Annotated in this window: 36 protein-coding genes, 4 tRNA genes and 1 riboswitch; of the genes, 22 read left to right on the forward strand and 18 right to left on the reverse strand. The window is 41.3% G+C overall.

Annotated features, from left to right (window positions below):
* Positions 1-391 precede the first annotated feature (391 nt).
* The 3 genes from HYG93_RS16215 to HYG93_RS16225 form a co-directional block, all read right to left on the reverse strand.
* Complete coding sequence (locus HYG93_RS16215) at positions 392-2,173, reverse strand: acyl-CoA dehydrogenase C-terminal domain-containing protein (RefSeq protein ID WP_106986272.1); 1,782 nt, start codon at positions 2,171-2,173, stop codon at positions 392-394.
* A gap of 170 nt (positions 2,174-2,343) precedes the next feature.
* On the reverse strand, positions 2,344-4,146 hold the full coding sequence (locus HYG93_RS16220) for an acyl-CoA dehydrogenase C-terminal domain-containing protein (RefSeq protein ID WP_106986271.1): 1,803 nt from the start codon (positions 4,144-4,146) through the stop codon (positions 2,344-2,346).
* A gap of 441 nt (positions 4,147-4,587) precedes the next feature.
* Positions 4,588-5,220, reverse strand: coding sequence for a hypothetical protein (locus tag HYG93_RS16225; protein WP_178962675.1), 633 nt, complete (start codon positions 5,218-5,220; stop codon positions 4,588-4,590).
* Between the two features lie 135 nt (positions 5,221-5,355).
* On the opposite strand from HYG93_RS16225, the gene baeS reads away from it, so the two are divergent.
* From baeS to HYG93_RS16240, 3 genes are all read left to right on the forward strand, one after another.
* Entirely contained in the window at positions 5,356-7,029 is a 1,674-nt protein-coding gene (baeS, locus tag HYG93_RS16230) for a sensor histidine kinase efflux regulator BaeS (protein WP_178962676.1), read from the forward strand.
* 17 nt (positions 7,030-7,046) lie between these two features.
* Positions 7,047-7,733, forward strand: a complete 687-nt coding sequence (locus tag HYG93_RS16235; protein ID WP_106986268.1) for a response regulator — start codon at positions 7,047-7,049, stop codon at positions 7,731-7,733.
* A 133-nt stretch (positions 7,734-7,866) separates the two neighbouring features.
* Positions 7,867-9,222, forward strand: coding sequence for an amino acid permease (locus tag HYG93_RS16240; RefSeq protein ID WP_178962677.1), 1,356 nt, complete (start codon positions 7,867-7,869; stop codon positions 9,220-9,222).
* Positions 9,223-9,405: 183 nt separating this feature from the next.
* Here the strand turns inward: HYG93_RS16240 and HYG93_RS16245 are convergent, their stop codons facing one another.
* The 7 genes from HYG93_RS16245 to HYG93_RS16275 all read right to left on the reverse strand — a co-directional run bounded on the left by HYG93_RS16245 (position 9,406) and on the right by HYG93_RS16275 (position 18,527).
* Positions 9,406-11,325 carry an acyltransferase family protein gene (locus HYG93_RS16245; RefSeq protein WP_178962678.1) on the reverse strand — a complete coding sequence of 640 codons (1,920 nt, stop codon included), beginning with the start codon at positions 11,323-11,325 and terminating at the stop codon, positions 9,406-9,408.
* A gap of 95 nt (positions 11,326-11,420) precedes the next feature.
* The gene (locus HYG93_RS16250; RefSeq protein WP_178962679.1) at positions 11,421-11,789 is read right to left on the reverse strand and encodes an MmcQ/YjbR family DNA-binding protein; all 369 of its coding nucleotides are present in this window, start codon (positions 11,787-11,789) and stop codon (positions 11,421-11,423) included.
* An 87-nt stretch (positions 11,790-11,876) separates the two neighbouring features.
* Positions 11,877-13,322, reverse strand: a complete 1,446-nt coding sequence (locus HYG93_RS16255) for a YdiU family protein (protein ID WP_178962680.1) — start codon at positions 13,320-13,322, stop codon at positions 11,877-11,879.
* Between the two features lie 137 nt (positions 13,323-13,459).
* Positions 13,460-14,626 carry an acyl-CoA desaturase gene (locus HYG93_RS16260; RefSeq protein ID WP_106986263.1) on the reverse strand — a complete coding sequence of 389 codons (1,167 nt, stop codon included), beginning with the start codon at positions 14,624-14,626 and terminating at the stop codon, positions 13,460-13,462.
* Positions 14,627-14,986: 360 nt separating this feature from the next.
* Positions 14,987-15,688 carry a glycerophosphodiester phosphodiesterase gene (locus HYG93_RS16265; RefSeq protein ID WP_178962681.1) on the reverse strand — a complete coding sequence of 234 codons (702 nt, stop codon included), beginning with the start codon at positions 15,686-15,688 and terminating at the stop codon, positions 14,987-14,989.
* A gap of 367 nt (positions 15,689-16,055) precedes the next feature.
* Positions 16,056-16,634 carry a cob(I)yrinic acid a,c-diamide adenosyltransferase gene (locus HYG93_RS16270; RefSeq protein ID WP_178962682.1) on the reverse strand — a complete coding sequence of 193 codons (579 nt, stop codon included), beginning with the start codon at positions 16,632-16,634 and terminating at the stop codon, positions 16,056-16,058.
* A gap of 45 nt (positions 16,635-16,679) precedes the next feature.
* Positions 16,680-18,527: a TonB-dependent receptor plug domain-containing protein gene (locus HYG93_RS16275; protein WP_372659169.1), complete on the reverse strand. Its 1,848-nt coding sequence runs from the start codon at positions 18,525-18,527 to the stop codon at positions 16,680-16,682.
* Between the two features lie 235 nt (positions 18,528-18,762).
* Positions 18,763-18,919, forward strand: a riboswitch (cobalamin riboswitch).
* 128 nt (positions 18,920-19,047) lie between these two features.
* Here HYG93_RS16275 and HYG93_RS16280 point away from each other — a divergent pair.
* From HYG93_RS16280 to HYG93_RS16305, 6 genes are all read left to right on the forward strand, one after another.
* Positions 19,048-20,868: a TonB-dependent receptor domain-containing protein gene (locus tag HYG93_RS16280; RefSeq protein ID WP_178962684.1), complete on the forward strand. Its 1,821-nt coding sequence runs from the start codon at positions 19,048-19,050 to the stop codon at positions 20,866-20,868.
* Positions 20,869-21,033: 165 nt separating this feature from the next.
* Complete coding sequence (locus HYG93_RS16285; RefSeq protein ID WP_121533090.1) at positions 21,034-21,675, forward strand: phosphoribosylanthranilate isomerase; 642 nt, start codon at positions 21,034-21,036, stop codon at positions 21,673-21,675.
* Complete coding sequence (gene trpB, locus HYG93_RS16290; protein WP_117007224.1) at positions 21,659-22,885, forward strand: tryptophan synthase subunit beta; 1,227 nt, start codon at positions 21,659-21,661, stop codon at positions 22,883-22,885. The genes HYG93_RS16285 and trpB overlap by 17 nt, the downstream gene beginning before the upstream one ends.
* Positions 22,886-23,101: 216 nt before the next feature.
* Positions 23,102-23,827 carry a CPBP family intramembrane glutamic endopeptidase gene (locus HYG93_RS16295; protein WP_178962685.1) on the forward strand — a complete coding sequence of 242 codons (726 nt, stop codon included), beginning with the start codon at positions 23,102-23,104 and terminating at the stop codon, positions 23,825-23,827.
* Between the two features lie 17 nt (positions 23,828-23,844).
* Positions 23,845-24,357 (forward strand): DUF1543 domain-containing protein, encoded by a 513-nt coding sequence (locus HYG93_RS16300; protein ID WP_117007234.1) that lies wholly within the window; start codon positions 23,845-23,847, stop codon positions 24,355-24,357.
* Positions 24,358-24,523: 166 nt separating this feature from the next.
* Positions 24,524-25,516, forward strand: a complete 993-nt coding sequence (locus tag HYG93_RS16305) for a DUF2804 domain-containing protein (protein WP_121533088.1) — start codon at positions 24,524-24,526, stop codon at positions 25,514-25,516.
* Between the two features lie 95 nt (positions 25,517-25,611).
* On the opposite strand, the gene HYG93_RS16310 is transcribed toward HYG93_RS16305, so the two are convergent.
* Positions 25,612-26,481: a metal-dependent hydrolase gene (locus tag HYG93_RS16310; protein ID WP_106986274.1), complete on the reverse strand. Its 870-nt coding sequence runs from the start codon at positions 26,479-26,481 to the stop codon at positions 25,612-25,614.
* A gap of 149 nt (positions 26,482-26,630) precedes the next feature.
* On the opposite strand from HYG93_RS16310, the gene HYG93_RS16315 reads away from it, so the two are divergent.
* Positions 26,631-27,671, forward strand: a complete 1,041-nt coding sequence (locus tag HYG93_RS16315; protein ID WP_106986255.1) for an AraC family transcriptional regulator — start codon at positions 26,631-26,633, stop codon at positions 27,669-27,671.
* 42 nt (positions 27,672-27,713) lie between these two features.
* On the opposite strand, the gene HYG93_RS16320 is transcribed toward HYG93_RS16315, so the two are convergent.
* Positions 27,714-29,060, reverse strand: a complete 1,347-nt coding sequence (locus HYG93_RS16320) for a Na+/H+ antiporter NhaC family protein (protein WP_106986254.1) — start codon at positions 29,058-29,060, stop codon at positions 27,714-27,716.
* Positions 29,061-29,419: 359 nt separating this feature from the next.
* Between HYG93_RS16320 and trpA the strand changes: the two genes are divergently transcribed.
* Genes trpA through HYG93_RS16340 form a run of 4 tightly spaced genes read left to right on the forward strand, consistent with a single transcriptional unit; the run spans position 29,420 to position 33,400 of the window.
* Complete coding sequence (trpA, locus tag HYG93_RS16325) at positions 29,420-30,223, forward strand: tryptophan synthase subunit alpha (protein WP_106986253.1); 804 nt, start codon at positions 29,420-29,422, stop codon at positions 30,221-30,223.
* Positions 30,220-31,116, forward strand: a complete 897-nt coding sequence (gene accD, locus HYG93_RS16330) for an acetyl-CoA carboxylase, carboxyltransferase subunit beta (protein ID WP_106986252.1) — start codon at positions 30,220-30,222, stop codon at positions 31,114-31,116. Before trpA ends, accD begins: the two co-directional genes overlap by 4 nt.
* Complete coding sequence (folC, locus tag HYG93_RS16335; RefSeq protein WP_178962686.1) at positions 31,113-32,399, forward strand: bifunctional tetrahydrofolate synthase/dihydrofolate synthase; 1,287 nt, start codon at positions 31,113-31,115, stop codon at positions 32,397-32,399. Before accD ends, folC begins: the two co-directional genes overlap by 4 nt.
* Complete coding sequence (locus HYG93_RS16340) at positions 32,396-33,400, forward strand: SPOR domain-containing protein (RefSeq protein ID WP_178962687.1); 1,005 nt, start codon at positions 32,396-32,398, stop codon at positions 33,398-33,400. The genes folC and HYG93_RS16340 overlap by 4 nt, the downstream gene beginning before the upstream one ends.
* A gap of 62 nt (positions 33,401-33,462) precedes the next feature.
* Here HYG93_RS16340 and HYG93_RS16345 read toward each other — a convergent pair whose 3' ends face one another.
* The 3 genes from HYG93_RS16345 to HYG93_RS16355 all read right to left on the reverse strand — a co-directional run bounded on the left by HYG93_RS16345 (position 33,463) and on the right by HYG93_RS16355 (position 35,702).
* A complete protein-coding gene (locus HYG93_RS16345; protein ID WP_178962688.1) occupies positions 33,463-34,047 on the reverse strand; it encodes a dual specificity protein phosphatase family protein in 585 nt (194 codons plus the stop codon).
* Positions 34,044-34,862, reverse strand: a complete 819-nt coding sequence (locus tag HYG93_RS16350; protein ID WP_106986248.1) for an MBL fold metallo-hydrolase — start codon at positions 34,860-34,862, stop codon at positions 34,044-34,046. The genes HYG93_RS16345 and HYG93_RS16350 overlap by 4 nt, the downstream gene beginning before the upstream one ends.
* 204 nt (positions 34,863-35,066) lie before the next feature.
* Entirely contained in the window at positions 35,067-35,702 is a 636-nt protein-coding gene (locus HYG93_RS16355) for a peroxiredoxin (protein WP_120364051.1), read from the reverse strand.
* 337 nt (positions 35,703-36,039) lie between these two features.
* Between HYG93_RS16355 and secA the strand changes: the two genes are divergently transcribed.
* The 8 genes from secA to HYG93_RS16395 all read left to right on the forward strand — a co-directional run bounded on the left by secA (position 36,040) and on the right by HYG93_RS16395 (position 42,409).
* A complete protein-coding gene (gene secA, locus HYG93_RS16360) occupies positions 36,040-38,763 on the forward strand; it encodes a preprotein translocase subunit SecA (protein WP_120364052.1) in 2,724 nt (907 codons plus the stop codon).
* Between the two features lie 139 nt (positions 38,764-38,902).
* Positions 38,903-39,259, forward strand: a complete 357-nt coding sequence (locus HYG93_RS16365; RefSeq protein ID WP_106986245.1) for a hypothetical protein — start codon at positions 38,903-38,905, stop codon at positions 39,257-39,259.
* Positions 39,260-39,410: 151 nt separating this feature from the next.
* Positions 39,411-40,631, forward strand: a complete 1,221-nt coding sequence (gene argJ / locus HYG93_RS16370; protein WP_178962689.1) for a bifunctional glutamate N-acetyltransferase/amino-acid acetyltransferase ArgJ — start codon at positions 39,411-39,413, stop codon at positions 40,629-40,631.
* A 146-nt stretch (positions 40,632-40,777) separates the two neighbouring features.
* Positions 40,778-41,845, forward strand: coding sequence for a quinolinate synthase NadA (nadA, locus tag HYG93_RS16375; protein WP_120364060.1), 1,068 nt, complete (start codon positions 40,778-40,780; stop codon positions 41,843-41,845).
* Positions 41,846-42,012: 167 nt separating this feature from the next.
* A tRNA-Pro gene (locus tag HYG93_RS16380) sits at positions 42,013-42,089 on the forward strand.
* Between the two features lie 34 nt (positions 42,090-42,123).
* Positions 42,124-42,200 (forward strand) — tRNA-Arg (locus tag HYG93_RS16385).
* 39 nt (positions 42,201-42,239) lie between these two features.
* Positions 42,240-42,315 (forward strand) — tRNA-His (locus HYG93_RS16390).
* Positions 42,316-42,332: 17 nt separating this feature from the next.
* Positions 42,333-42,409 (forward strand) — tRNA-Pro (locus tag HYG93_RS16395).
* A 121-nt stretch (positions 42,410-42,530) separates the two neighbouring features.
* Here the strand turns inward: HYG93_RS16395 and HYG93_RS16400 are convergent.
* The 3 genes from HYG93_RS16400 to HYG93_RS16410 are packed head-to-tail and all read right to left on the reverse strand — an operon-like array spanning position 42,531 to position 44,694.
* A complete protein-coding gene (locus tag HYG93_RS16400) occupies positions 42,531-43,010 on the reverse strand; it encodes an OmpA family protein (RefSeq protein WP_120364054.1) in 480 nt (159 codons plus the stop codon).
* A gap of 2 nt (positions 43,011-43,012) precedes the next feature.
* Positions 43,013-44,242 (reverse strand): sensor domain-containing diguanylate cyclase, encoded by a 1,230-nt coding sequence (locus HYG93_RS16405; RefSeq protein WP_117007231.1) that lies wholly within the window; start codon positions 44,240-44,242, stop codon positions 43,013-43,015.
* On the reverse strand, positions 44,239-44,694 hold the full coding sequence (locus HYG93_RS16410; RefSeq protein WP_228198711.1) for a YfiR family protein: 456 nt from the start codon (positions 44,692-44,694) through the stop codon (positions 44,239-44,241). Before HYG93_RS16410 ends, HYG93_RS16405 begins: the two co-directional genes overlap by 4 nt.
* Between the last annotated feature and the right edge of the window lie 527 nt (positions 44,695-45,221).

Here is a 45,221-nt window from a genome sequence, read left to right on the forward strand (position 1 = left end):
TCTGCCTGTTTCAAGATGGACATGATCTGACTATCAGTAAATTTAGATGTTTTCATGCAGAATCTCCTGCTCGTATCTTAAGAGAAAATTCTACTTTTAGATCCTATTATTTTTAGGGGGGATTACCAGACAATTGTTGATCCTTGGTATGTAGAAACTTCAGATGCTGATTATGCAATAATTGGTGGTCAAGAACCTATACGAACAATACAAGGTTATCAAACTTGGAAAGACCAAGAATTTATAGAGTTGACTGATAAAGATGTTTCTAAAAACTTTTTGATTTACTGCAAAAGATGGTTGTGTAAAAAGTTTCATTTATAACAATGAAAGACTCATTATAAAAAAAGCCCGAATATTCGGGCTTTTTTTATTTCAAACTTAAAGAGGCTTAAGCTTGATTGGTAAAGTAATCTTCAGAGAAGTTCATAATCACTTCAGAACCTGCTTTTACTTTTTGAATGCGTACAGCAAGTTCAGGTAAAACGCGTTGAACGAAATACAGTGCAAGAGACAGTTTGTTTTGATAGAACTCGCCGTCTTTATCTTTGGCTGCATTGGCAATGCGGGCAAACATATAAGAGAAGCTGAGTAGGCCTACAGCATGTAGATAATCCACCGCTGCAGAGTTCGAGAATTCTACGTTTTCACTTGCTGCTTCAAGTACATATTGTGTTACAGACTCAACTTCTGCCGCTGCATCTAAAGTTGCATCTTTAATGAAGTTAAGGTCAGCGCTTAAGTCATTGGCAAAATCACGGATTTCTTGGATGTATTCAGCAATGAATGCACCGCCACATTTAATGGTTTTACGGCCGATTAAATCTTGAGACTGAACGCCGTTGGTACCTTCGTAAATTTGGGCAATACGTAAGTCACGGATACATTGTTCCATGCCCCATTCACGGATAAAGCCATGTCCACCAAACACCATTTGTGCATCTAAAGTTGCGTTGAATGCTGTGTCTGTTAGGTATGCTTTTGCAATTGGTGTTAAAAGCGCAACACGGTCATTGGCTTTTTTCACAGCTTCTGCATCGGTAGAGAATTTAGTGATGTCGAGTTGTTGGCCAACATAGACTGCAAATGCACGAGATGCTTCATTGTTCGCACGTGCATTTAATAACATACGACGTACATCACCGTGAACTAAAATGCTGTCCGCTGGTTTAGCAGGGGATTGCACGCCAGATGCGCTACGGCCTTGTAGACGGTCTGTCGCATATTGCGCAGCATTTTGGTATGCAAATTCAGAAGCGCCGAGGCCTTGAATACCCATAGATAAACGTTCGTAGTTCATCATCACGAACATCGCAGCAAGGCCTTCGTTTTCTTTACCCACGAGGTAACCTTTCGCGCCGTCAAAGTTCATTACACACGTTGCAGATGCTTTGATCCCCATTTTGTGTTCGATTGAACCTGGGCCTGCTGCATTGCGCTCACCTAAAGAACCGTCAGCATTCACGATGAACTTCGGCACGATAAACAGTGAAATACCGCGTGAACCTGCAGGTGCATCTGGTGTTTTTGCCAAAACTAAGTGAATGATGTTTTCAGAAAGATCGTGGTCACCGCCAGTAATGAAAATTTTCGTACCTGTGATGTTGTAGGTGCCGTCTTCATTGCGTTCAGCTTTAGTTTTAATAATGCCTAAGTCTGTACCTGCATGTGGTTCAGTTAAGCACATTGTGCCTGACCATTCACCTGTATACATTTTTGGTAGGTAAGTTTCTTTTTGCTCTTGTGATGCATAGCTGTTTAATGCCATGCCTGCACCAACTGAAAGAAGCGGGTAGAGCATGAAAGATGGATTCGTCGCAAAAAGCATTTCGTCAGAAAGAACAGTCAGCATTTTTGGCATGCCTTGACCGCCCCATTCTTCGTCTGCACCCAGACCAATCCAGCCACCTTCAGCATATTGTTTAAATGCTTCTTTAAAGCCAGCAGGTGTTGTTACGCTACCGTTGTTATATGTTGCCCCTTCTTCATCACCTGTACGGTTTAAAGGATGCGTTACGTTTTGAGCAAATTTTGCCATTTCTTCTAAAATTGCTTCAGCCGTTGCTGCATCTACATGTGCAAGATTTTCATTGTCTTGCCAGAATTGTTCTGCTTTAAATACATCGTTTAGGATGAATTTCATGTCCGCAAGAGGTGCGTTATAAATTGGCATCGTGTGTCACCTGTTTATTGTTTGATTCGTAACGATTTAATCAGTCTAAGCGATAATTTTTTGCAGTGTTAGACGACTAAAGGCTTAATTTTTGAATTAGTTATAAAGAAAAAGGACTGCCAAATCAATGACCGTCCTTTGTTCTTTTTATTGTTCAGTGTGCACTGAAATTAGAATGCAAAGTGTTCAGCATCTAAAGTCATGAGTGGATCTACACCACCAGCAATCACGTCTACGTGTGCGCGAACACGTGGCAAGATTTTCTTGAAGTAGAAACGTGCTGTTGTGATTTTCGCGTTGTAGAAGTCAACTTCAGTTGTACCTGCTGCAAGTGCTTCTTGTGCTACAAGTGCCATACGTGCCCATAGGAAAGCAAGTGTTACGTAGCCAGAGAAGTATAGGTAATCAACTGCTGCGCCACCCACTTCGTCAGGGTTTTGCATTGCTTTCATACCAATTTGCATTGTTAAGTCACCCCATTCTTTATTTAGGGTAGCAAGCGGTGCAACAAACTCAGCCATTGCTGCATTGTCTTTGTTTGCTTCTGCAAATTTGTGGATGATCTTAGTGAAGTCTTTCAACATTGCACCTTGAGTACCCAATACTTTACGGCCTAACAAGTCAATCGCTTGGATTTCAGTTGTACCTTCGTATAAGCAAGAGATACGTGTATCACGTACGATTTGCTCCATACCGTGTTCTGAAATGAAACCGTGACCACCGAAGACTTGAACACCGTGTTTCGCAGATTCAGAACCTGTTTCAGTTAAGAATGCTTTAGCGATTGGTGTAAGAAGAGACAAGATGTTGTCAGAGAACTTACGTTCTTCTTCAGTCGCGCCTTTTTCTACCACGTCAGCGTGTTGAGCAAGTAAGTAAACTAGTGCACGACCGCCTTCTGCAAATGCTTTTTGCGTGAATAGCATGTTGCGTACAGCAGGGTGAACGATAATTGGATCTGCTTCTTTTTCTGGTGCTTTAGGGCCAGTTAAAGAACGCATTGCTAAACGGTCTTTTGCGTAAGTTAAAGCACCTTGGAACGCGCCTTCAGAAGCAGACAAACCTTGTACAGCAGTACCAATACGTGCAGTGTTCATGAATGTGAACATGCAGTTTAGGCCACGGTTTTCTGGTCCAATGAGGAAACCTTTTGCGTTGTCAAAGTTGATCACGCATGTAGAGTTACCATGGATACCCATTTTGTGTTCGATTGAACCACAACGTACGCCGTTACGCTCGCCTACAGAACCATCTGCAGTTAAGTTGAACTTAGGTACGATGAATAAAGAAATACCTTTTGTACCTTTAGGTGCGCCAGGAAGACGTGCAAGAACGATGTGGACGATGTTCTCAGCCATGTCGTGTTCACCAGCAGAGATAAAGATCTTCTCGCCAGAAATTGCATAGCTACCATCTGCTTGTGGTTCAGCTTTAGTACGGATAATACCAAGGTCAGAACCTGCATGAGATTCTGTTAAGCACATTGTGCCCGTCCAAACACCTGATACTAGGTTTGGAAGGTAAGCTGCTTTTTGTTCTGCAGAACCATGGTGCTCTAAAGTACGTACAGCACCATGAGAAAGACCAGGGTACATACCCCAAGCCCAGTTCGCAGTACCGACCATTTCAGAGATAGAAATACCTAAAGAGTTTGGTAATGCTTGACCGCCAAACTCTTCATCTGCAGAAAGAGAAGGGAAGCCTAGTTCGATGTATTTTTGATACGCTTCTTTAAAGCCAGTTGGAGTTGTTACAACGCCATCATTCCAAGTACAGCCTTCACGGTCGCCGACTTGGTTTAAAGGAGATAGTTCGTTTTCACAGAAATCTGCAGCGGCTTCTAAATATTGGTCAACCAATTCACGGCTTACGGTGTCAGAAAACGCAGGAAGTTTCGCATAATGTTCTTCAGCATTTAATAATTCATGCAGAACGAATTGCATATCACGTAAAGGCGCTTTGTATTGTGGCATATCGTTTTCCTCAATACTGGTTTCTACCAGCGTTAATAATCCTAAATAAAGGTTAATCGTGTCTTCAATGACACATGTTTTTGCAATGGGTTAATCGTGCAACATCTTATTGTAAGGTACAAGCATTTCCAGGGCATTTCTTAGTGACTGTAAAGTCAAAGAATCTGATCTTGAAAATCCTAAGTGTGTAGAGTGTATACAGTTTTGCTTCAATATTGATGAGCAGAATAGTCAAAAACGTAAAAAGTTATGTCGCCTCATAAAGCGCTATTTAAAACAGTTGCTTAACGATGATTAAGTTCTTGTATCAAAGGGCTGAAGGTAATGAGTACATGCTGAGGCTAAATGGAGTCATGAAAAGTGAAATACTGTGCATAAAAAAGGCGCTCAATAGAGCGCCTCATGTGACTATTTCTAGTCTATCGGATCTTTTGTGTCAGCTTAAGCGGTTTTAAGGGGCGCATTAGGGATAAAGCGGACTTCACATTTACCCGCAATTGTACGTTCGCCAGATTTAATTTGTACCGCTGTACCATTAGCTTTAGCTTGGCAAGCTTGAGCAATCGCTTGTTGATGTGCTTGACGCTCTGCTAAACGTTGATCAAATTGTTTAACCAATTCAGCGCGTTTGGCATCAGTGAGTGGCTCAGCAGAACGCATGTGCATTGAGCCATTCATATCACCACGCATTGGGCGGTGTTCGCCACGCATTGGCTTTTGTTCTGCACGTGCTTGTTTAAATTCTTGCTTAAGCGCTTGACGATCTGCTTTAAACTGAATCGTACATGTGCCATCAATAACTTTGTCGCCAGCTTTGACTTGAACGGCAGTCCCCGATGCTTTGTTATCGCAGGCCTGCTTAATTTTTTTAAACACTTGGCGTTGTTCAGCACGCATTTCTTTCATTTGCTCGCGTTGTTCTGGAGACATTTTGCGCGCTGAATCACCATGATGTTCTTTCATCATACGTTGATGATCATTGGCTTGATTTGCAGTGGTTGATTGGCAGGCTGTTAATGCACCCATACTGATAACACTTGCACCGATTAACGCGAGTTTTGTCATGTTGTTCATTGGTTTCGCCCCACTGCATATATTGAATATTTGATGCTTAAAGATTAAATAATAATGATGAAGAAACAATGAAGAGTTTTTTAGACCAGTGTTCGTTACAATAATAAATATAGAAGAAAAAATAGAGACTCTATTTTGAATATCCGTCGTGTGCCCATTGCTTTACGTTTATTTCTGACTGTGCTGTTGACCACTTTAGTGATCACAACGGTGAGTTTGGGCGTGCTTCATTGGAATATGCAACGTAATTTTACCAATTATGTTGCAGATGTTGAAATGCAGAAACTGGATTTACTGATCCATAATTTGTCCGATGTCTATGATGTGTATCAGGACTGGGGCAATGCTATTCAGGCGCAAATATTACAAATAGAAGGTAATGCTGGACCTGATGACTATGATCGATTATCAAATTGGTGGTTGCGTCGTCAGTATGATATTGCGTTACAACAACGCTATTTTAAAGAACATACCTTGGTCGCAGCCACCCCGACTTTAAATCCATCGGATATTGAAAAACATAAGGCGGATCTTGTCGAATTAGATTTTATTGAACGTAATTTACCTTCGGAATTTCGCCCATTTGATGGCTTAAAATTTCCTTTAAGTTCAAATCAAAATGTATTTAGACCCAAAGATCCGAAGGATGCAAAAGCATCGGAACAGGCAGACTCTTCAAAATCACAACCCGATGGCAAAAAGCAATTTATTCAAATGCCAGATCGTTTGGGCTTGAGTTCACGTTTATCTTTATATGATGCAAAACACCAATTTGTTGTGGGCGAACCAACAGATGCAAATATTTCCTATCGTCCGATTATGGTGAAAAATCAGGTCGTTGGTTATTTGGGTTTAAAACCCGTACTTGATCAAGATGATGCGATTAGTATTAACTTTTTTAGTAAGCAGAAACGTTATTTGATTTTGGTGTATGGTTTAACCTTATTGGCCAGTTTAATTGCTTCATTATTACTAGCGACCTATTTTAAAAAGCCGATTCAGCGCTTATTAAATGGAACACGTGAATTAACCAAAGGCCATTATCAGCATCAAATTACTGTCAATCGTAATGATGAGTTAGGCGATTTATCAAATGAGTTAAATCAATTGGCCATGATTTTAGATCAACATGAAACATCACGTCGTCAATGGGTGGCCGATACTTCACATGAACTGAAAACTCCGCTGGCTGTACTCCAAGCGCAAATTGAAGCCATGCAGGATGGCATACGTAAGCCAACGCCTGAGCATTTTGCCTCAATGCTCAATCAGGTGAGCAGTTTGAAAAAACTAACCCAAGATTTGGCAGATTTAGCACAAGCTGAAGCGATGCAATTGAAATGCTATATGGCCAATGTGAATCCGTGGCAGGTGATTGTGCAAGAAGTTGAAAACTTTAAGCCGAAGTTTGAGCAGGCACGCTTAACAGTGAGTGCACAGGGTGAGGGTGCTGATTTACAATTGGATATAGACCGTTTTAAACAAATTATGGTGAACTTACTGGGTAACAGTATTCGTTATACTGAAGCGGGTGGTGAGGTTCGAATTCATACTGAACAAAATGATGCCTATTGGACGGTGTACGTTGACGATAGTCCATTAGGGCTCAGCGATGAGCAGTTGGCTAATTTAGGGCAACGCTTCTATCGTGTAGACGATTCGCGCACACGCAGTACTGGTGGAACAGGTTTAGGTTTGGCATTATCTGGCAAAATTGCGCAAGCAATGGGTGGTGAGCTCAGTTTTGATCATTCGCCATTGGGTGGATTACGTTGCAAGTTAAGCTTCCCAAAACAAGTGAACTCTTAAAAGGAAAATAAGCATTTATGAAACATATTATGCTGGTTGAAGATGAAGTAGAACTTGCACAACTGGTGCGTGATTATTTAGAAGCAGCAGGCTTTGAAGTGAGCATGTTTCATGATGGCCAAGAGGCCTATGAGAGTTTTACACAGCGTAAGCCTAGTCTAATGATTTTAGATTTGATGGTGCCACGTATGGATGGTCTCACCATTTGCCGTAAAGTGCGTGAGCAGTCAGATCTGCCAATTATTATGGTCACTGCCCGTACTGAAGAAATTGACCGTGTGTTGGGCTTAAATATGGGTGCAGATGATTATGTTTGTAAGCCTTTTAGCCCGAAAGAATTGGTTGCACGTGTACAGGCGGTATTACGTCGTTTAGAGCGTAAAGCTGAGCCAGAAAGCAACGATTTATTCCGTATGGACAAAGGCCAGCAACGTGTTTGGTATCAGCAAAAGTCATTAAACCTCACACCAACAGAGTTTCGATTACTGGAACTATTTTTGGAGCATGTGGGGCAAGTGTATTCGCGTGCGCAGTTGCTAGATCACATTAACCCAGACAGCTTTGATGTTGCTGACCGTGTAATTGACAGCCACATTAAAAACCTACGCCGTAAAATTTCTGAGGCAGCCGAAACGGGCAACCGCCATGAGTGGATTCAGGCGGTATACGGTGTTGGTTATCGTTTTGAATATCCTGAAGATTAATTATATTTAGACAATCTAAAGGCGAATCCATGTAAATGTGTTCGCCTTTTTTATTGGGATGAGTAAGCCACAATAGCGCATAACCTGGCTAAAAAGATTTACAATCTACTTTTTTATCAGATGAGAACGTGTTGTGAGCAGCCAAATGCCTCAACTGCAGCGCCGATTGAAGAACCGCCATATTCAGCTGATTGCAATGGGCGGTGCAATTGGTACAGGCCTATTTTTAGGTTCTGCGCATATTATTGAATCGGCTGGGCCATCGATCATTTTAGGTTATTTGATTGGCGGTTTGATTGCCTTTTTAATTATGCGCCAGCTGGGTGAAATGATTGTACAAGAGCCAGTAACAGGTTCATTCAGTTATTTTGCCTTTAAATATTGGGGTAATTTTGCAGGATTTTTAACAGGCTGGAACTACTGGATTTTGTATATTTTAGTGGTGATGACTGAGCTGACGGCCATTGGTAAATATGTGAATTATTGGTGGCCACATGTGCCAGCATGGGTTTCGGTACTGGTATTTTTTGCGGTCATTACCCTTGCCAATTTAGCCAATGTCAAATTGTATGCAGAATCTGAATTTTGGCTGTCGATGATTAAAGTTGTAGCCATTGTTGCCATGATTATTTTTGGTGTGTATTTGCTGCTTACCGCAGATGCAGATTCTACGGCTTCAATCAGTAATTTGTGGGCACATGGGGGCTTTTTCCCGCATGGTTTTGAAGGCTTATTTTATATGTTGGCCTTTATGATGTTTGCCTTTGGTGGCATTGAGCTGATTAGCATGGCGGCCGCTGAAACTGAAAACCCCGATCAAAACATCCCGAAAGCGGTAAATCAAACCGTGATCCGCGTGTTCTTGTTTTATATTTGCTCTTTGGCGGTATTGCTGTCGCTGGTGCCTTGGAATCAGTTAAAACTTGGTGGTTTGGATCATAGCCCATTTGTGATGATCTTTAATCAGATGGGGATTGATTGGGCGGCACATTTGTTGAATTTTATTATTTTGACGGCGTCAGTTTCGGTCTGTAACAGCGGAATGTATGCCAATAGTCGTATGCTGTTAGGCTTGGCAGAACAGGGCAATGCACCTAAAGTCTTTAAGCAAGTGAATCAGCAGGGTACGCCGATGGCTGCAGTTTTATTTTCTGCGTTGCTGATTTTTGGTTGTGTGTTGCTGAATTATTTCTTGCCTGAAAAAGCTTTAAGTTATTTGATTTATATTGTGGTGAGTGCTGCTGTACTGAATTGGATGTTGATCAGCTTGATTCATTTGAAATTTAGAAAAGCAATGCAGCAACAGGGTATACAGACTAAATTTCCAGCCTTATGTGCACCATTCACCAACTATTTTGTTTTAGCGTTCATGCTGATGATTTTATACATCATGTGGAATCAGGGCTTTATGCTGTCAGTACTGATGCAGCCACTATGGATTTTACTGCTATTTGTGCTGTTTAAAGTGATGCAAACAAAGAAGGTTTAATGCAATAAAGGCTTAGGGAAGAGCCTTTTAAAGTATCCAATTTTAAAAGTAAATTTGTTTAACAACGATGTTGAAAGCGTTTTAAGAAATTGCCTTTAGAAGCAAATAGATTTTAAATTTTAATTTGTAAATTGACCTAAATGACTTTAAAAAATTAAAGCCATTTAGGTCTGCTTTCATATTTTATGGATTGAAGGCTTGTTTAAACATTGGAACTAAAAGCTTATTCCCATATTCACTGAGATGATTACCATCACGATAAATCGGGCGTCCTTTATATTCAGAAATACATTCATTTCCTTTACATAAACGTAATGCAGGGTCTAAGACTTTGGCCTGACATTGCGCTGCACTTTCCTGAATAATTTTGCGAATTTCTCCTGATCTTTTTAAGTAGGCATCGTGTGAAATAAATATTTTTTCATTGCGCTTGTAGAATACATTCTTAATGATTCTTTGCGGTAAATTGAAACCTACTTCTGGAATCGGTTGCACGATATATACAGGGTTAGTCTTAGAGGTTTGACATAAAACTTCAGTGAGATTTTTTTGAAATGAAATCATTCGATTCTTTTGACTGATATTTGGATTATCATCAAAATAAACAGAAGGTTTAGAGCCTCTCGCGTCCATGTGATCCGGGTCATTTTCTCCAATTAAGTAGCTTGGATATCTGGCAATGAACACCATTGGAATATTTTCATATTTTTTGGATGCAATTAAGTTTAAACGTTGTTGGTTGATTTCTGGGCAAGGACTTTTATCTTTGTAAAATTGCATATTGGGAATAAATGGGCAAGCAGCAGTTGCAAATGAAATGATACCTTCTGCTTTCAAATTAAAACTTGTTGCTACAGAAGTGGTCAATGCATCAGCATGGCTATCTCCAACAACAATAGCTTGAATTTTAGCTGGATTTCCTATGATACATTCATGTAACTCTTGTTGGTCGCAATCATAAGGATTGGTGTTATTGATTTCTTCATTCGCTATTTTAGCTGCTTCTGGAAGTCGTGAATCTACACCATCATTTGATTTAAGAAAATGTCCAAAGCCTAAAAGGAATAAAGCGAGATAAATTGCTTTTACTTTATAAATTTCTTTCCAAGATGAATAGCGTGGGAAACGAATCTTTTCAATAGCGTGATAACTTAAGAAACCACATAAAATTGACAGCGGTATCCCGTATATCCACCAATTTTCGAGACCAAGGTAGAAACCCAATACAACCAAGGGCCAGTGCCAAACATAAATTGAGTAAGACCATTTACCAATATGACTAAAAATAGGATTGTTAATGAAAACATTCTGTTGGTATTGACTCACAATAATTAAATACGCACCAAGGACGGGAATAAACGCCATATAACCCGGCCAAAGCGTATCTTTAGAGATAAAGATATACGATGCTAGAATTAGCACGAGCCCTAAGCATTGGGTTATAAGCTGTGATTTTTTGGTGTTTAATGACCAAGGATAGAGGAATGCTAAACCACCTATGAGCATTTCCCATGCACGGCTAGTCAGTAAAAAATAGGCAGTTTTGCTGTCTTTATAGGTTGCATATATACAATAAATAAAGCTGACTAAAAACAGCCCAAGCACTACACGTTTTAAATTATGAAGGCTTAAATATTTTTTAAGCATCAAAATGATAAGTGGAAAAAATATATAAAATTGCCACTCAACAGACAAAGACCATGTATGTAACAACCATTTAGTATGCTCAGCAGTATCAAAATAGCCCCCACCTTTTGAAAAAAGAAGATTGGAGATAAAGAAAGAGCTTTTTTCGATTTGTCGCCCTAAATCTTTATAATCAACCGGGGCTAAATAGAACCAGCCAAATATGGCTAAAAAGATAGTCATCGTGGCTAAAACAGGAATAATTCGGTTTGCACGTGCGGTATAAAATTTAAATAGGTTAAATGTGTTTTTTTCAATGCCATTAAAAATAATGGCTGTCATCAAAAAGCCAGAAATGACAAAGAAGACATCTACACCAGCAAAACCACCAGTTAGCCATTGTGGATTAAAGTGAAAAAGTACAACGGCCAATACAGCTATGGCTCGTAATCCATTGATATCGTGTCTGAATTGCATAAATAAAATAGCTAATCATTTAATTTGGGGTGATTCTAACTTTAATTAGAGATTGATCTATTGAAATTTCTATTTTTTTTAAATTAAAAATCATGCTATAGCAGACGTAAGAGCTCAATTCGCTGTTGCTTAGCTTTTTTTAGCTTTGAGACCACCAATTCATAAGAATTCAGCACCAAATCTTGCAGCAATTCATCTTCCAACGCTTCATCTGTAAATACAGAAATCCAATGCTGCTTATTCATGTGCCAGCCTGCGCGAATAAAGGGATAAATATCTCTCAGCATGTTGCCATTGTCTGGCAACACCTTTAAGTTAATCGCTGCTTTGCCTTCTAAATGAAAGCTCAGCATAAAAACTTTATCCATCACTTTAAATACATCACAGCCGTCACCAAATGGCTGAGTCACTGTCACTTCTGGCAGTTTTAGAGCGGTATGGGTAGCAATTTGATGTAAATGCATAAGCAGTCGGTTCTAATTGTAATTGTGGATAATGTTTAAATTATCCACAATTTTGAGCTGATTCAAGCTTGAATGTGTGGATAAATTTTAAGAAGAACAGCTCACCATAACTTCAGGTACATCACTTGGCAATGGCCCTAAATCTGCTGCTTGCTCAAGTTCAGGCTGTTTGCTAAAGGGTTGGCTCAGCAAAGTAAATAAACGCTCAACTTCTGAAAAATCATTACGCTCAGCAAGCTCAATCGCCTTTTGCGCCATGTGGTTACGCAAAATGTATTGCGGGTTGGCTTGTGTCATTTCAGCATCTAAAGCATGGGTGTCCTGATGTTCACGAATACTTTCATATTGCGTTAGGAAAGCTTCAAAAGCACGGCGGTCAAGGCAGTCATCTTTAATGGCTTCATATTGTTTTTCTTGCAGGCGGATAAAACTTTGCGTGTAGTCGAGCTGCTCGGTCTGCAAAATACGTAAGAACGCCATTGCGCAGTCAAAACTTTCTTTATGGAAGCTAGGTAAACCCATTTTCTGAGCTAAGCCCAATTTATAATGTTCCAAGAAGGTCTGTTCAAAATGCTCTAAACATTTGGCTAGATCTTCTTTCCATTGTTCTTTGTCATAATCAATAGGGCAGAGCGGTACTAAGTTATTCAGCCATTGCCATAAATTCCAATGGCCGATACTCGGCTGCTGTTGATAGGTATAACGGCCTTGGTAGTCTGAATGGTTGTTAATCCAATTAGGACGGAAGCGCTCTAAGAAACCATAAGGGCCAAAGTCCAAAGTCGAACCTGTGATATTGAGGTTGTCGGTATTCATTACGCCATGTGCAAAGCCGACCAGCTGCCATTTCGCAATCATTACAGCGGTACGCTGAATGACTTGGGTGGCAAAAGCCAAAATCGGCTGCTCTGCCTCTAAGCAATCAGGGTAATGCCATTCGATACATTTTTGGGTAAATTCAGGCAGTAAATCACCCTGATATTGATTGATCCATTCAAAATGCCCCAAACGGATATGGCAGTCTGAAGTGCGTAGCACCATTGCGCCTAACTCTAATTTTTCACGCTGTACGCCTTGCTCGGAGCTGGTAAAACCAACTGCATTGCTTGATGAAATACCTAAGCTGTTGAGTGCGTGTCCTGCCAAATATTCACGAATGGTCGAGCGCAGTACCGCACGGCCGTCACCCATTCGTGAGTAAGGGGTAGAGCCAGCACCTTTTAAATGCAGGTCAATGGTTTGACCAGCTTGATCTAAAATTTGAGCAATCAGGAGACCGCGTCCATCACCCAACTGTCCTGCCCATTGTCCAAATTGATGGCCTGCATAAACCATCGCTAATGGTTCAAATTCGGCAAAAGTTTTTTGACCGCTGCAGATTTCAACCCAGTGCAGAATATCATCTTCTGACCATTGCAGCTGTGCTGCCAAAGCGGCATTAAAATGGCCAGCTTTAGCGCCTTTGAGCGGGCTTGGCTGCTGATGGTGATATAGGCGGGAAGGGAGCGTGTTATAGCGCGGGTTAAACTGCATAGTCGTCTTGGAAAAAGTAGCTGTGCTGAAACTATAGCAAAGTGCGGGCAGTGATGGCAGACAGAGATGTTACGGTATTTATTATGCAGCGCAAAAAATAAAGCCCCATGACGGGGCTTTATGTGCAGTGTTTCAGTTTATTCTGAAACCGCTTTCTTTTTAATGTTGCGCATGAGCGTTGTTACTGTTTCACGGTGCTGTGAAAGGCGCTGTTCAACTTGCTGGAATTCAAGTTTTAGCTTGTCATCCATTTGGTGGATTTTTTCAGCGACCGCAGTCTTTTTCGCTTGAATTTCTTGTTCTTTTAGCTTAGCCCAATCGTTTAGCGTGTTGGTAAATGCTTCATATTCAAGTGCAATTTTGCTTTTTACTTGAGCTACGTCATCATTTACATTTAGGCCATACACTGCAAGATCTTGTTCTGCATATTTAAATTTCATCGCAAGTTCAGCTTTTTTAATGTTAAAGCTTGGGATACGACGTAAATTTTTGGCAAGACCTAATTTAGAACAGGTCCAAATTAACCATTTTGTAGGATCGTACTGCCACCATTTCACACCGTTACGGTAGTCGTATTGGAAAATGTGGTGGTAGTTGTGGTAACCCTCACCCCAAGTTGCAATCGCAAGGATGAAGTTGTCACGTGCAGTATTTTCGTCTGTATATGGACGAGAACCCCACATGTGGCATAGCGAGTTAATAAAGAATGTTACATGATGGCTCAGAATTAAACGTACTAGGCCGCCAAGCAGCAATACGCCCCACATGTCGCCTACAGCCCAGCCGATAGGCAATAAAATGCCGGCATGTACTGCAATGACTAAAGGCACGTAGTATTTGTCTTGGAACATCACCAATTTATTGTTTAATAAATCCGGTGCATTTTTATAGTTGGCGCCGCCTGACTTATAGTCACGAAGCATCCAGCCAATGTGTGCAAACCAAAAACCGCGGTTAATTGAGTACGGGTCGTGATCGACATCATCGACATGACGGTGATGGGTACGGTGGCCTGACGCCCAAAACAAAATACTGTTTTGTACAGCGAAGGTGCCCATGATCATCAGGACAATTTGCATTGGCAAAGTCGCTTCATAAGCGCGGTGCGCCCATAAGCGGTGATAACCCGCCGTGATCCCCAAGCTACTGAAGCCAAGCAGCACAAACATGCTGATCCAGGCTGCCGCGCTAAAATCATGGTGGTATGCATATAACGGGATTGCAATAATTGCCACGAGCGGCAAAAACAACAGTGCGAAAACGGCAATCCAGTTGATTGGTGCTTTGGGTTGGGGAGCGGTCATCGCCAGCTTAACTCCTAGAACCTTGGGAGGTATATCAGAATACAAAAACCATAAATAGATTATGGATTAATAGAACTGCATATTAGCATGAGCTTTCTCATGCTCACAGCATTATTGCACAACTGTATTGTGCAAAACAGTAACAGAATAAAACTGTGATTTAATTTATTTCAAATCCATTGCTACTGTTGGCTTAGATGCGGTTTTATATTGCCTTGAAATGTGTGAAACGCATAGTGAAATAAATGGACAATCGGTCATTATTTCCACAGTGTTTTAGTCGGCTTTTTCAATGTTTTTGAGTCCGTTAACTGCATTATAGAACAGTATATTTGTGTTGATTTAGACGACATCTAAATACTACAGCATCAGTTTTGGAAAATCTGTAATCAGCCCATCAACGCCCATTTTCTGTAAATGTTTGGCACGTTCGACATCATTCACCGTCCAAACACTGATTTTTAGACCGGCTTGCTGTGTAGCCAGCAGGATTTCATCGTTCGCCAGCTGATTCATCCAGCCGATTTGACAACAGCCCAATTGCAATGCCTGTTCGATGGCTAAAAGGCCGATATCTTCTTCAATGAGCAAACCGCGTTTAAAGGTTGAATTCTGCTGCTGTAAAGCTTGATGAATTTTTAAGTCGAAACTGGTGATCACCGCATTGTGCTCAAAGCCTTGCAGCTGTTTTTGCAATTCGCTAATTAAGGCGTTGGCCTGTTCTGCTGTCTCGACTGCTTTGACTTCAACCTCTAAGTGCTCAAAGTCCTGCATGATGTTCAGGCTTTGCTTTAAAGTTGGAGTGATTTGTTTAGGCCAGTCCAGCCAAATATGCGCTTGGTTATAAGGTTCGAGTTCTAGGCTTGAACATGCATACAGCTGTTGGTCTATGCCTGTGGTGCGCAGGAAATTATCATCATGCATGATGATCAGTTCATGGTCTTTAAGCTGGCGGACATCAAATTCTACAGCGCGTATGCCAAGGTCATGGATGTATTGGAAGCCTGCGAGGGTGTTTTCTGGGGCTTCGCCACGGGCGCCACGGTGTCCGATGATTTGCATGATCATTTTTCTGTTATGTATTTGTAGCTGATTTTAACGCTAAAGACATGAGAGTTAAAAGCAGTTACATGAATATAGGATGAGCAAAAGCCTTATTGGTCGTGTTGGGTATAATTTGTGCTAAAAAAATTAGCTGGGGGATTGGATGCTGCCTTTACAGCATTGGAATCCTGTGAAAAGTTAAATTGATTTGTGAAGCTGATCTTTTACTTTTGAAAGATCAAAAGTAACAAAAATCTATTGTTGGGTAAAAGGTTCGTCCCTGGAACCTTTACCCAACGGCGGCATCCTTGCCGCCTGTCGCGAATTAGACATTGTATAAGACGCATTTTTTAAGGCAGATTAAACGGTTTAGAATGATCTGAATTTAAATCGTGTCGTTAATATTCTTTTGCCAAAGCACTTCAGAACCGCCTTCGGCACGTTGTAATGTACGTGATGCGACAAATAACCAGTCTGAAAGTCGGTTCAAAAGCTGCAATGACGGCGCTTGAATGTTTTGGTCACGGTTATGTACAGCCATTAAACGGCGTTCTGCACGGCGGCAAACGCTACGTGCTTGATGAGCAAAGCTGCATACTAAAGTGCCTGATGGCAAAATAAAGTCTTTTAGCATCGGCAATGCTTCATTCATTCGGTCAATATCATTTTCCAAAAACTCAATAGATACAGGCTGTACCAAGTTGAAGTTTGGAATACAGACTTCACCGCCAAGGTCGAATAACCAATGCTGAATCAGACTAAGAGATTTGTCCCAAGTCGCTTTGTCTTCAATGCTGCTAAGTGCAATGTGTGAACGCAGTATGCCAATACTTGAATTGAGCTCATCGACATCGCCTAGGGCTTCAATGCGTAAATCATCCTTTGCTACACGTGATCCGTCACCTAAACCTGTTGTACCTGAGTCGCCTGTGCGGGTATAAATTTTACTTAAACGGTGGCCCATGTTAATTGTCCATTTTTGATAAAAAGTTGAATAAAGTGATGTGCATTAATATTTAACAGTGACACCGATAGAGGCTAAACGCCCACCATTCATATAATACAAACCTGAACCATACGATGAGGTTTTGTATTCGACATCACCAATATTTTGTAAATTGGTAAAGACTTTTAGGTTGGGATTGATATTCCAAAATGCGCTCATATCAATGGTGGCATAACCGGGATTGCGTGCCTGATAATCCACGGCATCTGACTTGGCATTTAAGGTTGCATTCATGCCATAAATGTCATTGCTCCAACCTGTAGTCAAGCTTAAGTTCTGACGTGGTCGGCGCTGTAAATCTTGTTTTTTCTCATCATCTTGTGCTTTCACATAATGATAGCTGAGTTTGCTTGACCATCCGCCATTTTGCCATTGCAGATAGGTTTCCACACCTTGATACACCGCTGTATTAAGGTTTTCTAAGGTGTAATTTGGACCATTCACAATCAAATGATCGACTTTGGTGTGGTACAAGGACAGGCCTGTACTTAGCCCATGATTCAGCTTTTGATCGACACCAACTTCATAAGAAATGCTTTCTTCGGGCTTTAAGTTTGGATTGCCTGACCAACTGTTATAGCGTTCGTCTAAGGTTGGCGACTTAAATGCAGTTCCAATATTGGCATACACGCTGGTTAAAGGCAGTGCTTGCAGACGAATTGCAGCTTGACCAATGGTATGGCTACCATATTTTGCATCGTCTTCTAGGCGAATTCCGAGCTGTGTATTAAGACCATCTTGATGATATTGATGCTGTAAGTAATAACCTGTGCTACGGTTATCATCTTGATAGGCCGTGCCATAAGACACAATATCACCGCTGATTTTACGATGTGTGATCCCGCTTAAAAGCGTTTGCTTTGGCGTCAGCTCAAGTTTTGAATAGATTTCCGCTTCTTGGGTTTTATTGTGGGTGAAGTCGGTGGTTGTGACCTGATCTAGCTCATCTTTAAATTGAGAAAGGCGGGCGTGCAGTTCTAAAGCAGGTAATAGACGCACTTCACCACGTAGGTTGATCATTTCATTGTTAAAATCTTGCGCGACATTGCTGTAGTTCAAGCAGTTATAGTCTTTATCTTCATTGCTACAACTGACATAAAAGCTACGACCATCGTTATGACTATAGTCCAATGAAAATGCATGATTTTCTTGTTTTGATCCGACTTTTGCACTCCAGCCTTTTTGGTCATAGCTTGCTCTGCTCAGTTCATCTAGGTCAAACACTTTGGTGGCATCTGATTCTAAGCGTTGCCCTCGAATCTGTGCGTAATAGCCATTTTTTGCGGCATCTGCGCCAATAATACTTTTATAGGTTTTGTGTTCACCTACTTCCGTACTGGCAAAGGCTGTATTTTCCGTTGGTGTCTTGGAAATAATTTGTACCACACCGCCAATCGCATCTGAGCCATACAACACAGAGGCAGGGCCTTTTAACACTTCTATTTGTTGAATATCGGTAGTATCTAGAAACTGTAATGGCGCCATGCCCGAGGTGGTTGAATTTAAGCGCACACCATCGCGCAGTACTAAGGTATGGTCAGATTCTGTGCCACGCACAAAAATCGAAGCCACTTGTCCTAAACCGCCGTTTTGCACCATATTGATAGATGCATCGTTACGCAGTAAATCACTCATTTGGGAAATAGGGGATTGCGCTATGGTTGCAGGTTCAATAATAGATATACGCGCAGGTACATTTTCTAATTTTTCTGCAGAACGTGTTGCTGTGACGACAATGGTATCCAATTGAGGTTGTGCAATGGAATCTGCTGCAACAGACATTTGGGAGCTAAAAATACAAAGTGCAGATAGGCCAGCTGCAAGCGCAGTCGGCTGAAAAGGAAAAGGCATACAAAGCTCCATGCATTTACCCCACGTAAATGATTGAGTGATAGAACACAGTGGGCAGGTATCGGACTGGCAAGGCATGGCTTGCGCACCGTTGCGGGGGCAGTGTTACAAAACTTCCCATGCCAACTGTTGTGAATGGCTTAAGTATAGAGAACTCCGATTTATCGAACAATCAAATCTATCGGGCATTTTAAGATAGCTGCATATACAGCTTGACTTGCTGTGGGGCAGAAACTAATCTGCCCATGCTTCAGGTGCTTCCTTAATTAAGAAGTGAAACTGGGAAGTCAGTCCAGCAGTATAGAGCTGTTGTTATCTGACACTGCCCCCGCAACGGTGAATCGTTATTCATAACGTAAGTCCGGAGACCGGCCTGATGCAGACCTATTCATAATGCGGCGGGCGTTATAGCGGGATTGCATGCTTTTGTCTGAAAAATGGCAAGCCTTGTCTTACCCTAAAACCGCCTCGCGTTATCCAACTTTTATTTCGCACGGGCGGTGCGATCGGGGAATACAGCATGCATTCTTTCTCTAAGACTCTTATCGGGTCGCTTTTTGTTTTATCTCCACTTTCTGCTGCGATGGCAGCAGACCAAGTTCATCAGCTTCCAGTCATTACCAACACGGTTGCCAATATTGTAGAGCAAGACTCACAAAAAACTTTGGCGGCAGTCACCGTCATTAACCGTGAAGAAATTGAACGTAAGCAATTTACGTCTTTGCAAGAATTGCTACGTACCGTACCAGGTGTGACCTATACCAACTCTGGCGGCCTAGGCCAGCCAACCAGTATTTCCATTCGTGGTACTGGCTCTACGGCGGTATTGGTGTTGGTGGATGGTCAAAAGCTTGGCTCGGCAACTTCTGGTCAAACTTCTTTTGAGCATTTGCCAATTGACCAAATTGAACGTGTGGAAGTGGTGAAAGGCCCGCGTTCAAGCTTATATGGTTCAGAAGCAGTGGGCGGTGTAATTCAAATCTTTACCCGTAAAGGTACGCAAAATGGCGTAAAACCATTTGCTTCGCTTAAGTATGGTTCACATGAAACCTATGATGCCAATGTCGGTGTGAATCTTCGTCAGGATAATACATGGGCGACGCTGAGTTTGGCTGGCTTAAAAACACAAGGCATGGATGTAACAACTTTGCCGACTGAAACAGATAAAGATGGTTATGAAAACTATTCTGCTTCAATTAAAGCAGGTCATCAGTTTAATGATCAATTTTCAGCAGACCTGAATGTATTATATGTCAACGGTGAAACCCATTACGATAATGCATCTAATGTAAATCCTTATAATAAGATTGAGCAAAATGTATATGGCGTAGGTTTTAGCTATTCACCAGTGGATCTTTGGAAAACGCAGCTGAAATTTGGTCGTTCAGAAGATAAATATGAAACCTTCAGTGCAGATAAATCGACAGGTGTATTTGATACTACAAAAGACAGCATCAGCTGGTTAAACACACTATCTTTCAATGCAAACAACACACTATTGGTGGGTGTGGATTACTTAAATGATCAAGTCGACAGCACCACCAATTACGATGAAAAAGAGCGTGATAATGTCGGTTACTATGCGCAGTATCTTGGCGATTTTGGTCGAGTGAACCTGCAAGCTGCCATTCGCCTAGATGATAATGAACAGTTTGGTGATCACACTACAGGCAATGCTGCTGTTGGTTATTCATTTAATGACAGCTACAGTACTTATGTTTCATACGGCACTGCTTTCCGCTCACCGACATTTAATGACTTGTATTATCCGGGTTGGTCAAATCCAAACTTAGTCCCTGAAGAGTCTGAAAATATTGAAATTGGATTCAAAGGATCGCAATGGCTGAACTGGTCTGTTTCTGCCTTTCATAATGAAATTGATAATATGATTTCAGGCGGAACCAATATTGCAAAAGCAAAAATTAAAGGGGTAGAAGCTGAGTTAGGGCAGTCACTGGACAACTTCACGTGGAACTTAAATTATACCTATCAAGAGCCTGAATATAACTCGGGCGCAACAAAGGGCAACCAAATTGCAGGCCGTGCAGGCCAGTTGTTGAATGTGTCTGCGGATTATACGATGGATAAATGGACGCTAGGTGGCTCTGTACACGCAGAAGACCAGCGTTATAAAGACGCTGCCAATACAACAAGCTTTGGCAGTTTTGCGACAGCAGATGTGCGTTTAACTTATCAAGCGACACCTGAATTTTCTGTACAAGCCAAACTTGCGAATATGTTTGATAAAGAATATTACACCGTGTATGACTCATTTGATGACTATTACTACCGTCAAGAAGGCCGTACGGCTTGGGTAACTCTGCGTTATGCAATGAAATAAGTTTGAGTTTGAAATATAAATTTAAAAAGCCTTGATCCGTCAGGGCTTTTTTTTGCCATGAATGCATGCTGAAAATCCACGCAATTCATGAAAATTGCATTACAATGATTCGCCTTCATATTCATAGATAGGCTATGAATAGGGCGGAGTCAGAGCCAAAACAACATGCGAACCCGTGCCAAAATCTGCGGAATTACACGTATTCAAGATATTCAATCTGTCGTCCAAGCTGGCGCAGATGCGATAGGATTTGTATTCTTTGCGCCAAGCCCGCGCAGTGTAACGGCAGCGCAAGTTGCTGAGCTGATTCAGCATGTGCCGCCGTATGTGCAGACCGTGGGTTTATTTGTGAATGCATCGGCTGCAGAGATACAGGATATTTTAAAAATTTCACCTGTAGACATACTGCAATTTCATGGCGATGAAAGTCCTGAACAGTGCAAAACGATTGCACAAACTGTTGGGCGCCGCTGGTATAAAGCCATTCAGATGAAACCTGAACTGGATGTGATTGCAGAAATCCAAGCTTTTCAGCAGGCAGGGGCAAGCGCCGTACTATTGGATGCATGGCATCCTGAGCTGAAAGGCGGTACAGGGCATAGCTTTGACTGGGCACAGTTCCCAAAACTCGATATTCCTTTAATTTTGGCGGGCGGTTTAAAGCCTGACAATATTGAAGATGCGATTCAAACCACAGGCGCTTATGCCGTAGATGTGAGCGGTGGTGTAGAATCAAGTAAAGGTATTAAAGACCAACAACTCATAGAACGCTTTATGCAAGGAGTCCTTCGTGGATCAGCAAAATAAAATCGACTATACCCAATTCCCAGACGCACAAGGGCATTTTGGTATTCATGGCGGGCGTTTTGTGTCAGAAACTCTTATGGCAGCACTTGAGGACTTAGAAAAACTCTATTTCCGCATGAAAGATGATGCACAGTTTTTGGCAGAATTCGACCGTGACTTGGCGTATTACGTTGGTCGTCCAAGTCCTTTGTATTATGCTGAGCGATGGTCGAAAGAGTTGGGTGGTGCGCAAATTTACTTAAAACGTGAAGACCTGAACCATACAGGTTCACATAAAGTGAATAACACCATTGGTCAGGCTTTACTGGCTAAGCTTTCAGGTAAAAAACGTATTATTGCCGAAACAGGCGCAGGTCAGCACGGTGTAGCAACTGCAACGATTGCAGCGCGTTTAGGCCTTGAATGCGTGGTGTTCATGGGCGCAGAAGATGTTAAACGTCAAGCCATGAACGTATACCGTATGCGTTTACTTGGCGCAACGGTTGTACCTGTGGAAAGCGGTTCAAAAACATTGAAAGATGCCATGAACGAAGCGATGCGTGATTGGGTCACCAATGTTGATTCAACTTATTACGTGATTGGTACAGTTGCAGGTCCACACCCATATCCACAATTGGTTCGTGATTTCCAATCAATCATTGGTCGTGAAGCGCGTAAACAAATTCAGGAACAAGCAGGCCGTTTACCAGATGCTTTAGTTGCATGTGTGGGCGGCGGCTCAAATGCGATGGGCTTGTTCTATCCATTCTTAAATGATGAAGATGTGAAAATGTACGGTGTTGAAGCTGCAGGCTACGGCATTGAAACAGGCAAGCACTCTGCACCACTCAATGCAGGTCATGTTGGTGTACTTCACGGTAACCGTACTTATCTGATGTCAGATGATCAAGGTCAAATCATTGAAACACATTCAATTTCTGCAGGTTTGGACTACCCAGGTGTAGGCCCAGAACACAGTTTCTTGAAAGATATGCACCGTGTGAACTATGTGCCAATCAATGACACTGAAGCGCTACAAGGCTTCCGCGACTTAACACATATTGAAGGTATTATCCCTGCGTTAGAAAGTTCACATGCGATGGCTTATGTCACGAAACTTGCACCGACGATGGATAAAGACCAAATTATCATTGCGACTGTATCAGGCCGTGGCGATAAAGACTTAATGACAGTTGCCCGCATTGATGGCGTGGAAATGGTTGAGATGTAAAATCTGCCCCACCCCCTCTTTAATAAAGAGGGGAAAAGCCCTCCTTTGTTAAAGGAGGGTTGGGAGGATTAAAAAAATCGCGCAGAAGTCATTTTGCGCGATTTTTTTATGACCTTAAATGTAAGTCTAAAAAGGCCTACAAAAAACAAGCAAAGTTAAAGAGTGAGATAAGTCACAATATTGCTGAAATTTATAGCGTTGAAAGACTCAATAATAATGACATTTACACACTTGGTTCGTGCTGAATCCTTTCCTCAAAAAATCATTTGGAATGCACGGGATACTTTTGCGGTACTCATTATTCCTTTAATTTTGCTAAATAGCTTTGTCTTGGATCAATTGTTCGGTGCATCGGTTCAAGTTGCTTTGGGCGATTCGATTTTTCGTGGCATTTTATTTATAGCTGTATGTTGGCTCTATAAGACGATGCTGTATACGCACTGGCAAAAGTATAAACAGGTCTTTTGGCGCTCAAGTCTGTTGGTCATTGCTGGCGCGGTGTTATTGCAAGTGGTGATTTCTCTCACACGTAGCCTGTTGCCATTGGGAGCAAGCGGTGAAGAAAAAGCATCTATTGATCCCAATTCGATTGCCTTTTTTAGCTTATTGATCATCAGTCTTGGGCCATTATTTACCGCATTGCTGGAAGATATTATTTTCCGCTATACCTTGCTGCAAAAGCTGTTCGTACAGCCGTGGCTGTGGCGTGTGGTTTTAGTCTTGTTTAACTCAATTGTGTTCGGGTTAATTCATTATCATAATTTTGATGGCAATCTGATTGCGACAATAAGCTTTATGATGGCAGGCTTGTTTCTAAAATTAATCTATCTTTGGACGCGTAATATTTGGCATGTATTACTGATCCATTTTATGAATAATGCAGTATTATCCTTGGGCGGGGTGATTGTATTTAAAATGCTACAAGCTTTTGGTTCTATTTAAAATTTATGGAGAAAGCTGTGTTGAGCTTATTTATGGTGATGTTGGGTGGCCGTCATGCACGTGCAAATACAGAAGTACATGATGTGGTTTTTGCTATCGGCAATCAATTTGAAGACTGCTATCCACAGCTGCGCGAAGCATGGTTTGGTGAACAAAAGGGCCTACATATTGATGCATGGATGAAAGTCAGTGGTGTGATGTCAGAAGGCATACCGTATCAACTTCAATTGACTAATGCTGCGCCACATGCGACTTCACTCAAGCTGTGGTTGATTAACTTGGGTGGTTATGATGCAGCAGAATTTGGTGAGCTACACCGCTATGTATTGGTGCCAGCGATCACGGAGGCCGAAGCGAAACAACAGGGTAAACAGTATTTTGCAGCCCATTGGCAAAAACAGCATACGGACCGTGTGTTAGAGGTTGACGATTGTATTAAGGTGGACTGCATACACGGGCGTTATATCGAGTTAATGAAAGCTGATTTTGCCCCGCAACAGTGGGAGAATTGCTATATCCAGCTAAATTGAGTCTAAGCTTAGACCTGTAATATAGCGTGCTGAATAGGCTTGTCACATCAGGTATTTATTTTTGTGAAGATATGCAGTATTTTGCTGAATAGACTGTTCAGCGACTGATTAATCCGCATAATAAGAACAGGATTTTTCAAATCAATTATGCAAAGGATAGGCATAAATGGATTTAATACAAGCCAATGGACAGCCCCATTATGGGCGCTTTAGTTCTTTGCCAAATCAAATTGATATTCAGCGTTATGAGTATCGAACCCCGTATGGAAAAGTATTAAACGGGTGGCGTAAGCAACTTAAATATAAGAAATTTAAATTTTGTAGCATTCAACATCAGCACTATACGATTGGTCTGGCTATCGCTGATATTGGTTGGGCGGGGCATGCTTTTGTGTATGTATACGATCATATCCATAATGAAGTGATGGATTGGAATGCGATCAATATCTTGTCAATGCAAACAAAAGTTGATGAGCAACCGCTATTTAATCAAAGTCATTTTATAAAATCTGAAATGCAAGTGGATATTGAACATGCCAATGGTGTGCGCTACATCCGTGTAAGTAAATATGGTGAATTGCAATTAAGCGCACGTATTTTTTGTGCAGGGACAGATCCACTTAGCTTATGTACGCCTACAGGGATTAATGGCTGGACTTATACACAAAAACTCACCACTTTAGGCTGTGAAGGTTTTTTTAAAAATAAGCGTGGGCAAATCGTACAGTTTAATGATCGTACCTTTGCTTCATTGGATGATACGTGCGGATTTTTAAGACCGGAAACAGCATGGTTTTGGTTGTCATGTAATTTTTGGGATACCGAGAAAAATCGTATTGGTCTGAATTTAGCTTCAGGTGTCAATGAAAGCTTTGGCAATGAAAACTGTTTGTGGGTCAATGGAGTACTGTACGAACTCAGCGATATTTTATTTGAGCACCAGTCAGATGACTTATGGCATATCCGCTCTTTAGATGGTGCTTTAGATTTAACGGTACATACCAGTTGGCGACGTTATGAAAACCTCAATCTACGTTTGGTGGGGAGCCAGTTTAGTCAGTGGCAGGCCAAAATCAGCGGATCAATTCGGCATAAAGAGCAAGAGGTGATTTTGCTCAATGAATATGGCTTGTTAGAGCGCCATTATGCCAAATGGTAATAGGCTGTATTAAATATTTAAGCCTGCACAAAAAAGCCGTATCGCGAGCATGATACGGATACGGCTTTAACTTTTGATCCTAGATCGTGTGATTGCTATTTAGCAGCTTGCCAAAAAACTTCAGCTGCTTGAATAGGATCTTGAGTTTCTTCAAAGGTCTTAAGCCATAAATTGTAGTTATCGACGATGGGATGTTGGCTTGGGTGAAAATCTTTCTTAAACCAATCACGATAAGGCTTGCTCATTCGCGTTAATGTGCCTTTTTTGCCAAAGAACCAAGGTAAACCTTTGGCATTTAATTTCAGACGTTCAGTGAAGCTGAAGCCGTCATGTTTTAACATCACATTGGCGCGGTAAAGTGTAAAACCTGTCATTAAGGCACTGGTCCAGACTAAGGTAAACTTACGCAAGCCTTCATCGACATTTGCCACATCTTTCATCACATCAAATGCGACATCACGGTGTTCCATTTCTTCAATTGCATGCCAAATAAACAAGGCTCGAACATAAGGATGAGCTTCTTGTAGCACTTCCTTTCGGCTACAAAAAGTTTCTGCCATGAGCGCTGTCAAATGCTCCGCAGAAGCAGTCATTGCAATATTGTATTCGGCAGAGCGCTGGCTCAATTCAAACTTAAAAATTTTATTTAAGCGTTTAATGAAAGCATCAACAGGCATGCCTTGCTGTTTCATCAGCTGGTTCATTTTGTCATGTGCCATGCCATGCTGTGCTTCTTGACGGATAAAATCAGCCACACGGAGTTTTAAGTCTTCGTCTTGAATTTGATCGCGAAACAAACGCACAGATTCAATAAAATAACGCTCACCATCTGGAAAGGTTAGGCTAAGCGCATCAAACATTCGGGTGAGGAAGGGGTCGCCACCAAACCAAAAGCGTGGAATTTCCTCGAGTTTAAAATTTAATTTTGTGCGTACTACTGGATGCACTTGGACTATCGCATTCATATTTTTTTTACTGTTATAGCCTTTGATGATTGCAGTATGTCGAATAAAAAGCACAAAGTTTTGACAGTACTTGCCAATTTTTATACATTTAACGCCAAAGTGAAAATTTAGAATGTCAAAAAGACAGAATAAAAATAGAGCGTGATGTCATGAATGAATTACACATACCAAATGGTTATTATCAGTTATGGAATATGTATTTGCTCAAACGCGGGCTAGATTATCATTGCTTACAAAGCATCATGCCGTATGTATCACAGCTAGATCATTTATTAAGCCTGCCGATTGATTCTCAGTCACCATACACTTTTTTTAATTTGGTCATGCAGGCAACACAGCAGGAACTAAACTGCCCAAATTTAGTTTTTGAAATGGCGGAGCTCATACGGCCTGAGCATTTTGGGGTGTTGGGCTATATGGCAACCCGTTCTAATAGCGTGGCAGAAGCCTTGCAATACATTATGAAATTTAGTCGCTTGGTGATTGACGGTGCAGAAGTGACACCCATGCAATTGTCTTCGATAGGAGATGAATTTTATTTAACTTGGCCTCTGCATGACGCTAAATACGCTTTGGTCAACGAGCTGACCACGGCCTGTATGGCACATTTGGCCAAGCAAATATTTCCAAGTTCTTTGGTGCTAAAATGTATGAAATTTGCGCATGCACAGCAAATGGCTCGTTTTCATTATGAAAAATTCTTTGCCTGTAAAATTGAATTTGAACACCCTAAGTATGCCTTTGTATTAAACACGGCCAGTTTGGATCTAAAGTCAGAGCTTGCAGACCCGTCACTGATGCAATTACTGCTGAAGCAGGCTGAAGAAGCAATAGCCTCTAAACCCAAGCTAGAAAATATTGTGCAACAGTTACATCAACATATTGCGCAGCATTTAAAACAATATGCACAAGCACCCAAAATAGAACAGATGGCCGATGAGCTATATACCTCAGTACGGACCTTGCAACGCCATCTTGCTGAGGAAGAGAGTTCATTTAAAAAAGTGTTGGAAATAGAGCGTTTGAAGCGTATTGAACAACTGCTGTTACAGCCCTTAAGCTTATTGGATATTGCTTTACAGTTGGGTTATTCAGACCAGTCTGCATTGGCACGTGCTTATAAAAGTTATACAGGCCAAACCTTGTTACAACGCCGTAAAGCATTAAAGTTAGAGGCTGATGAGCAATAAAAAGCGGCCTTTAAGAGACCGCTGAAAATATTTTTTAAAGTTTTATGATGTTTGGGTTTTGGCATCTTTAAGTCGAGGATAACGACAGATGATTGCCACAATGGCAAATATAGCCAATATCCAGCAGTAGTAAATTGAGCTGATTAACTCAATCGGTGAAATTTTTACAATAGAGCAGGCAAGGAGTAATTGAGCGCCGTATGGAATAAGACCTTGTACAACACAAGAGAAAATATCCATTAAGGCAGCAGCGCGTTTGGGGTCTACGCCGTACTCTTTGGCAACTTCACGCGCCATATCTCCCGAAAGAATAATGGCAACAGTATTATTAGCCACAAAGAAGTTAGAAAAAACCACCAAGAAGCTAATCCCAATTTCGCCCGCGCGTTGTCGTCCGACTTTGAGTAAACGGGTCATACTGTAAATGCGCTGAATGAGCCACTCCAGACCACCTTCGCGTTGCATAATGGCAGATAAACCACCCAAGAACATAGAAAGCAAAGCCACTTCAAACATGCCAATAAAACCATCATAAATGGCATTATTGAAAGCCAAAAAGTTAAAATCTGATTTTAATAACAGCCCCATCACGCCCGATAAAATCACGCCAATACTTAATACAGCCAATACATGCAAACGACTAAAAGCCAAAATAAATACGGCGACATACGGAAGCATTAACCAAGGATTATAGGCTTTCACGCTAATGGTTTGAACGCCACCACTTAAGAGCATATAAATGATTAGGCTGACAATAGATGCAGGAACAGCAATCCAAACATTGACACGGAATTTGTCACGCAACTGTACATTTTGGCTACTGGTTGCTGCAATCGTTGTGTCCGAAATCATCGATAAATTGTCACCAAACATGGCGCCACCAACCACGGCACCAATTGCGTAAACGATAGGAATGTCAGTTGCATGGGTAAAACCAAATGCAATTGGTGCACAGGCAGCAATCGTGCCCATAGATGTGCCCATCGCTGTAGCAATAAATGCTGAAATCACAAACAGCATAGGTAAGATGAAGCTTGGTGGAATAATAGATAAACCAAATTGTACTGAGGCTTCTACACTGCCAATGCTACTGCTGACGCTTGCAAAAGCCCCTGCCAACATAAACACCATAAACATCAAAATTAAGTTGGGGTGGCTGGCACCTTTTAAAAATTCATCAATACTGGCATTGAGTTTGCCTCGGTAGAGTAAAATGGCCACCAAAATTGCTGGAAATGCAGCAACTGGCGCTTTGATTTGATAAAAAGCAAACTCAGTACCAATGAGTGTGTGGTAAATACCACTTCCTAAAAATACGGTCAAAAAAACAATAAGAGGAAGCAGTGCAATGGCACGGGCCTGCACTTTTCCTGAGGAGAGGGTGGTCATAGGAGATAAAAAAAATAAACAATGCAACTAGTATAGAGCAGGTTTTGCAATTTCAGAAAATTTAAATGTAAATGCTAAGCCTGTTATTTATATCGTTTTTTTAGCAATAAAATTAAGTTTATCTAAAATCATAAGATTTTTTAATTTCCTAAAATTAGGCATCTTTGATCATTGTGAAAAAAAACGAAATAACCGTAAATGATGCTTTCAGGCTTTTCTGGATATTTGCGCGAAAGTTAGAAATGCAAGCATAACGTTTGCCACCCTATTCAAGGGGTGAAAAATAGCGTTACAATGCGGAGTCTTGTATTTCTGCAAAGCCAAAACAGTTTTGAACCATTCAAGGAAAGTATATCTCTATGTCACGTCTAGCTGCACGATTCGGAGCGCTTAAATCTCAACAGCGCAAAGCTTTGGTTTCTTATGTTATGGCAGGTGATCCTCATCCGCATGTAACTGTACCGTTGCTTCATCAAATGGTCGATGCCGGCGTAGATGTGATTGAATTGGGACTTCCTTTTTCTGACCCTATGGCAGATGGCCCTGTTATCGCTTTAGCTGCAGAGCGCGCTTTAGCAGGTGGCACAAATACGCTTGATGCACTCAACATGGTCAAAGAATTCCGTCAAAATGATACAGAAACACCTGTAGTTTTGATGGGCTACTTAAATCCAGTTGAAGTGATTGGCTATGAAAAATTTGTGGCTTATGCACATGACTGTGGTGTGGACGGTATTCTTTTGGTCGATTTGCCGCCAGAAGAAGCAAAAGATTTGGACGAAGTATTGAAAAAATACGATATGGATCAAATTTTCTTGCTTGCACCAACTTCAACTGATGAGCGTATTCAGCACGTGGTAAAACAAGCCAGTGGCTTTGTTTACTATGTATCGTTGAAAGGGGTAACAGGTGCTGCAACTTTAGATGTGTCTGAAGCTGCAAACCGTATTCAGAAAATCAAAGCTGCCACTGATGTACCAGTGGGTGTTGGTTTCGGTATTAGTGATGCGACCTCTGCGAAAGCCATGGGTGCAGTAGCTGATGCTGTGATTGTCGGTAGTGCTTTTGTAAAGCAATTTGCCAGCTTAGCGCCAGAACAAGCCGTAATTGCAACGGTGAATAAAGTGAAGGAGCTTCGAGCAGCGCTCGATGAGTTAGTATGAGTCAAGACCTCAAAACAGGGAAAACGTTAAGCCCGGCTACGCCGTGGACAGATCGTGGTGTACCTGGCATTCATGTGCCAGATGAGCAACAGACATTAAAAGCGACTTTTACTGAGCCAACGATCGAATGTCCTGAGTGTCATGCCTTAGTAACACGTACTGCAATGTCATTTAATGCTTATGTTTGTCCGCAATGTGATGAACATTTGCGCATGAAAGCACGTGATCGTTTGAACTGGTTTTTTGATCAAGTACAAGCAGAATTAGGCCAAGAATTTGCGGCAAAAGACCCACTTGGTTTTGTAGACAGTAAGCCATATCCAGAGCGTATGGCAGAAGCTCAGAAAAAAACTGGCGAAACAGAAGCGTTGGTTGTCATGCAAGGTTTACTTAAAGGTATTCCATTGTTGGCATGTGCTTTTGAATTCGACTTTATGGGCGGTTCAATGGGTACAGTGGTTGGTGATCGTTTTGTGCAAGCGGCAGAACGTGCTATTGAGTTGAATCAACCCTTAGTCTGCTTCGCGGCTTCTGGCGGTGCGCGTATGCAAGAAGGCATGTTGTCGCTTATGCAAATGGCGCGTACCTCTGCAGCCATCCAAAAAATGAAAGATGCTGGTTTGCCATACTTAGTGGTATTAACACATCCAGTTTACGGTGGTGTAACTGCATCTTTAGCGATGCTCGGCGATGTTCACTTGGCTGAACCAAAAGCCATGATTGGCTTTGCTGGTAAGCGCGTGATTGAGCAAACAGTCCGTGAAAAATTGGAAGAACCGTTCCAACGTGCAGAATACTTGCTTGATCATGGTGTAATCGATCAAATTGTTCACCGTCACGCATTACGTGATACAGTTTACCGTATTGTCGCGAAACTGATGAATTTGCCTTGAACACACCAGCACCTCTTGCAACAGATTCTTTAAACACATGGCTCGATTATTGGGGCCATGTTCATGTTACAGGGATTGATTTAGGCCTAGAGCGGGTCATTCCTGTAGCTGAGTATTTGGGTGTTACCCGCCCCAATGCAAAAGTATTAACCGTTGCAGGAACCAACGGTAAAGGCTCAACCACGACAACTCTAGCGGCCATTTTAAATGCGCAAGGGTATAAAGTTGGTCTTTACCAATCACCTCATATTTACCGTTTTAATGAACGCATTAAGCTTCAAGGCAAAGAGGTTGATGATCAGTCCCTGATTGATGCTTTTGTTGCCGTCGATCAAGCACGTCGTGCCTGTGATTTAACTTTATCTTTTTTTGAAGCGACGACACTGGCCGCTTTTGTTATTTTTAAAGCTCAAAGTTGTGATGTATGGGTACTTGAGGTCGGCTTAGGTGGTCGTCTTGATGTCGTTAATGTCATTGAACCTGATGTTGCTGTTATTACCAACATTGGCCTAGATCATACTGATTGGCTAGGCGATACGATTGAAAAAATTGCATTTGAAAAAGCAGGCATTATTCGTCCAAATATTCCAGTGATTTTTGGCGGCCAACAACAACTCCCGCAAGCCATTCAAGATAAAGCCGAAAGCTGTCAAGCACCGTTATATGCAGTGAATCGTGATTATTTCTATCAAGATAATTTAGATGGCAAAACATGGTCTTTTGCTTCCGCAGGTACCACTTTAAATTTACCTGTAGGTCGTTTGGCCTTGGAAAATATTTCAACTGCGGTCGCTGCAGTTTTGTTAAGTGGTTTAAATGTCACACAAGAAGCCTTAGTCACAGGCATACAAAATGCACAATTACAGGGACGATTTGAAGTTCGTGAAATTGCGGGTAAAACTGTCATTTTTGATGCGGGACATAATCCACACGGCGTTGAATTTTTGTTAAATCAATTGCGAAAATTCATGCAATACAATAAACAGTACACTGAAGTCATCAGTGTTTTTTCAATGTTAGCCGATAAAGATATAAAATCTGTCGCTAACCTGTTGAAAAACTCTGTTTTAATGTGGAAGATTGCACCATTAACTGTAGCTCGTGCAGCAGACATCGAACAGCTAGACGATGCACTGCAGGGATTGAATGTACAGCATTTCGACAGCATAAAAACAGCTTTTCAATCAGCGCTGGATGAAGCAAAAAATAATCAGCTGATTATGGTATGTGGTTCTTTTCATACCTTGGAAGCGGTCTGGGAGTATTTGGAAGAATGTCAATGAATAACAAACAACGCTGGATGGGTGGCGCTGTTTTATTAGGGGGTGGCGTATTACTGGCCGCTCTACTGCTAAAAGGGCAGGACGAAATACATCAAAATCGTAACGTTGCCCCTGAAACTGCCAGTGCCGAACAAAATAAAATCAGCAATGATGCAGGCTTAACCGTCGATGTTGCGACAGAAAAGCGTCTGCTAGAAGAGCAAAAACGAGCACGTGAAAAATCAGTTGCAGAGCAAGAAGCACGCGCGGCTGAATTTTTAGCAATGCAACAACAGGCCGAAGCCGATGCGGCGCGTAAAGCTGCAGAAGAATATGCAGCTTTAAATGCACGTCGCACAGCACAACAAAGCTCAGATAATATTCCACCTGAGTTGGTTGAAGATGATCAAGCTAAACAAAAGCGTTTAGCTGAGGAAAAGTTGGCAGCGCAAAAAAAGCTAGATCAGCAGAAGTCACAACAGCAGGCTGATCAAGCCAAAGCAACTGCGACCCAAAAAGCTGCTGAAGAAAAGCGCCAAGCTGCTGAAAAGCACAAAGCAGAAACTGCAAAAAAAGAAGCTGAAGCTAAACGTAAAGCCGAAGCAGAGAAGAAAGAAGCCGAAGCTAAGCATAAAGCTGATGCAGAAAAGAAAGAGGCTGATGCAAAGCGTAAGGCTGATGCTGAGAAAAAAGAAGCTGAAGCCAAGCGTAAAGAAGCAGAGGCAAAGAAAAAAGCTGAAGCAGAAAAAGCCCGTGATTTGCTGGAAAATGGCGATAAGCAATGGATGGTACAAGTGGCTTTGGCTGCCAATGAAGCCAATGCAGATGCTCTTGCGGCAAAACTGAAAGCTAAAGGTTTTAAAGTGACTAAAAGTCCAACCTCTAAGGGTGTGCGGATTATGGTTGGCCCAGCCAAAGACCGTGATTCAGCTGATGCTGCACGTAAAAAAATTACTTCTGATGCCAGCTTGGGCATGAAGTCTGCTTGGGTGATTGAGTGGGTGCCACTCGACAAACGTTAAGCTTTGCATTGACTGTCTTCGGCCCATTGAATAGGCCAAATCACAGGAAATGACCCACAAATTTAAGATGGATTCGTGAGTTGCTCACGAATCCATTTTATATTTTCAGGTCTAAATAAAGCCTCAATATTGATCCAAATAGGATGGAAGCCAAAACCGCCATGTTTCATTTCTGCTAAGGCATCTGCTTCAGACCATCCTTCAAAAATAATCCGATACATTGCAATGCTCGCACCTGTGCGATCCGAACCGTGATAGCAATGAATCAGTACATTTTGATGCTGTGCTTGAGCAGCTTGTAGTTGCTTCATCACTTGAAGTAAGTCATTTCTAGAAATTGACCATGTATGAATAGGGATATGCACCAATGCTAAATTTTTCTGTGCAAAAGGCTGTGTATCTGCATCGCGCGCTCTTAAATTAATGATGGTGTGAATTTGTTTGCGTTGAAGCGTAGGGATGAGCGCATTAGACGGTTGTTCACTACGATACAGCCAAGGGCTGACTTGATATAAATTTATCTTCCGATCAATGACAGTTGCCCATTGTTTTGGGCGCTGTTGTTCAGTCCAGCTAGGGGAACTCATGCATCCTGTAAAGCTTATTGACAGTGTGAGCATAAGGATTGTACGGCTGTATTTTTTCATACAGCGATATACCTTGCTAACTCAATTGGGTCATGTGCACAAATGAGCTCAATACTGTTTTCATGTTGCGCGAGGTGTTGGATGTTTTTGAGGTTATGTATGCGTTGTACGTTGTCATACGCAAATACACGTTCTAATTGATTCAGGGTGTGGAGCTTGTGCTGGCCATCGAGTTCAAGGTGTGAGTAGTAAGCATCGCCACAAAAGAATAACCAGCCATCCTTATGGCGAATAGCAATTCCACAATGTCCGGCACTATGCCCAGGCAGAGGAATGAGTAAGATTTCATCTTGAAATAAGTTGAAACCTTGTACGCGATTTAAATTAAACCAAGCTTCACCATTTAATGGCTCAATAAAATTCCAATAGCGATGTTGTTTAAATTGCTGTGGTTTATAGCGTGCGCGATTTTTAAAGTCTTTTAAATTTTGCGTGGCATTGTATTCACTCGAAAGTACATGCACGGTTGCAGCGGGGAAGTCTGAAATACCACCAGCATGGTCAAAATCTAAATGAGATACCAAGATATGTTTTACATCGCTGGGTTTAAAGCCCAACTTTTGCACTTGTGCGATGGCAGAGAGTTCTAAATTTGTTTCAATACGCCCAATGTGTGTGGTTATACGACCGAGTCGTTGCTTTGGATGTAAATAATCTTGAATACCTAAGCCTGTATCGACCAAAACAAGGCCTTGGTCTGTTTCCAGTAATAGGCAATGGCAGACCACATGCGCTAATAGGCTGGACTGGCCAAAAAGTGGGCCGCAGACTGGGCACATTGTGCCACAGTGTAAATGATGAATATTATGGATCATGGCGATTTTATATTTAGATTATGCTGATTTATTGATGCTGATTTTACACATAAGCCAGCCACTTAGGCGTAGTTGTTGTGCAAACTTAATCAATCTCTAAATATAAAAAAAGCCCATCCGAAGATAGGCTGTTGATTCTAGCGCTACATGGCTCGTAAAAATGTAAAGCTATAGTTGGGAATATAAATTGTGGTTGGTTTACATTTACTCTGGTTGTGGAGTTAAACGTAAATAAGGGGTTACTGCTTTATAGCCTTTAGGGAAACGTTGCTTGATTTCTGCTTCATCTTTTAATGACGGTACAATCACCACATCTTCACCATGTTGCCAGTTTGCAGGTGTTGCTACTTTATGCTTGTCAGTCAATTGTAATGAGTCGACAACACGTAAAATCTCATGGAAATTACGGCCTGTAGATGCAGGATAAGTAATAATTAAGCGGACTTTTTTATTTGGATCGATAATCACCAATGAGCGTACAGTTAATGTCTCGCTGGCATTTGGATGAATGAAATCATATAGCGTTGAGACCTTACGGTCTTGATCGGCAATAATCGGAAAATTCACCGAGGTATTTTGAGTTTCATTAATATCATTAATCCAGCCTTTGTGTGATTCAACATCATCCACCGATAAGGCAATAGCTTTTACACCACGTTTGTTAAATTCATCTTTTAACTTTGCCGTAAAACCTAACTCAGTTGTACATACGGGTGTGTAATCTGCTGGGTGTGAAAAAAGAATCCCCCAGCTATCCCCAAGAAAATTATAAAAATTAATCTGACCTTCGCTTGAATCTTGTGTGAAGTCAGGAGCGATATCGCCTAAACGTAAACTCATGGTCGTGCCTCGAATGATTATTTATATTGGTGTCTGGGAACGACTATGAGCGATTTTTTTTATAATGAAAAATAGTGTTTTTTTATTTCTTTATGAAATTAAAAGATAAAGAATGCATGCTGTATTTGGCCGATTTGAATAAATCTCTGTATGCACGTACTTTTTAGCCTGTTTAAAATTTGTTACATTAGCAAATCTAAGCTTTATTGGGCCACATTAGGTTCATAGAAATTTTATGAGGTTTTTGTGCAAAGCCCTTGTACTTCAAATTTCTAGCACCATAATAACGACTAAGAAAACTTATTCATTTGACAAGCAAGATTTAGAGAGTCTATTCATGTTGGCAAGTCTGATCGGAGGAATCTTCGGTACCAAAAATGAGCGTGAACTCAAACGCATGCGCAAGATCGTAGAAAAAGTTAACGCGCTCGAGCCGACGATATCAGCCCTTAGCGATGCGGACTTATCTGCAAAAACTGAAGAATTCAAACAACGTTATAAAAATGGTGAAAGCCTAGATAAATTAATGCCAGAAGCATTTGCAGTTTGTCGTGAAGCGGCAAAGCGTGTAATGGGCATGCGTCACTATGATGTACAGATAATCGGTGGTATTACCCTTCATGAGGGTAAAATTGCTGAAATGCGTACGGGTGAGGGTAAAACACTCATGGGTACGCTTGCTTGTTATCTGAATGCTTTAAGTGGTGAAGGCGTTCACGTGATTACAGTGAACGATTATTTAGCACAACGTGATGCTGAGTTAAACCGTCCATTATTTGAGTTTTTAGGCTTAAGTATTGGCATTATTTACTCAATGCAAGACCCTACTGAAAAGGGTTTGGCATATCGTGCAGATATTACCTACGGTACAAACAACGAATTTGGTTTCGACTATCTTCGTGACAATATGGTGTTCTCATTCCCAGAGAAAAAACAACGTGGCTTAACTTATGCCATTATCGATGAGGTCGATTCGATCTTAATCGATGAGGCGCGTACGCCATTAATTATCTCTGGTCAAAGTGAAGATTCTTCGCAGCTGTATGCCGCGATTAACAGCATTCCACCGAAGTTACATGCGCAAAAAGAAGAAAAGGTCGCAGATGGTGGTCACTTCTGGATTGATGAAAAGCAACGTACTGTCGAAATGACAGAAGTTGGTTATGAAACAGTTGAGCAAGAATTAATTCAAATGGGCTTATTGGCCGAAGGTGAAAGTCTATATTCATCTGCGAATTTGAACTTGGTTCATCATGTATCGGCGGCTATCCGTGCGCATTATTTATATCAACGAAATGTGCAATATATTATTCATGATGGTGAAATTATCATTGTGGATGAAAACACAGGTCGTACAATGCCTGGTCGCCGTTGGTCAGAAGGTTTGCACCAAGCCGTTGAAGCCAAAGAAGGCTTGGAAATCCAACCAGAAAACCAAACCTTGGCAACCACAACTTTCCAAAACTATTTCCGTCTGTATAAAAAACTTTCAGGTATGACCGGTACTGCAGATACCGAAGCTGCCGAAATGAAAGAAATTTATGGCCTAGACGTAGTGCTTATTCCAACGCATCGTCCTATGGTGCGTAAAGATGAAAACGATTTAATTTATTTAAATCGTAACGGTAAATACAGCGCGATTATTCAAGAAATTCAACGAATTCATGAAGCAGGCGTAGCGCCAATTTTGATTGGTACCGCAACAATTGAAGCCTCTGAAATTTTATCTGACAAACTGCGTGAAGCAGGTATTGCCCATGAAGTACTGAATGCAAAACAGCATGAGCGTGAAGCAGATATTATTGCGCAAGCAGGCTCACCACGTGCAGTAACGATTGCAACCAACATGGCAGGTCGTGGTACAGACATTCTGTTGGGAGGGAACTGGAAAGCTTTACTTGCAAAAATTGAAGAGCCAACTGCTGAAGATGAAAAACGCTTAAAAGGCGAGTGGGAAGCAAACCATGATGCTGTTTTAGCATCTGGTGGTTTACACATTATTGGTTCAGAGCGTCATGAATCACGCCGTATTGATAACCAGCTCCGTGGTCGTGCTGGACGTCAAGGTGACCCAGGTGTGTCGCGTTTCTATCTATCCCTTGAAGATGACCTTATGCGTATTTTCGCAGGTGATCGTGTAGTGGGGATGATGCGTGCAATGGGCTTGAAAGAAGATGAAGCCATTGAACATAAAATGGTGTCACGTTCGATTGAAAATGCACAGCGCAAAGTAGAAGCACGTAACTTTGACATTCGTAAAAACTTATTGAAATACGATGATGTAAATAACGAACAACGTAAAATTATTTATACTCAACGTGATGAAGTTTTAACTGAAGCATCATTAGAAGAAAACATCGAAGGGATGATTTCTGATGTGATGAAAGGTGTGATTGAAATTTATGTACCACCTGAATCAATTCACGATCAGTGGGACATTCAAGGCCTTGAAAGCGCATTGCGTGAAGACCTTGGTATCGATTTGCCAATTACCCAATGGCTTGAAGATGATCGTCGTTTAGACGAAGAAGGCTTAGCGCGACGTATTACCGACGAAGTTTTGTCACGTTATAAAACACGTCGTGCGCAAATGGGTGAAGAATCTGCAGCGATGTTGGAGCGTCATTTTGTGTTAAATGCTTTAGACCGTCACTGGAAAGAGCATTTGGCTGCCATGGACTACTTGCGTCAAGGTATTCATTTACGTGGTTATGCACAAAAGAACCCTGAGCAAGAATACAAAAAAGAAGCCTTTAACTTATTTGTAAACATGCTAGCGGTAATTAAATCTGATGTTGTGATAGATCTATCTCGCGTACATGTTCCAACTGCAGAAGAACTTGCAGAAATGGAAGCTCAAAAGCAAGCACAAGCTGAAGCAATGCAATTGAATCTATCTCATGCTGAGTTTGATAGCTTATTGGATGATGGTGTAAGCACTGATGTCGTAGATGCGCAATTCACACCTGTTGGTGATGAGGTTGTAGCACCAGAAAGCCGCAATTCACCTTGTCCATGTGGCTCAGGTCTAAAATACAAACAGTGTCACGGTAAAATTTAAGTGATACATAAAATAATCAGAACCTACGGGTTCTGATTATTTTTGTAGTATAGATTTAGAGTTGATGAATAGTGTTTGCAGCCTAAGCCATTAGATGGTATTTAGTTGCACAGTCCCTTAAGAAATTGTGGAACAGACAATGAAAAAATTATTACAGCCTCTCATGATTGCTATTTTGGCAGTTCCAGCATTTGCGTATGCAGATTCAGTTCAAACGACAACGCCTGCAAAAGTTCAACAAGCACTTGGCGCGACAACGGCAGAAGTACAAGTGGGTACAGATGGTAAGGTGACAGTAACTAGCCCACGTACAGGTATTCGTTATACATTCGATAATCCAAATCGTCCAATTGTTATGCAAACAGCAGCTGTAACAGCAGCCAATGCAGCGAACGCTGATCGTATTGTGGCAGAGAATCCTGCACTGTCTTCAGCAAGTCAGCAAAATGCAAAAAAATCATTATTAAATGAAGCAGCACAGCTTGCACGTAATTGATTTTAGATCATTTTAAGAACCAGCCAATCGGCTGGTTTTTTATTGTCTATCACTACAGAATAAAAATAGCCTAAAACTAGGCATCTACTCGATTTTTACTCAATTTTGTTCTAAGCTGTCTTTTTTCATAAATTGAATTAGGCGTTTAAAAATGGCAGTTGGTGACGTATCTATGCCACAGATGCATGTGGTGAAAGGTGTAAAAATTGGTTCAGCTGAAGCGTATGTCCGCTATCAGAACCGACGTGACCTGGTTATTTTTGAATTTGCCGAAGGTTCAAATGTGGCGGGTGTATTTACACAAAATGCATTCTGTGCGGCGCCAGTACATATCTCTAAAGCTCACTTAAAGATGGGAAATCCACGCTACTTGGTAATTAATACCGGTAATGCTAATGCAGGCACAGGCCCAACAGGTATGGCCAATGCAGAAGCAACGTGTGAAAAACTTGCGTCATTGGCGGGTGTTTCAGCAGCAGAGGTTCTGCCTTTTTCTACGGGTGTCATTGGTGAGCAACTGCCAATTGAACGTTTGGTCGAAGGTTTACAGCCTGCGTTAGATAGCTTGGAAGAAGATGCATGGTTAGATGCGGCTACAGGCATTATGACCACAGATACCACGCCTAAAGGTGCTTCTGAGCAGTTCGTATTGGATGGCATCACCTATACCATGACAGGTATTTCTAAAGGTGCTGGCATGATTCGTCCCAATATGGCGACAATGCTAGGCTATGTAGCAACAGATGCACCGATCAGCCGTGAATTGGTACAACAATTATTATCAGAAGCTGTCAATGTATCCTTTAACCGTATTACGGTAGATGGTGATACCTCGACCAATGACTCATGTATTTTTGTAGCAACAGGGCAGGCGGGTGGTCAAGAAATTAGCGCTACAACTGATCCACGTTATACAGCGGTTGCAGATGTGCTTACACGCGTTATGAAACGTCTTGCACAGCTCATTATTCGTGATGGTGAGGGTGCAACTAAATTTATTACGGTTGCTGTCGAAGGTGGTGCCAATACACAAGAATGCTGTGATGTAGCTTATAGCATTGCGCATTCACCATTAGTGAAAACAGCAATCTTTGCCTCAGATCCAAACTGGGGGCGTATTTTGGCAGCCATTGGTTATGCAGGCGTACCAAACTTAAATGTTGAAAATATTCAAGTTTGGTTGGGCGATGTTCAGATTTGTAAAGATGGCGGTGCAGCTGCAGATTACACAGAAGAAGCTGGTGCCACTGAAATGCAAAAAACAGCAATTACCATCCGTGTTGATTTAGGCCGTGGTGATGCGAAGGACACGGTATATACCTGCGATCTGTCGTATGACTATGTGAAGATCAACGCAGATTATCGTTCTTAAAATAGTGATTTTAAAAAGCCTCCATTGGAGGCTTTTTTATAAAGCTAAGTTTTTAATGACTGGTCAAAAAGCACATACAGCCATTTGAACAGCCATATAGGTGAGCTCATTGTTAAATGAGCATTATGGATAGAGTAGACCTTATGATGAATGATGCGACAAATTTAATTGCCAACGAAGCAAAATCGATTGTGCAAGCGCATTTAGACCGTTTGGGTGAGCCAAAAGAACACGTACTGTCAGAGCAAGCCAAATTAGCAAAGTTCGAGCAGATTAAAGAGGCGCTTAAAAAGCGTGATGCTGTACTGGTGGCACATTATTATTGCGATCCTGAAGTACAGGAACTTGCAGAGCTTACGGGTGGTTGTGTTTCTGACTCATTAGAAATGGCGCGTTTTGGACGTGATCATGAGGCATCTACCTTGGTTGTGGCTGGTGTTAAATTTATGGGGGAAACTGCAAAAATTCTTTCGCCAGAAAAAACCGTGCTCATGCCAACACTGGAAGCTACTTGCTCCCTCGATTTGGGTTGCCCTGTAGATGAGTTTAGCCAATTCTGCGATGCACACCCCGATCATACGGTAGTGGTATATGCCAACACCTCGGCTACTGTTAAAGCGCGTGCTGACTGGGTGGTGACTTCAAGCTGTGCCGTAGAAATTATTGAACATCTAGACAGTCTGGGTGAGAAAATCATTTGGGCACCAGATCAGCATTTAGGGCGCTATATTCAAAAGAAAACAGGCGCAGAAATGTTGCTGTGGGATGGTGCATGTATTGTGCATGAAGAGTTCCGCTCGCGTGGCATAGCAAAAATGAAAGCACTCTATCCAAATGCCGCAGTTTTAGTACATCCAGAGTCACCAGAATCGGTTGTAGATATTGCTGATGCTGTAGGAAGTACTTCACAATTGATTAAAGCGGCGCAAACATTGCCAAATGAACAATTAATTGTGGCAACAGATCGCGGTATCTTCTACAAAATGCAACAAGCAGTCCCAAATAAGACCTTAATTGAAGCACCAACGGCTGGAGAGGGGGCGACTTGTCGCTCTTGTGCACATTGTCCATGGATGGCAATGAACGAATTAGATGGTATTTTGCAAGTTTTAGAAAAAAATGATCAAGAAATATTCGTCGATGCTGCTTTGGCTGAACGCGCGAAATTACCCCTTGATCGAATGTTGAACTTTAGTGCATCACTAAAACGCTAAAAATGCTTAAAAAATATCAATTATGCTTGATAAATAAACGCTTGAAGCATTTTTTGGTATTTTTTTGAAGATAGGTGTTGACGTCTTCGGGCGTCAAGCCTAGAATGCACACCGTACCGAACGATACATCGAAAGATAAGTTGAACGGTTCGAAAGCTGAGATGAATCGGAGCATAGCACAGCCTGGTAGTGCACCTGGTTTGGGACCAGGGGGTCGTAGGTTCGAATCCTACTGCTCCGACCAATTCCTCAAGGCAAATGATGTTTACATCAGTTAAGCGCTTGTAGCTCAGTTGGATAGAGCATCCGCCTTCTAAGCGGATGGTCACAGGTTCGAATCCTGTCAGGCGCGCCATTTGGTCGCTTGATGTATTAAGAACCAAATGTTGTAATGGTGGATGTAGCTCAGTTGGTAGAGCCCTGGATTGTGATTCCAGTTGTCGCGGGTTCGAATCCCGTCATTCACCCCAACTCTAGTAGTTGAAATCGGAGCATAGCACAGCCTGGTAGTGCACCTGGTTTGGGACCAGGGGGTCGTAGGTTCGAATCCTACTGCTCCGACCACTTTTAAAATAAGTGGTCGAGATAAAGATGCCGCGTTAAGCGGTTTTTTTTATGCCTAAAATTTAGTGAATTTTAGTGAAATAAAAAGCCTCAATATTTTGAGGCTTTTTTTGTTTCAGGCTTATGGAATAATAATGACATTTACGCGACGGTTTTTGGCACGATTTTCTTCACTGTCATTGCTTGCAATCGGTTGATCTGAGCCACGACCAATAATTTGCAAATTTTGTGGCTTAAAGCCCTCTGCAAAAAATACATCCGCAACACTTTGGGCTCTTTTTTGAGAGAGTTGATAATTATAGTTGGCCTGACCAACATTATCCGTATGACCAGTGAATTTGAGCTTTTCTAAATCATATTTTTGTAATTGATGTGAGAGCTCGGTCAGTTTTTCTTTTTGATGATTTTGAATACGGTAATCATCAAAATTAAATAAGAGGCGTTCAGGAAGCGCAAGAGTCCAGCCTTCATCATTTAATACAAAACCTTCTTTTTTTAACATGCGGGCTTGTTTGTAATTTAGGTGACCTAAATTCATGCAGGCGGTAAGGGTTGTGCTAAAAATAATTATGAGTAGGGCGCTGAAAATTTTTTTGTACATATTTAGGCCTGTTTACTTTTGGATTGAAGGGAGATATGCCATTTCTCAGCAAAATTTTTTGCATCGTACATGGCTTGATCTGCGTCGCTGATTAAATCTTCTGGTGATTTAGAGAGTTGGGTGAGCGCAACGCCAATACTGGCATCTAAAAATATATGCTGTTGCTCGAACATATAGGTTGCTGTGTAGCAAGCATGTATTTTTTGGCAAAGTTGTTGTATTTCATCACTGTCTATAATGTCTGGGATAATGACAGCAAATTCATCGCCACCAAGTCGAGAGAAAAAAGCATTTTCTGGCAAAACTTTACGTACACAATATGATGAAGCGCGAAGCACAGCATCGCCTGCTAAATGGCCAAATTGATCATTCACCTGTTTAAAGTCATTTAAATCTATAAACAGTACGGCTGCATTGCGCACACTATTATCTTCATAATATTGAAAGAGTGTTTCATAAAAAAAATGCCGATTTGGAAGTTGTGTGAGTGGATCGTGTCGAGATTGGTGTAATAGTTTATTATTTTCAGACATTAAACTTTGATTGGATTGCTCTATTTCACAGAGTAAACCATTAAATGCCGTGCTGAGGGCTTGCAGTTCTTGAATGTCAGAATTTGAAACACGCATGGTATAATTCTTTTTAAGACTAATGGTTTGCGATGATTCCACAATGTCACGAATGGAATGCATAAGGTATTGATAGACAGAGCTGACAGACCAAAAAACAGCAGCCAATAAAATTAAAAAACCAAGAAATAGCCCGAGCAGTATTTTGTGAAAGAAACTCACCAAGTCTGCAGAGTTTCCGTACACCAATAATTGGCCATAAGTTTTGTTGTTGTGTCGAATAGGGAGGGTAATGGGGTCGCGATAAAACAGCAGGTCAAGTAAGTTTTGGCTTGACCAAGCGCTAATCGGTTGCTGCTCTGTATGCGCTAAAATTTTTTTTTGCGTAGAAAATATATCAATAGAACGAATCGGGTATTGCTGAGTGTACTCTTGTAAAATTTGCCCCATTGTACTTTGGTCTTGAAAGACCACAGCGGGTTGGACGCGCTCATTAATGGCATTTGATAAAATGCTTAAACTATTTTTGGCATAGGCATTCATGGTGTAAGTAGAAATTGCCAGTAAAATAGCTGAGCAAATACCAAAAGTTAAAATAAAAATAGTCAGCTGAGAGCGTGTAAACAGCTGATGTAATGTAATTGGATTATACAGTTGTTTCATGGGTTTGACTCCGCTGGTTTTGCGAGCATTAATACCCGCGGGTCAATATGAATTTTGGATTGCGTTAAGCTTTCCATATTAACTTTAAATGCATAGCTTTGATTTTTCTTATAAAGACAAAAAGCACTACCCGTTTCACAGTTTAAATTATTACTACTAATCGAGAGGGCTGGGTAGTTTACTGCTGTATTTAAAATATTTTGCTCTTCTTTGTCACTGAGATTGCTAAAAAATAATACTGTGCAATTGGATGAGCGTAATTCTGAGCTGTGTTTATTGCTCACTTTATATGGGCTATCGGCTGGTAGGTTGTTTTTCAGCTGTTGCGCAAAGGGGTTATTGTTGACCACACAAATTTCAGGCGTGTTTGTAGGCCACTTGGCGTAGCTTAAAATGGCTAAAGATGTGTGGTAGATATCTGATACAGGTGCGGAATATAGTGAGCTACTCAATAAAAGACCGCAGATCAAAAATCCTGTTTTATTTCTGCTAAAAACCATATTGTGTATATTTTTGAGAGTTTATATAAATGGCGATTTATTCTTAAACAAATAAAAAACTGTGTAATACGTCTAATAATAATACAGAAAATGCTAAATGTGTTTAAAAAGAAGACACCTGGTAGGATTTTTTAAAAATAAATGGAAAAAAATAAAAAATAGGGTTGCAACGTATGTGAAATGCTGTAGAATGCACATCCATCGGCGGTGATGAAGATTAAAACTTCTGATAAAACAAGGACTTGATTGAAAAGATTAAGTTTGGTTTTAGAAAGAAAGTTTAAAATAATTTGAATTACTTGTTGACACTAAATAAATTTAGTGTAATATAGCCGACCTAGCTTGCTGGTGACGAACCAACAAGAAGATCATTAAGAGATTATGAAGAACAACTTGTGTGGATTTTTACTGGTTGATCAATCGAATATATTTTCATTGATAATTGGTAGAAATTTCTCGAAGTTTATTTGAGCAAATAT

Origin of the sequence: Acinetobacter sp. SwsAc6 (genome assembly GCF_013391565.1) — a bacterium.
In the GTDB taxonomy this organism is placed as follows: Bacteria; Pseudomonadota; Gammaproteobacteria; order Pseudomonadales; family Moraxellaceae; genus Acinetobacter; species Acinetobacter cumulans.

Excerpts from the sequence above, each read along its gene's own strand:
- trpA (WP_106986253.1), top strand. The coding sequence starts at position 29,420 with ATGTCACGTCTAGCTGCACGATTCGGAGCGCTTAAATCTCAACAGCGC.
- HYG93_RS16315 (WP_106986255.1), top strand. The coding sequence starts at position 26,631 with ATGAATGAATTACACATACCAAATGGTTATTATCAGTTATGGAATATG.
- HYG93_RS16285 (WP_121533090.1), top strand. The coding sequence starts at position 21,034 with ATGCGAACCCGTGCCAAAATCTGCGGAATTACACGTATTCAAGATATT.
- HYG93_RS16255 (WP_178962680.1), bottom strand. The coding sequence starts at position 13,322 with ATGCAGTTTAACCCGCGCTATAACACGCTCCCTTCCCGCCTATATCAC.
- nadA (WP_120364060.1), top strand. The coding sequence starts at position 40,778 with ATGAATGATGCGACAAATTTAATTGCCAACGAAGCAAAATCGATTGTG.
- HYG93_RS16220 (WP_106986271.1), bottom strand. The coding sequence starts at position 4,146 with ATGCCACAATACAAAGCGCCTTTACGTGATATGCAATTCGTTCTGCAT.
- HYG93_RS16320 (WP_106986254.1), bottom strand. The coding sequence starts at position 29,060 with ATGACCACCCTCTCCTCAGGAAAAGTGCAGGCCCGTGCCATTGCACTG.
- HYG93_RS16245 (WP_178962678.1), bottom strand. The coding sequence starts at position 11,325 with ATGCAATTCAGACACGATATCAATGGATTACGAGCCATAGCTGTATTG.
- HYG93_RS16270 (WP_178962682.1), bottom strand. The coding sequence starts at position 16,634 with ATGGGCCACCGTTTAAGTAAAATTTATACCCGCACAGGCGACTCAGGT.
- HYG93_RS16405 (WP_117007231.1), bottom strand. The coding sequence starts at position 44,242 with ATGAAACAACTGTATAATCCAATTACATTACATCAGCTGTTTACACGC.
- HYG93_RS16280 (WP_178962684.1), top strand. The coding sequence starts at position 19,048 with ATGCATTCTTTCTCTAAGACTCTTATCGGGTCGCTTTTTGTTTTATCT.
- HYG93_RS16305 (WP_121533088.1), top strand. The coding sequence starts at position 24,524 with ATGGATTTAATACAAGCCAATGGACAGCCCCATTATGGGCGCTTTAGT.
- HYG93_RS16345 (WP_178962688.1), bottom strand. The coding sequence starts at position 34,047 with ATGAAAAAATACAGCCGTACAATCCTTATGCTCACACTGTCAATAAGC.
- HYG93_RS16250 (WP_178962679.1), bottom strand. The coding sequence starts at position 11,789 with ATGCATTTACATCAAATTGCTACCCATACCGCTCTAAAACTGCCAGAA.
- accD (WP_106986252.1), top strand. The coding sequence starts at position 30,220 with ATGAGTCAAGACCTCAAAACAGGGAAAACGTTAAGCCCGGCTACGCCG.
- HYG93_RS16400 (WP_120364054.1), bottom strand. The coding sequence starts at position 43,010 with ATGTACAAAAAAATTTTCAGCGCCCTACTCATAATTATTTTTAGCACA.
- HYG93_RS16235 (WP_106986268.1), top strand. The coding sequence starts at position 7,047 with ATGAAACATATTATGCTGGTTGAAGATGAAGTAGAACTTGCACAACTG.
- HYG93_RS16260 (WP_106986263.1), bottom strand. The coding sequence starts at position 14,626 with ATGACCGCTCCCCAACCCAAAGCACCAATCAACTGGATTGCCGTTTTC.
- HYG93_RS16225 (WP_178962675.1), bottom strand. The coding sequence starts at position 5,220 with ATGAACAACATGACAAAACTCGCGTTAATCGGTGCAAGTGTTATCAGT.
- HYG93_RS16215 (WP_106986272.1), bottom strand. The coding sequence starts at position 2,173 with ATGCCAATTTATAACGCACCTCTTGCGGACATGAAATTCATCCTAAAC.
- HYG93_RS16340 (WP_178962687.1), top strand. The coding sequence starts at position 32,396 with ATGAATAACAAACAACGCTGGATGGGTGGCGCTGTTTTATTAGGGGGT.
- HYG93_RS16365 (WP_106986245.1), top strand. The coding sequence starts at position 38,903 with ATGAAAAAATTATTACAGCCTCTCATGATTGCTATTTTGGCAGTTCCA.
- HYG93_RS16350 (WP_106986248.1), bottom strand. The coding sequence starts at position 34,862 with ATGATCCATAATATTCATCATTTACACTGTGGCACAATGTGCCCAGTC.
- HYG93_RS16275 (WP_372659169.1), bottom strand. The coding sequence starts at position 18,527 with ATGCCTTTTCCTTTTCAGCCGACTGCGCTTGCAGCTGGCCTATCTGCA.
- HYG93_RS16265 (WP_178962681.1), bottom strand. The coding sequence starts at position 15,688 with ATGCAAATCATCGGACACCGTGGCGCCCGTGGCGAAGCCCCAGAAAAC.
- argJ (WP_178962689.1), top strand. The coding sequence starts at position 39,411 with ATGGCAGTTGGTGACGTATCTATGCCACAGATGCATGTGGTGAAAGGT.
- HYG93_RS16295 (WP_178962685.1), top strand. The coding sequence starts at position 23,102 with ATGACATTTACACACTTGGTTCGTGCTGAATCCTTTCCTCAAAAAATC.
- secA (WP_120364052.1), top strand. The coding sequence starts at position 36,040 with ATGTTGGCAAGTCTGATCGGAGGAATCTTCGGTACCAAAAATGAGCGT.
- HYG93_RS16355 (WP_120364051.1), bottom strand. The coding sequence starts at position 35,702 with ATGAGTTTACGTTTAGGCGATATCGCTCCTGACTTCACACAAGATTCA.
- HYG93_RS16310 (WP_106986274.1), bottom strand. The coding sequence starts at position 26,481 with ATGAATGCGATAGTCCAAGTGCATCCAGTAGTACGCACAAAATTAAAT.